The following is a 57,671-nucleotide window of genomic DNA, read 5'->3' as shown; positions in this document are numbered from 1 at the left end:
ACAAAATTATAGATTGGAGCGACGAGTGATCCCAGTTTCTGGGAATCAGTAAAATTCGCGATCAATTTGGTCCTAAAGCCGGCCCCATGTTCATCGTAATAATGTTGTAAAAACTCTGCTTTCATCTTGGCAACATCCACACTCGACGGACATTCCGTTTTACAGCCTTTGCAACTCAAACATAAATCCATCACTTCCTTGATTTCCTCATGGTCAAAGCGATTTTTTTTTGTGGAGTTGGTCAAAAATTGACGCAACATATTCGCTCGTGCACGCGTTGTATCCTTCTCATCCCGTGTCGCCATAAAAGATGGACACATCGTCCCGCCGGTAATTTCTGTTTTCCGACAATCACCCGAGCCCGAACATTTTTCAGCCAAACGGAGAATAGATTCATCTTTGGAAAAATCAAAATAGGTTTTTATATCCGTCCTATTTTTGTCATTGTCATAACGCAAATGGGCATCCATTGGTGGAGTGTTGACAATCTTATTTGCATTAAAAACTCCTACAGGATCGAAAATTACCTTTACCTCCTCCAGAAGTTTATAAACCTTTTCTCCTAGTACTTTACCAATAAATTCTCCCCTCAAACGTCCGTCGCCATGCTCCCCACTCAACGATCCATTATACTTTAACACAAGGTCACTTGTTTTTTCCAATATGGAGCGGAAAGTCCGCTTACCTTCTTCTGTTTTCAAATTGACAAAAGGTTCGATATGTAGTTCACCCGCTCCAGCATGTGCGTAGTAAGATGCATGCACCCCCTCTTCAACCAAAAGTTTCTGGATGTCACTGACATAGGCCGGAAGATCCTCCGGAGAAACCGCACAGTCTTCGATTAAATTGACAGGTTGGCTGTCCCCAGGAAGATTACGGATAAGCCCCAGTCCAGCTTTTCGAACATCCCAGACAAGATTAGTCTGCTCGACTCCAATAATATAAGGATAGGCATAGCCCAAACCTTTCTCAATCAGTTCTGCCTTTAAAGCCATCGCCTTGGCCTCGGTCTCCACAGCAGTATGACCTCTAAATTCTACGATCAATAGTGCCTGAGGATCACCCTCAATAAAAAAGCGATTGTATTTATAAGTCGGATGCCCGACCGTAAAATCCATGATATATTTATCGACCAGCTCAGACGCCTCAGGCTGATGATTCAACGCGATGACATTTCCATGCATACATTCAACCATATCAGCAAAATGAACACATAATAGTCCAAGTTCCTGCGGTGGTAAATCCATCAAGTGAAGCTTTGCCTCCGTTACAATCGCCAAAGTTCCTTCCGAACCCGCCAAAAGGTTACACATATTAAATGGTTGCGTACGGTCACTCAAAATATCCAAGGCATATCCAGTATTTCGTCGGGTAATCGAACGCTTGGGGTAGCCTGTTTCAATCGCTGCCAAATTTTGAGGATCCGTCAACAAATCATTCATGTGACGGTAGATATCCCCTTCACGATCTGACTGTAAAAGTTTTTTGAAATAACTTGCCTCATCCAGCGAAGCAAAGCTCACCTCTGATTTATCATCTAAAAGTACATCTGCTGCAATTAGATTATGACGGGTATCGCCCCAGACAATGGAATGGAGACCCGAGGAATTATTACCAATCATACCACCAACCATGGCCCGGCTTGCCGTGGATGTCTCCGGACCAAACATTAGCCCAAAAGGCTTTAGGTAACTATTCAGATCATCACGAATCACTCCGGGTTGTACCCGCACCCATTTCTCCTCCACATTCAATTCCAGGATGCGGTTAAAATGACGGGATATATCCATAATGATACCATTTCCAACAACCTGTCCTGCCAACGATGTTCCAGCGGTACGGGGAATTAAGGTTGTTTGGTTTGCTCGGGCAAAATCAATTAGATTCTTTATATCGTTTATATCAGATGGAATAGCTACGGCCAACGGTTTTTCCTGGTATACCGAAGCATCTGTTGAGTAGGCAACTAACATGGTTTGATGCGATGCCTCATCTGTATAATACAACTCCCCCTTAAGTTGAGTTGCCAATAAGGCTAACTGATTCTGATCTTTCACTGAATTTGCTTTTTTGTATAGAAAACAAATTTAGTCAAATTTCTCCTTTGGAAAAAGGAAGAATTGCAAGAAATACACAATTTCTTTTAGCAAAACGCATAAAAACGCAATCACAAAATGCAACAAACCGGAATTTTATTTCGCATCTTCATCAATTGCTTGTATTTTTGCAGCAGCAACACGGTTTAATGAATTAACATCCCCTCTGTTATATGCGTAATCTTATCCTTCGATACACATTACATTCAGATTTTATTATATATTCGATACGGGTACTAGTAGGATTTTTACTAGGCTACATCCTATTCGTGTCCTTTCCGGAATACTCTGTTTCATGGACACTTATTTCAATTATCCTAGTGATATCTCCGCAGGAAAATGAGTCCAAAAAAATTGCCATTGACCGTGCAAAATCCAATTTCATTGGCTCTGCCATCGGTCTCAGCTTATACTTCGTACCGATTCCGCAGCTATATGCGATGATTATCGGAATGCTTGCCTCCCTCATCATCTGCAAAGCACTGAATATTATGGCTGTAGCCCGCACATCTATGGTGGCTTTAATTATTGTCTACTTACATGAGCAGGAAAGTCGTTCTTATTTTGCAGCCCTCGACCGTTTCGGTTGTGTTTGCGCGGGATGTTTGATCGGCTTAGGTGTCATCCTATCTACCCGGAATATTATTATTAAGTTGAGAAATCGGTATAATTGTTGAACATCGTAAACTGCAGACCACCTGCAACTCTCTTTCAACCAATAAATTAAAGCAAACAAAGAAAATCAGCAAAAATACCGATCGAATAAAATTCACAACATTAGCCAGTCATTCAGAATAATATTCATAATTAATACTAATATTTTGAATATTATACTTTTTTCCTTACCTTTGCAGTCGAAATGACAAAAGTAGAATATAATTTAGATCAGGTAGATTATAAAATCCTTCGTTTAATGCAGGATAACGGGCGTATCAACAATGCTGATATCGCTAGAGAACTAGGTATGGCTCCTTCAGCAATACTAGAGCGGGTTAAGAAGCTTGAACAGAAAGATGTGATCTTAAAATACAGCGCCAAGATCAATCCAGCGGCTGTTGATCAGAAACTTTTATCATTTATTTTCATCAAATCCAATGATATCATTGGCGAACAACGTGTAGGTCTCGCCCTTGCGGAAATTCCGGAGGTACAAGAAGTACACGACATTGCTGGAGATGACGGTTATCTTATCAAAGTAAGAACGGCAGATTCAACAGGTTTGGTTGATTTAATGCGCAATACACTGGGCAAAGTAGAAGGAATAATTTCTACTCGTACCACAATTGTACTTCAGACGGTAAAAGAAGATCAACAGGTTGTTATACCTGAATAACAGAAAGGAGGTTTTAATTATGTTGCAAGGACACAAAAAAGCTGCTAGCCCTTTAATGGTTGTGGTTGCTTATTTTATTATTTATGTGGTATGGGGCTCCACCTTTTTCTTTATAGAAAAAGCATTGCATAGTTTTCCACCATTTATATTAGGCTCGTTTCGGTTTGTTACCGCAAGCGCCATCCTGATGAGTTATTGTGCCATAAAAGGTTATAAACTGTTTAACAAACGCTCCATATTGGAAGCTGCCTTTGTTGGCTTCTTACTTCTATTTGTGGATATGGCCGGAGTCATCTGGGCCGAACAATATGTTTCTGGTGGGGTAGCTGCGATTATTGCCGCTGCAGCTGCAATCTGGTTTATTTTACTTGACAAACCCAAATGGAAAGAGAATTTTAGCAGTGTCACCACAGTAGCCGGTGTTGTGCTTGGGTTCATTGGGGTTGTTATGTTATTTGCAGAACAGATCATAGCTTCCAACGACAATGCCAATGGAAATTTGAAAATCATTGCGCTATGTATTTTGGTATTGGGCTCCATCGCCTGGACAGTAGGTTCATTAGCGTCTAAATACTTCAAAAAATCAGAAGCACAAGAAAAAGAAGATCTGCACGTTATGGTCAAAACAGCTTGGCAGATGGTCACTGCGGGTGTTCTTTTTAATATCACTGCGCTGTTCACAGGCGAGTACGCATCATTTGAATTAAGCAGTGTCGCTCCTGTCGATTGGTTTAATTTAGCATATTTGATCACATTTGGTTCTATCCTTGCATTTAGCTCCTATATTTGGCTTTTGCAGGTGCGCCCAGCGATGGAAGTAAGTACATACGCTTATGTAAATCCGATCATTGCGTTAATATTAAGTCATTTTTTCACTTCACATGCCGTGACTTCCTTACAGATTGTAGGTTTGGCAGTTATTTTGTTCTCTGTTTTACTGATGAACTGGAAGGCTTACCGCACCAAATTGTCAACTAAAAATAAAAACAAAAAGATCCTGCAAGCAGGCACATTGGATACTTTACCAAAGCATGATGATCGTCGATCAACTATAGATGATCTTCCCGAAGCAGAATTAGTACACTAGGTTGTTATTTTTCTAATTATATGATAAAGCTTAACGTAAATCTATGTTAAGCTTTTATTGTTTTTATCTTTTTAGCAAAATTAGACGAGCAGGAATAAGATTTCTTCATATTTAATTGGCTAACTTTGCCCCAGTATTTGGCTAAACTAACTATAATGAATATATCAAAGCAAATTGCCTTTATTGGTAGTTTTGGAGTCGCTTCGCTTTTGATGGTCACAGGTTGTTCAAAGCAGCTCCACCCTACACAAAAGGACTTCAAACAATACCATATCAACAAGGATGTACAAGCAGATCCTACTGTCGTTTCCATCTATGAGCCATTCAAGCAAAAAATGGAAACCGAAATGAACCGCGTTATCGGACATGCCAATAAGGCGTTGACAAAAGAGAAAACACCTGAAACATTAATGGGTAATTTCTTTTGTGAAGCTTTGTTGTGGATGAGTGATCATTATGCCCACAATCCCGCCGACCTGGCCTTTGCAACAAAAGGAGGAATTCGCAATGATCTCAAAGCCGGGAATATCACAGTAGGACATATCTTTGAAGTAATGCCCTTTGAAAATACATTGACGATTATTGAACTAAAAGGCAGCCAAATACGCCAGCTAGCTGACTATATCGCGACAACCCATGGCCAGCCTATTGCAGGCATGACCTTAACGATAACAGGAAATAAGGTACAGGATATCAAAATCAAAGGACAGGCAATAGATAACAATAAAACGTACAAACTCGTCACCTATGATTATCTGGCCAATGGTGGCGATAATCTCGTCCTATTGACACAATCGATCGCTAGAACCAACTATCCCCAACGGATGCGTGAAGGTTTGATAGAATATGTAAGTGAATTAACAAAAGCAGGTAAACAAGTAAATGCGGAATTAGATGGAAGAATTAAAATCAATTAATCGGAGAACCTTTATCAAGCAAGCCGGTGGATTTTCTGCAGCACTTGCTTTGGGTTCATTACCTTTTCAGGCGGCAGCAAAAAGTAAAAAGATCAAATTGACCATTTTACATACCAATGATGTACATAGTCGCATTGAGCCTTTTCCAATGGACGGAGGTAAGTATCAGGGACTGGGTGGTGTAGCTCGTCGTAGCACACTGATCAATAAGATTCGTAGCGAGGAAAATAATCTACTATTATTGGATGCAGGTGACATGTTTCAGGGAACGCCGTATTTCAACCTCTTTGGCGGTAAATTAGAGCTTGACCTGATGACCAAATTGCGATATGATGCCGGGACATTTGGCAACCATGAGTTCGATAATGGCCTGGATGGACTCGTGAAATACCTAGATCATGCCAAATTTCCATTTCTGACGGCCAACTATGACTTTAAAGGTACTGTACTTGAAGGAAAAACCCAGGATTATACGATATTTCATAAAGGCGGTATCAAGGTGGGTGTGTTTGGACTGGGGGTTGATATCGAAGGTTTGGTAGATCCCAATAATTACAAAGGGATGAAATACCTGGATCCGATTGAAATATCCAACAAAATTGTTAAAATCCTGAAAGAAAAACATAAGTGTGACCTTATTATCTGTCTTTCACACCTCGGATATCAATATGAGGATGATAAAGTTTCAGATCTGGTTCTGGCAGCCAAAACATCAGATATCGATCTGATCATTGGCGGACACACCCATACTTTTTTAAATGAACCGACCTTGGTCACAAATTTAAAAGGTACACAGACAGTGGTCAACCAAGTTGGTTTTGCAGGCATCAATCTTGGTCGCATTGATTTTATTATGGAACCGGGATCAAACAAAAAGCAGATGATAGCAAGTACCTATCAGGTCAACCCGTCAATAGCAGAATCGCAACTGGCATAATATTATCCCTTTATAATAGATGCCAAATTGACCAAATCAATTTGGCATTTTTTTGACAGAATCCGTTGAAGTTTTTGTGAGCCAAAACCAGCCCATATCGGGAAGATGGAAACGCTCATAATAAATGACAAGCTTTTAAAAAGCAAATTATTTGCATGAAAAAAATCATATCCATATACTTGGATTCCTTCAAAGGCCTTTCACAGGCCGCGTGGCTCTTGGCAGTTGTTATGTTGATCAACAGAATGGGAAGTATGGTCATCCCCTTCCTGGGGCTCTATATGACACAGGTCCTTCATTTTGATATCAAACAAGTTGGGATTGTGCTTATGAGCTATGGCATAGGCTCAGTTTGCGGCTCCTACATCGGTGGATGGTTGACAGATCGGATTGGTAGCTTTAAGGTGCAATTCGGTAGTTTAGTATTGGCTTCGCCCCTATTTCTATTGATCCCTTTATTTAAAGAGGTTCAATCCCTGTCTATCATGATCTTTACACTAAGTCTAATTTTTGATGCATTTAGACCTGCGAATTCTGTTTCTGTTGCGAGTTACGCTAAACCCGAGAATATTACCCGAGCGTTTTCGCTCAACCGTTTAGCAATTAATCTAGGTTTTTCAATTGGTCCTGCTGCCGCAGGTTTTCTGGCGACGATCTCGTTTAACTGGATATTCTATGGAAATTCCTTTGCAGTGATGTGCGCTGCAGTAATTTTCTTTATCTTCTTTAATAAAAGACAAAAAAGAACAGATGTAAAAGCAAAAAAAGAAGCGTTGGCAAACAGCAATATAATCGTAAAACAAGGTCGCAATCCTTATACCGATATTCCCTTTGTATTATTTAATATATTCTGCTGCATTTTCTCGTTCTGCTTTTTCCAGCTAATTACGACCTTACCGATATTTTATCGTGAAGTACACCACCTGGATGATCATCAGATCGGATTTCTACTAGGTTGGAGTGGCTTTGTGATTGTGCTATTGGAGATGTTTGTCGTCCATGTCGCCGAAAAGAGGTTCTCACTGATTAGTACATTGGTGTTTGGCACAGTTTTATGTGCCCTCTCCTACGCCATGTTAAATTACATGGGTGGGCTAGGGTGGTTATATTTCACATTTTTCATCTTCGGTCTTGGCGAAATGCTGACACTTCCCTTTATGGCGACCGTATCTGTCAATCGTTCTACACCCAAAACTCAGGGAGCATATATGGGATTCAACTCCCTAGCTTTCTCTGCCGCAAATATCTTTTCACCCTTGCTAGGAACTTCTATTGTTGACTCCTTTGGTTTTACAACATTGTGGTGGGCTACAGCACTGACCCTGTCCTTTACAGGACTCGGCTTTTACCTTGTGCTGAAATGGATGCGCTAAATAATAAAAGGGACATTTCAAATGAAATGTCCCTTTTATTATTTAAATAAGATCGGTGGATTTTCCTACCAGATCTTAATACGTTTATCTGTAGGGATAAACATTTTATCGCCATCTTTCGTTTCCCAGGCAGCATGGAATGCATCCAAATTGATGATTGGAGCGAACGCCCGGTATTGTGCAGGAGAATGCGGGTCCGTTTTCACCTGATTCACAACAAATTCATCCGTTGTCTTCGTTCTCCAAATGGTAGCCCAAGAAAGGAAGAAACGTTGATTCTGTGTAAAACCATCGATTAAACCAGGATTTCCTTTGTCTTTTAAATACAGCTGTAGCGCATCAAAAGCGACCGAAGAACCACCCAAATCACCAATATTCTCACCTAAAGTGAAACGACCGTTCACAAAAACTCCCGGAACTGGTTCATAAGCTTCAAATTGTTTGACCAACGCATCCGCTGCGGCTTCAAATTTAGCCTTATCACCATCAGTCCACCAGTTGTTCAAATTGCCATTACCATCGTATTTTGCACCCTGATCATCAAAACCATGAGATAACTCATGTCCTATGACTGCACCGATGCCACCAAAATTAACCGCTGCATCGGCTTTGTAATCATAAAACGGAGGCTGAAGAATTGCTGCCGGAAATACGATTTCGTTAAACAATGGACTATAATAAGCATTGACAGTCTGTGGTGTCATTCCCCATTCAGATTTATCAACTGGCTTATCTTGTTTTGCAAGGTTCTCATAAAAAGCCCACTTGCTGGATGATAAAACATTCGCGTAAAGCGATGTTCCAATATCAAGTTTGCTATAATCCTTCCATTTGTCCGGATAACCGATCTTCACTTTAAACTTCGACAACTTTTCGAGCGCCTTCACTTTTGTATCTGCAGACATCCATGTTAGACCATTGATATGTTGCCCGAATGCTTTTACAAGATAACTTACCAGCTCCTCCGCATCCGCTTTGGCTTTTGGTGGAAAATTCTCCTTAACATATAACTTACCCAAAAGCTCCCCAGCGATAGAATTAACGAACTCTACCCCTCGTTTGTCCAGTGCACGTTGTTCCTTCTGTCCTTTTAACTTACGACCCCAAAAATCAAAAGAAAGATCATTTAATTCCTGCGTTGTATACGAAGCAGCGGTATTCAATAAGTGAAATGTCAAGATATCTTTAATAATCGGGAGGTTCGCCGGATTGAAGATTTTATCTAAATTTTCATAGTATTTTAGTTCTGGCACAATAACCGTATCAGCTTTAAATCCAACGTCGCTTAGATATTTAGCAATGTCGACGTTTTTTACCATCTTTTTCAAATCAGCAACCGCCACAGGATTATAGCGGCCATTTGCATCACGCGACTGTTCGACAGTTTTTAAATTAGCGGCCAATTCTTTTTCAAATGCAACAATTTTAGGACCTTTTAGATCTCTTGTACGTTGTCCTAATTTGGCATAAAGCGCAGAGATATATTCCGAATAATCCTTTAACGTCTCTTCATTCTTTTGATCCTTAACTTGGTAATAAGAACGGCCTAAACCTAGGCTTCCACCACCCAAATAAACCGTATTGACATTAGAATTTTTGAGATGCGCATATACATATCCACCAAAGAAAGGATTTCCTCCTATAGGAGCCACTTCTACCAGATATTTATAAAGATCATCAAAATTCTTTATCGCATTAATTTTTGTCAAATAGGGCTGAACAGGTTCTAATCCCAATTTGTCACGCGTCTTCATATCTACAAAAGACCGGTACAGATCACCTATTTTCTGGTTATCTGTTCCTTTTGTAAACTGGCCTGATAACGATTCCTGCAATACTTTCAGTGTAGCGATGTCTGTATTTTCACGCAACTCATCAAAAGAGCCCCAACGTGCCTTATCAGACGGAATTTTAACCGTTTTCATCCATTGACCATTCACAAAATTGTAGAAATCATCCTGCGGACGAACACTTTTATCCATGTAATTTACATTGATTGCATTATTTTGCGCATAGCCGGCCAAAGAACCACATGCCAACAAAGCAGCCAAAAGTATATTTCTCTTCATATAAATTTTAGTTTGTTATGTATCTACACAAACTTAAGAAAAGTTTCGCTATTGTTCCTAACACAAAACATAGTTTTGCAGGCAACTGAAATAATAGATATTACACTATGTCTGTCTTTTGTTTTGAGTCGATTTACGGAGCAGGAGAAAGAAAATCACCAGGAAGAGTGCCACTCCACCCAGCCAAATCCAGGGGTTAGCATACCACAACGTACCGTTTGCCTCCTTGAGCTTTTGATTTTCCTCAATCGGCACCTCCGCATGAAGTATAATAATTGAACACAGCAAACAAAACAGTAAAGACATTCTTTTCATATGATCTACTTTATATAGATAGAATGCTCCGCCAGCCTATTTTGTTTGCTTAGGATAAAATTTGTGTTCAGTCTTTTTGTCTGATCTCCCCCAAATGAACGACATCTTTTAAATCAAAAGGCGTTTCTTGGTACACAAAATAGTTGAGCCAATTATTAAACAACAAGTTAGCATGGCTCGTCCAACGCACCAAAGGTTGATTTTCTGGATTGTCATCTCTATAGTAGTTTGCAGGCATGCGAATGGCCTGGCCTTTTTCTAAATCCCTTTTATACTCTTCATCCAAAGTAAATGGTGCGTATTCAGAATGGCCGGTCAGGTAAAATTCCCGACCACCGCGGGAGGATGCGATGGCAATACCTGCTTCAGGAGATTCGGAAAGAATTTCTATCCCGCTTTTAGCAAGTAAATCGTCTTTCTCCATAGTTGTATGCCTGCTATGAGGAATAAAAAACTCATCATCAAATCCACGAAATAACGGATGTCTTTTGTCGAGAGCAGTATGTTTGAATACACCAAAAAGCTTTTCATTCAACGGTTTTTTCTCCACATCATAGAAATGATACAAGGCCGCCTGTGAAGCCCAACAGATATACAAGCTTGACGTTACATGTGTTCTTGCCCAGTCAAAGATTGTCTGAATTTCATTCCAATAGGTCACCTCTTCAAATCTGACCATCTCAACCGGAGCGCCTGTGATGATCATACCATCGTAGAAGTTTTCCTTCACTTCACTTAGGCTTTTATAAAACATCTCCAAGTGTTCCTCAGGAGTATTTTTTGAAACGTGGGTTTCCAATCGAAGAAACTCCATCTCAACTTGCAAAGGATTATTGGAAAGTAAGCGGATAAAATCGGTCTCCGTCGTAATCTTAAGAGGCATCAGATTGAGGACCAAAACACGTAATGGTCTAATATCCTGCTCATTTGCTCTTAGATCACTCATGACAAAGATATTTTCCTTTTTTAAAAGCTCTATCGCAGGAAGGTTATTAGGAAGTTTGACTGGCATATATAAATTTCTCCTTATACAATTAGCATGCAAAATTAACAAGAAAATGGCAGAATACTAAATGAAACCGCAAATTTAAGTTTGCACCAAAACATAGCTTTTTTCCTTTCAGATCACTCTTCGGTTAATTGCCTTAGGGCTTTTTGAAACTTCGCCGAGCCAAAATTCATCCCGCCCACGTGCTTATTGACCAGTTTCCCCGCTTTATCTATGATAATGGTCGTGGGAATACTTGTCATACTAAGATCTTTTGGTAAGGCGGAGTTCAGCTGATAGACCGGAAGACTATATTTTCTTTTCTTTAAAAACTTCTCTGAGTACTTCAGGTTACCGTCTACGTCCACTGATAAAAACACAATTCGGCTATTCTCTTGAAAGTCTTTATAGAGTTTGTCCAAAGAGGGCATTTCTGCTAAACAAGGTGAACACCATATCGCCCAAAAATTGATCAAGACAACTTTACCTTTGAGCTGATTCAACGAAATCACCTTGCCTTTACTATCTTTAAAACTAACTTCCTCATTTTTGAGTCGTAAGCCAGCATACGTTGTCGGATCATCTCCATACGCATAACCCGATGTGTATGCAAATAGTAATAGCAGTAAGATGCTGATCGTAATAAATCCAACGCTGTTTTTTCTTCTCATATTGTTTCTTTCATGAAGGACACACAATGAACGTTTATTGTATAAATTGATTGTGTTCATCACTACACAAACTACAATAAAATTACATTTATTCTAGCATTTTAATTCAATATCCATGTCAGCAAATTGACCAAACTTGATGGTTTAAATACATCCTACTTATCCAATGCAGTCTATAAACATAAGAAAAAACTGCAAAATCAGAACATAATAAACTAAGCAGCTGAGACTTAAACCTAACAAAAACAAATTACTAATTAGTCACCATCCCATTTTTTGGGGAAACGATCAATTGAATGCAATGATTTGTCTAAAAGTTATTAAAAACAAATTGGCGGCTATGATTATTATATAGTATATAATAAGTAAATCAATATGAGCAAGGAAAAATCAATCCAGGAAATCGAGATCAATGGAAAAGTTTATCAATATAGTTCCCTAAGAAATCTACCGGAGGGTGATATCGAACATCTGCCCTTCAGTATTCGGATTCTCCTGGAAAATGTCTTACGTAACCATGATGGATTTAGTATCACGGATGAGCATATCGGCACATTAATCAATTGGTCTCCTCAGCCGGTCGACAAAGATATTCCATTCAAACCAGCACGCATTCTCATGCAGGACTTTACCGGTGTCCCTGCAGTGGTAGATATGGCTTCTTTACGAGCGGAATTTGTTCGACATGGCAAAGATGGTCAAAAAATTAACCCAGCGATCCCCGTTGATCTGGTTATTGACCACTCCGTACAGGTAGATTATTTTGGCACCGAATATTCTTACGACAAAAATGTAGCATTGGAATATGAACGTAACCGTGAACGGTATGAGCTTCTGAAATGGGCTCAAAAAGGCTTAAAAAATTTCACTGTTGTCCCTCCGGGGATGGGAATCTGCCATCAGGTAAATTTAGAATATCTTGCCAAAGGTGTTATTTCCCGTGATAATTGGTTATTTCCCGACACCTTAGTCGGCACAGACTCCCACACCCCTATGGTCAATGGCATCGGTGTTCTAGGCTGGGGTGTTGGCGGTATCGAAGCCGAAGCAGCGATGTTGGGACAACCCATTTTCTTTACTTGTCCGGAGGTTATCGGACTTAAGCTCACAGGTAGTATTCCCGATATCTGTACAGCGACTGATATGGTTCTTTCCATCACAAAAATTCTACGGGATAAAGGTGTTGTCGGAAAATTTGTTGAAGTCTTTGGGGACGGACTAGATACACTGTCCGTCACAGACCGGGCCACTATCTCCAATATGTCACCTGAATTTGGCTGTACGGTCACCTATTTTCCAATAGACGACCGCACACTGGAATACATGCACAGCACGAATAGAACCGAGCAGGAAATCAAGATTGTAGAAGAGTACTGTAAACAAAATCTACTCTGGCGCACAGGAAAAGAACAGATCTTATACTCCTCCGTTGTCGAATTTAATCTCAGTACACTCGAGCCTACAGTTTCAGGTCCCAAACGTCCACAGGACAAAATTTTGGTCAAGGATTTAAACAAAAAGTTTTCACAACTACTCGATAGTGAACACAATCGACAATACATCCCGATGCCACAACGCTCCGAATCGGCCTGGTTAGCAGATGGCGGATCGGGTACCGAATTTACTTTTGGGAAAGTACCTGTTGAACATGCTTCACCACATCAAGTCATTTCAGAATCTATACATGCAGTAAGAATAAAACACAATCATAAGGAATATATTGTTAGTGACGGTAGTATCGCTATTGCTGCAATTACAAGCTGTACAAATACCTCTAATCCAACAGTCATGATCGGTGCAGGTCTATTGGCCAGAAATGCTATTGAACGTGGCTTACGGACAAAATCCTGGGTAAAGACCTCCTTGGCGCCAGGTTCAAAAGTGGTCACACAGTACCTTGAACGATCGGGGCTCAATGCAGATCTTGACGCACTCAGATTCCACACTGTAGGCTACGGATGTACCTCCTGTATCGGAAATTCAGGACCACTCCCACCACAAATTGCGGAAGCAGTTGAGAAAGGTGAGTTGATTGTCGCCTCAGTATTGTCAGGGAATAGAAACTTTGAAGCACGGGTCCATCCACAGGTAAAAATGAATTTTCTGATGTCTCCCATGCTGGTTGTTGCCTATGCCCTTGTTGGTCGCGTGGACATCAATTTGATGGAAGACCCTCTTGATTATGATCCGAATGGACAACCCGTTTATTTGAAAGATATCTGGCCAAGTCGTGAGGAAATTACCAAAACAGTCAACGAATGCGTCAAACAATCTGATTTCCAAGAGGTCTACGACGTTATCTTTGACGGTTCTACGGATTGGCAGGATCTAACAGTCAATCTTGATCAGAACTATCAATGGGATGACACATCGACATATATCAAAGAATCCCCATTTTTTGAGAACTTACAGGCTGCTCCGGCACCTATTCAGGACATCCAGCATGCGAGAGTCTTACTTTATTTGGGAGACTCAGTCACAACGGACCATATTTCTCCTGCCGGATCTTTTAAAGAAGAGACCGCCGCAGGAAAATACCTCAAGTCTCACCAGGTCAATAAAGAAGACTTCAACTCCTATGGCTCCAGACGCGGTAATCATGAAGTCATGATGCGTGGCACCTTCGCCAATGTGCGGATTAAAAATAAAATTACCGACCAGGAAGGCGGTTTTAGCAGGTATTTCCCAACGAATGAAGTAAAAACAGTATACGATACTGCAATGGAATATCGCAAAACAGATACGCCTTTGATTGTCTTGGCGGGAAAAGAATATGGATCGGGCTCATCCCGTGACTGGGCAGCCAAAGGCACTTTTCTCCTTGGTGTACGGGCTGTGATTGCCGAAAGTTTTGAACGCATACATCGAAGTAACCTTGTCGGTATGGGCGTAGCTCCACTCGTTTTTATCAATGGAGAAAATGCTGAAACACTCGGACTTGATGGCACTGAAGTCTATACCATCACTGGCTTAGCAAATACGCTAACACCACATAAACTGCTAGATGTAAAAGCAGTCCACGACAATGGAAAGACAACAACATTTCAAGTCAAAGCGAGACTGGATTCAGCCATAGAAATAGAATACTTCAAGAATGATGGTATCTTACAATATGTACTAAGACAATATTTAAAAAACAATTAGTGTTGACCTTGCTGAAGAAGTATGAAATGAACAAATAGAAAAAGGGCGCCATTAGACGGCGCCCCTTTCACAACCTATATAAAAACCTACCAGAGTTCTATTAGACGATATTTCCAGCCACCACATATACAACGATGCAACTAGGCCAAAGTTACACCCTTTACCACCTGTTTTTCCTCCCTGAAGTCAGCCATTTTTTATCAACTCCCCTTTCATTATCCATGATAAAAATGTATTTTCGCAGGTAATCAATCCCAATATTTACGCAGCAGAAAAATCATGGATGAACTGGTAGAACAGACGATTTCTAAAGTAAGCTTCAATAGTGAATTGCAGCAAATTAAAGAATTTTATAAATGCACGTTTGAATATTGCGATTTCCAAAATGCCGCATTGGTAGATCTGATCTTTACAGATTGTGAATTTAAATCCTGTAATTTATCCAACATTAAGCTCAAGGGTACTCAATTGGATCACATCCTTTTTCAGGACTGTAAGATGTTGGGGATACAATTCAACGAATGCAGTTCATTCTCTTTCCATATCGAAGTGAAAAATAGCATGCTCGACTATGCTTCTTTTTTTGAACGAAATATGAAGAAATTCAAATTTGAACAGTGTTCATTACAGCATGTCGATTTTGAAAAAGCGAACCTTCAACAGGTAATCTTTAAAGATTGCGACTTTCTGCGTGCCCGATTTGAACAATGCAACCTGGAAGGCTGTGATTTTCGTACCTCCATGAATATCCAGCTGGATCCAGAAACAAATCGTATGAAAAAGAGCAAATTTGAATCAGAGCAATTACCCGGTTTGCTCGCCAAATATCAATTGCTGATCGACTGATAAGATTTTATATCATCAGGCTCCAGAAGAAATCTTTAGCAGGAAATTACGAAATAACGGATTTCAGGGATAAAAGAGCCTATTCTAAATCATCATATTTGCCTATCAATTTTAGGTAGATGAAAATATCATGCCCCTACGATAGCGAATATACCTTGCGCATATGAGCTCATGATAATTTCCTCACCACTAAAAAGCAAATTTATACAGATGAAAAAATCATTCTTATCATTCGCCGTATTAATGGCTGCCAGTACGGTATCTTTCGCGCAGGTCAATAAGGCATTTAAAATTAATTATGCTATTGTATTCGCAAACAACAGTGGCGGCACGGAGCAAGAAGGCCCTGTTTCCCTTTATGAAGCATATGTCAGCAACGACAAGATAAAAGTTATATCTTCGGCGGAGGGACAAGAGTCCATTTTTCTTGCGAAAAAGAATGAAGATAAATCAACGATCCTTTATCCCTCCCTATCGAAATACACTGTACACGAAGAGGACGCAACCTCCTTCTCCATAAAATTAGTTCCCGGTCAAACTAAAACCATTGCGGGTTATCCTTGCAAATTGGCACAGATTGAGCTCCCCAATATGGAAGATATCGAAGGTAATACCAACTTGTCCATCTGGTATAGCGAGAAGCTACCTGTTATCTATTGGGAAGGTTTTGATATCTTTAAAAAAATTCCAGGCGCTGTACTTCAGGTAACCACACCTCTTGGTGTAGATATTGTCGCACAAAGTGTCGCAAACAGTCAGTTAAATGACAATGACTTTATTGTTCCCGAAGACTATGATCAAGTGGAATCTATCTACGAAGAAGGCCAAGAAGGTGAGGAAAGCAATCAAATGGCGGAAAATCTTTACCTATTTGAAGACAGTACCTCAGGTCTTATGGGATTGCAAGATAATGCGCAACAAATCATCGTACCTGCCCAATATCATTACATTACACCATTTGTAGGTGAAATCAGTGTGGTCCAGTTTAAAAATGAGAAATATGGTGCAATCAACCTTGCAGGAAAAGCAGTTATCCCCTTTCAATACGAATATTTAAGCTATGATGATAATTCGGGACAATTTCTATTCGGTCTAAAAGAAAAATATGGAATACTTGACAAGGCAGGTAAAGTCCTTATTCCCGCAAATTACGATATGATCTCCTTTATCAATGGTGGTTACGCTGTTTTTCAACAAAATGAAAAATATGGCATTTTAAATCAAGCAGGGAAAATCACTGTACTGGCTAGCTATAGTTTCATTTCCGAGAATAATGGCACACATTTTATTAGTGTCGAAAATGATAAATACAGTCTCGTTGATATTAAAACAAACAAAACATTGGCTCCAGCTTACGATTTTATTTCAATAACCGAAGAACCGAATCTTTTCCTTGCGAGTAAAGACGGCAAATACGGCTATTTAAATGGTCAGGGGAAAATTGCCATTCCTTTTATCTACAGCGGTGCAACAGCTTTTAGCGATGGCGTAGCATCCGTCTCGAAAGAAGGTTCAGATGACGTCATTCTAATTAATACAAAAGGCGAACAGGTTGAATTGGATGCAGCTGCTGAAGCGGTAGCTGAAGAAAGCTAAAGCATAACAGGCTATTCAAAAAAATAGGGCTGGTAAAGATTACCAGCCCTATTTTTTTTATCTATTTACGCTATTAATTCGCGCTTACCGCCTTCTTTTTGCCGAAAATTTTCTTACCTACTGTAAAAAGTAGGATCGCGATAATACCACCGCCCAAACCGAACAAAAATTCCTTAGCCATACTTGGAAAATTTGGTAATACATGGTGTAGAAAATCTATATAATGCGAAAAAATACCTCCCGAAACCAAAATCAAGGCAATCGTACCTACCACAGCCAATAATTTGATAATAAAAGGCAAAGCGCGAACCAGCAATCTGCCTAAACTGGCCAATGGTCCTTTTTCCTTCGCACTTTTAATCAGCTTATATCCAGCATCATCCATCCTGACAATCAATGCTACAATGCCATAAACACCAACTGTAGCAAGCAAAGCAACCACACAAACAGTAATGATTTGCAAGGTCAGACTTTTATCAAGTACCGTTCCCAATGCAATAATCACGATTTCCACTGAAAGAATAAAATCAGTCGTAATAGCTGCCTTGATTTTTGACTTTTCAGCCTCCATATTATTCTCTTCGACAACCTCCTCAACATTGGATTCGCCGGTCTGATGTTTACGATGGAACAAATACTCGATAATCTTTTCAACCCCTTCAAAGGCCAGATAAAATCCACCCAAGATCAAGATATATTTGATGGCTATTGGAAAAAAGACATTCAGTAGTAAAGCTATGGGAACGATAATCAGTTTATTCACTAAAGATCCCTTTGTAATGGCCCACAGAACGGGCAATTCCCGAGATGCTAAGAATCCGGTAGCTTTCTCCGCATTCACGGCTAAATCATCACCCAAAATTCCAGCTGTTTTTTTTGTTGCTATCTTACTAGCAACTGCAACATCATCCATTAAAGCCGCAATATCATCTAATATTGCAAATATTCCTGAAGCCATATTTTATTAAAAATTTGAACGTAAAAATATAAATTTAATTCAATTCCCAAATAAGTAATTTAATTGGATGACAATAATCCACTATAAACAGATTTATTTTAATTGTGTATTTTAGATTCAAATTATACCAAATATGAAAAAATCACTTTCAGCTACGGATCAGGCAGCATTATACAAAGTGCTGAAGCAGCGGTTTGATACGAATATGAACAGACATCAGGATCTTGTCTGGGAGCAGATACAACATAAACTGGAAGAAAACCCGACCAAGATCTGGAGCCTACATCAAATGGAACAGAGTGGTGGCGAACCTGATGTTATCGGAATAGATCCGGTTAATGCTGCTTATTTGTTTGTTGACTGCGCCGAGGAAACCCCAAAAGGAAGAAGGAGTTTGTGTTTCGACCAGTCCGCATTGGATTCCAGAAAAGAAAATAAACCGGTAGGCAGTGCCATGGAAACAGCTAAACAGATGGGAGTCGAATTGCTGACAGAAGAACAATATCGACAGTTACAAACGCTGGGGCAATTTGACCTGAAAACATCAAGCTGGATACAGACACCGGCCGATATCCGTAAACTCGGAGGCGCCCTATTCTGTGACCGCCGGTATGATCATGTTTTCACCTACCACAATGGCGCTATCTCCTACTATGCCGCACGTGGCTTTCGAGCAGTATTATACATTTAACCAAAAAGGAATAACAAGCTAATTTAAAATAGATTACATCAAAAATGAAACAGTCTATCATCTTATGGCTTAGCCTCATCTGCATCTTGTTTTCGCGATCAGTATTCGCGCAAGCCCCCTTCCCCGCATTTCTCCAAGGCACCTGGAAAGTAGCCGATAAAGAACGCTATGAACACTGGGATCGCATGAGCGACGGTGAATTAAAGGGTGTTTCTTACAGCATTAAAAATGACCAAAAAATCGTCAGTGAGTATCTGAAAATCAAAAAACTCGGTGACAAAGTTATTTACACCGCTTTGGTAATCGGTCAAAATAACGGAAAAGAAATAGACTTTGAATTGACTTTTAAGGATAGCACCTATTCGTTTATCAATGAGCACCACGATTTTCCCAACCGAATACGTTATAAACAGCTTGGCGGAGACCGTATTCATATTTCAGTCGAAGGGAAATCTGGAAAAGCACATGCTTTTTATGTCCACAAAATAAAAAATGACAGTCTGGGTGAAAACCCTAATTATGACCGCGACTTAGCCGCCAAATTGGGCGCTGATGACTATGGTATGAAAAGTTATATTTTCGTGCTGTTAAAAACTGGCCAAAATAAAACCACAGATAAACAACTGATCAGCGAAAGCTTTAAAGGACATATGGAAAATATTGGCCGTTTGGTCAAGAATGGGCAGTTGATTGTAGCTGGCCCATTTGGAAAAAATGACAGTGGATTTCGAGGTCTTTTTATCCTCAATAAGGTTGCAACAATTGAACAGGCCAAAGAAATACTTCAAACAGATCCAGCAATTAAAAATGGTCTTTTGGAACCCTTATACTATTCTTGGTACGGCTCAGCAGCATTATCCGAATACCTACCTTTTTCTGAAAAAATATGGAAAAAAGAACATTGATTTAATACCCTACCTAAGATTTTGGATCCATTGGGAAGAACCTATTTTTTTCAATCCAGCATTCCCTAATGACAAACTGTTGTCAGCTGTTAAATCTATTTTTGAGAAAAATATAAAAAGCATGGAAAATAGATCTATACCTTCTTTCAATATTATTGGAATTGCTATACGTACAAGCAATCAGAACAATCAAGCCGCCAAAGATATTCCTGAACTATGGGCCCGGTTTTTCGAAAATGATATCATGAACCGGATTCCAAATAAAGTATCCAATGAGCTCTATTGTGTTTACACAGAATACGAAAGGGATCACACCTTGCCCTACACAACCTTATTAGGTTGTAAGGTTGCACATCTTGATGATCTCCCGGAAGATATGGATGGCATACGCATCGAAGAAAGCCTGTATCATCATGTTGAGGCTGAAGGAAACCTGGCGGCAGGTATTGTTTACGATGCCTGGTTAAACATTTGGGAAGCCGATCTTCCAAGAGCATTTTCAGCAGATTTTGAAATATACGGTGAGAAAGCACAAAACCCCGAGCAGGCAAAGGTTGATATTTTCATTGCACTCCAATAGCCAAAGATTTCGTTACATCATTCAGGGCAATAACAGTCAAGCCTGTTAAAGCCCTGACAATTTTTATTTACTTCCCAGTAAATGTAACAAAACGTATGTCGGACCTCTCTTACATTTATTTTAGCCAAAATATCTTTTACCTTTGTGCCGATTTAATTAAACTAAAATGCAGGACACCACCGCTCACCGTAAGAAAATCGTACGATACAGCTACATAAAATTAATCGGAAGTTCAGTTTTCGTAAGCCTGATATGTTGCTTACTCGCTTACAGCCTGAAACATATTACCGGATATGTACAGGAAAAAATAGCTGAAGGTGTTTTAAACTGGGATCCTAGACTATTTATCTTATTGCCAAGTGTAGGTATTACGGCAATATATTTTCTACGAAAGTATGCTTTTCAAAACCGGAAAAACAAAGGAATCAAGGAGATTTATACAACGCTGGAAACACGAAAGGATCATTTGCCTTTTTTCAAAATACCATCCCACTATATCAACGGCTTTTTGACCGTTATTTTTGGCGGATCAACTGGTATTGAAGTTTCTACTGTAGTAGCCACAGCCACTGTGGGAAACCAGGCCTATAAGCATCTTCACCCTGCTTGGGCCTATAAAACAGAACTGATCTGCGCGGGTGTTATTGCCGGTGTAACACTATTGTTTGGCAGTGCGCTTGGTGGCTTGTTATTTGCCTTTGAAGTCATCGCCAGAAAATACAACAAAACACTATTGATCAGTGGCATCAGTTCCATGTTGGTCGCCTCGCTATTCGTACACTATATGGATGACAGTCCTTTGTTCAACTTTGCAGCGAAGCAATGGCAATGGCAGGCCGTCCCTTTTATCGTCTTACTAGGCCTAATCGCAGGTCTATTAGCTTTGTATTTCACTAAAATTGTGATCTATGCAAAATCTTTCTTTGCCGGAATAAAGAATAATTTTATCCGGGTCAATTTGGGAGCCATTACAGTGGGGATCTTGATCTTCTTTTTGCCAGCCCTATATGGCGACAGCTATCACGGTCTCGGAGAAATCCTGGAAAGTAGTTTACATGAATCTATCAATTGGCTCTACTTTCTGCCATTACTGCTATTAGTCCTATTAAAACCACTTGCAGCAGCACTTACCCTAGGGGCTGGTGGTGATGGTGGTGTCTTTGCCCCCAGTATTGTAACAGGCGCACTTTTAGGTGTATTTTTTGCCCAACTTTGCAATCACTATCTGGGCACCCATCTTATTGTCATTAATTTTGCGCTATTTGGAGCCGCAGCGATGCTTTCCGCTGCTATCCATGCACCATTTACTGCGATTTTCATTATTGCCAGCATCGTCCCTTCAGGTTATCTACTATTTGCACCCTTATTAGTGGTAAGTGTCATCGCCAAAATACTTGCCAAAAGGATCTATCCTTATAATGTATATACCTACAAGGAAGTCGCCCATAGCTAACAGCAAGAACTGGCATCAAGCGACTGTCTCCAAATTGAAAATACTAACAGACAAGAAAAAGGATCAAAATTCATTAAGAATTTGATCCTTTTATATTTAATTTAATAAAGCTTCAAAATACCCCTAATCTTCGCGGCTACCATCATCAGCCATACGGACAATTTTTGGTGAGAACTTTGCGACGACGTCCACCAACTCCTCTTGCGAGGCCATGATGGTATGGATATCTTTGTAGGCCATGGGCGCTTCATCCATCCCGGCTCCCAAAAGTGTAATCCCCCGATCAGCAAGCATATCTTTCAACTCAGTAGCTGCGAGCGTCTTGATTGCTTGTGTACGGCTCATCAATCGTCCCGCACCATGAGATGCCGATTGGATAGCAGCCATCTCCCCTTTTCCGCGTACCAGAAATCCAGGAGTAGCCATGGAACCCGGGATAATTCCCATCACGCCTTTTGCCGCAGGAGTAGCTCCTTTTCGATGTACCACAACCTCCCGGTCATTCCAGGTCTCTTTCCATGCAAAATTATGATGGTTTTCAATTTTGGCTAGCAACTCCGCCCCCAAAGCATCTTTGATCTTGTCATGAATAACTTCATGGCAGGCCGAAGCATAATCACCAGCCAGATTCATTGCCAACCAATATTCTTGTCCTTCCATTGTATTTAAATCCAGATAAGCCAGATTTTGAGCTTGATAGGGCAACTTACATAAAGTCTTCGCCAATTTGGTATAGTGAGCAGCCACAGTTGCGCCTAGACCTCGGGATCCCGAATGTGTCAACAAACCCAGGTAAAGTCCTTTCTCAATGTTCAGCACCTCATCCTTTTCAACAAACTCCACAATCCCAAATTCCACAAAGTGATTCCCTCCACCGGAAGAACCTAACTGTGTCCATGCCTTGTCTTTTAAGGATCTAAGCAGATCATTTTCTGCAAACAATTTATTGTCCAGGACCGCATGATCCACACGTTCATGCTTCAGATAGCCATTTCCGGCACCAAATCGCGTATGTTTCAAAATAGTCTCTTTTAATGTCGCCGTATCTGTATCCAATAAAGATGCTGGCAGATCAAAGATGGACAAAGCCATTCGGCAACCAATATCAACGCCAACTCCGTAAGGAATTACAGCATTATCGGTAGCCAATACACCACCGATCGGCAGTCCGTATCCTTGATGGGCATCGGGCATCAAAGCGCCAGCAACCGTAACCGGCAGCTTCATGGCTACTTTCATCTGTTCTTTAGCTCCCGCTTCAATTCCGGACGCGCCATAAATCGTATACTCTACAGGATCTTCATTCAAAGCAATTAATGTGGCATCAACAACATCCTGTCCTAATATGGACTCTGCCAACACACTGAAAATAGTATCTTCAGTATACGCTGTTGGATTTTCCAGCACAGATTTAAATTTGGCTAACATTTCCGCTCGCGTAAAACCATGTCGCTTGCTGTTGATTTTCAACGCAGCACCCAATGTATGATTCTCTTTATATCCTAATGCAATGAGATCATTGCCGTTAATTCTTTTATTTTCCATTTTTATCTTTTTTAACGAGGGGGATCTTTCCAATCCCAAGCAGGTAGCAATACCTCTTTACAATTGCTACCTGCACCTCTTTTGTCCTCAATTTTATTAACTTCCCTTTGTCGCTACTTCACAAACAACTGCTTTAATTGATCTACAATCTGCCCATTTCCCGAAATAGAGATGTTATTGATCCTTTCGGCAATTTTCTCCACATACTCCATTTCCTTCAATTTAAACAACATCGCATTCTCTTCCATAAGTTTTGCCGTATTCAGCAGACTTCTAGTCGAAGCAGTTTCTTCACGACGCATAATAATATTTGCCTGAGCGCGTTTTTCAGCGATCAACACCTGGTTCATGATATCACGGACATCCCCTGGCAGAATAATATCTTTGACTCCGCAAGTTAATAGACGTAAGCCTAATCCAGCAATATACTCCATCGTATTTTGCAAAATATAAGTGCTTATCTCTGTCTTCTTGTCCATCAGTTCATCCAGCGTCATCTGACCGATATATGTCCGGAGATTTAATTGCATCACAGCATACAATTGCTTCTCATATTCCTTATTATCCAACAGCGCTTTGACGATATCAACGATTTGATATTGCAACGTGAAATTGATCCGTATTTGCGCTTTGTCCCGCGATAGAATCTCCTGACCTACCACATCCAAAGTTAACACACGCATATCTGCTTTTGACACCGCAATAGTCTTTGCGTTCTTCCACCAGTAATACGTTCCTGGATCCAAAATTTCTGTAAACACGCCATCAACAAAAAGTAATCCTTTCTCATTTGGTTCAACTTTGTATTGACGGATATAATAAGCCAACGTTTGCTTTTCAAACAATTGACGGTTGACAGAAACTGGTATTTCGATCTCCGAAATATCCTCCAGCTGAAATTTGCGTACTTGCAAACCTTTCCAGAACACATGTCTACCTGCTGCCAAGGTCTTTTCAAAATTATTGTTTAAGAAAACCAGCGCAATTTCCGTATCCGCCACTTCGACAATATCCACCAGTTCACGAAAGCCCTCCACCTGTAATAGCACATCAATGTTATGGTTAGACGGAAACGAATTTGCCCTATTGTATGTCTCCAGTTTTTCACCGAAACCCAACCAGTACTTACCGGCTTCCAATACACGGATAACTTGGTTATTTTTAACCACCAATCCAATTTCATTGACATTTACTTGTACTCTTTTCATAATATTTATTGTTTATACTATTTTCTAATGACAAAACTTGCTATGAGCTGCCCATCAATGCCGAGCGGGATCAAAAAGAGCCCATACGGAGCTTTACCGTAGAAGCGTTCGAAATGGCCGCCTTAGCGATCCACGACAACGCTCATCCTGTATCGTCTCTGTATGAGATGTTCCCGATCACGGGCTCCTCACCGACTGCCATGAAGAAAAACGAAGTTCTCCTCAGTGCCGGACAGACTATAGCAAGCTTTATTTAAGTAACCTTTTTAAAGAAGGTATAACTTTCAAAACCAGAACCTAAATTCTGTGCAATACCCTTATGCTATTCCATCCGAAAATGGAAGTGGGATTCGAACCCACACGATTGAGTTGTTGTTCTAACCATGCTGAACTATCCTGATTGCTCAGGAGCAGGAGTCGAACCTGCGACCTACAACGGAACTGCCATGCTCTACCCTTGAGCTACCTCTTTCGAGGGAAGGATTCGAACCTTCAACCCTGGTGGCAACCTTCTCTCATTCTCCTCTTCTTATCAGTATATTGAGTCCCATTGGGAACAATACTATCCTGCTATACAGAAACAGGAGACTAGGATGCAAATCAAAGAATGAGAGTCTTTTTATACTTCTCCTAAAAAGAAGTACATATCTTAAAAGCATTTTGCTAATTTTCATCAAAGAACGTTTATCATTGCTGACATTACAAAGATCACACGATTAACATGCAGGCCATTTGCGCAATAAAATAAAACACAAATAAAATAACAAAAATAAATACAACACACTGATAATAAGCTATAAAAATTTAAAAACAAACGTTAGCATTAAAAACCACAACCCGAATTGCGCATTTATATTGCGTAGATTAACAGTGACTATTCTGGAGATTTGCCTAGATGATCATTAGATAACAATAAATATCACTGATTTCCATGAGAAAGCTGTCTGATATAAGTGCTATTTTTACACTGTTATAATTAACTGGAATTTACTAAATGAGAGCAAAAACATTATTGGTTATACTGGCTATCTATTTTTTCGCTACAGGTTGCACGGGTTCAAATCCTAAAAATAATGCTGTAAAGCCTCCTAGCGATAGCCTAACAACAAAAAGTAGCGCTGATACTACGAAAGCCAGTGATCAGGTAAAGTCAACAACAGATCTTGATCCAGCCAAAGTATGGCTGGAGCGCATTTTTCACTGCAATGATGATAAATCAGGGAAGTATTGCTATTATCTGGACAAGGAAGAAGCCCTCTGCACGGCACGTTTTATGGAGTTCTTAGCAGATGCCAATGAAATCTATGGTCCCTCCAATCTAACAGACGCAGAATTACCGGAGGCGGAAGCGCGATACAAAGCGAAGTGGGGAAAAATTTACCCGCTCTACACGCAGGAAATGTGGTTATTTGGCCGAGGTAACGATGATGCCCTAGCCATTAATACCGTCGAGATCAAGAAGCTAAGCACAGACAAGTACAGCGTATTTATAGATTATGGTAACAATATAAAGACACAAAATGAGGTTCAGCTGGTTCTTGAAAACAGCAACTATAAAATTGATTATTGCAAGACAAGCTTTGTACAATAAAATCTTCGTACTTTGCGCAGCACAGCCAAGATAATCAATGGAAGGTTCTTTCTGACTAGTATACCGAGCTGACAGACAATTCAAAAAAAAGCCACTTTTTATCACTAACGGATAAAAAGTGGCAATATAATAAAACAATAAATGGGGCGTGTAAGCCGATTAAATTGGAGACGAATTGCTCCACTTGACGATATTCCCTTTGTGCAGTAGGCCATCGACAGCTGAGATACGTGATACAGCTTCAGCAGAGCAGCTTGCATCCACCAACAGGAAGCTCGCTTCATCACCGACCTTTGGCCATACCCGCTGACCACTGTCGTCCAAAGGTAATTTTCCATTTGTCGCATAGTGTAGGCAACGGGACAGATCAAATTCCGTCTCATAACCATAGAGTTGCGCAGCAAGGTTTGCTTTTTGCAACATATTTCCACTACCGAAGGTCCCCCAGTGATCCTGCACATTATCATTTCCGGTAAGTACCTCCACTCCTGCTTTCCGCAGTTGAGGCAATGGCATCAGCATATTACGAAACGGGACTGAACTCGCAATACCGACCTTGGCGGAAGCCAAGCGTTCAGCTGTATATTGAAGATCTTTTTGAGACATATAGCCCAATGCAAAAGCATGACTGATAAATGTCCGTCCCTGCAGTGCGGGATTCTCAAGTACTTTGTCTATTAAATAATGGATCGTTTTGACACCAGATTCACCCCCCTCATGCAGATGGATATCGATTCCCTTTTTATTGTCCAAAGCTAACTGAACAGTCAAGTCCATAGGTTTTTCGATACTTCCATCGATACTATAGGGATCTAGACCACCTATAAAATCAACCTTATCCCAAGCAGCAATTTCCTTCATCAGCCCAGCAGAGTCCGTATAATATAAGCCATGTTGTGGGAAAGCAACCAATTCTGCGCCAAAGGAATCTTTCACATGTTCCAGTGCCCGCAATAGATTTGCTAATGATTTGCTGCCAGAGGTTGGATCGACATTAAAATGTGTTCTTGCAAAATTAGTTCCGTAGCCCTGTAGCAACATGATTAGCTTTTCAGCCCTTTCCACCGAGGTTTTAAGCAGTTCCGGAATAATTTCCTGCTCGCGGGCAATCATATCCTTCACGGTTCTATTTTTGGGAAATACAGCTTTCCAAGGTAGACCATAAAGGGTTTTATCCAAATGGATGTGCATATCCCTAAAGGCGGGTAAGGCCAATTTTCCCTTCGCATCGAATCCACCAGAGCCAACTTTAGTTTGACCCGGCCGAATTTCCTTTATCTTTCCGTCCGCTATTGTTACCGTAAAGAGTGCCGTATCAGTTCCAACAATTTTCCCTTCACGATAGAGAAAACCTGTTTCCAATCGTACATTTTCTAATGTATACTGTTCGTTGTGCTGATTGAGTTCATTCATGAAAATATCATTTTTTTCAAAGCTAAGCTATTTAGCCCCTTTTGCTTTGTAGATATTATCACAACATTTGTAAATATTATGGCAGTGGCCTAAAATATAAAGTCTGCATGAATTTTCTCTTAATCCTGTGTTTAATACAAAAATATAGTTACTTTGAGCTCGTTTTATAAAACACCACTTTCGTAATATGCAGATTGAAATTGATCACAATTTTTATGAAATAGTCAGTTGGGACAAAGATTATATCCAAATTCAAGGAACAGATTCCCCCTTTCGTGTGTATGCACCATCTTTTTATGATATTGCCTCCCTCAAGCAATATATCAGGCTCAATTCGCCAATACCTTCCGGACATGATCAGTCCTATTCCTACCTGGAAAATCCCTATCATTTATTTACAAAACCCTACCTGGTTAAGGTTTTTCAAACCTCAGCAGCACCTGTTATTGAACTTAAATCAAGCAGTATCTGTGTTCATCAACGAAAGACTGTAAATACACTCAAGTTGCTCAAGCCCTGGAGTCAGGAATTGTTATACAATGAACTGATCAAAAGGATAACTTATTGGGAAGAACAGCTGGACAACTACGCAATTTCAGCAATCCGTATAGGCAAGCTATCTACCACGAATTATAAAATCAAGAGCAATGAAATCTATTTTTCATCCCGATTGATCGATTTTGATAGAGAACAGATTAATCTGGTTGTTTTAGCAGCATTTTGTAAATTTTCCAGAAAAAACAAGAAAGAATCAGAAGCGATCTATAACTTGTACATCCCCAATTGGAGAGCATTTAATGTATATTAAGACATGACAGACATCAGCATACCATTAACAATAACAGGAGACAGCAACTTTGAATCGCTGCGAAACGATCCAATACAATTCTCAAAATTATTAGGCACCGAACAGCAGCGACTGATTAATGATCATGTTGTTGGTCAGCTCGATGATCAAGATGGTGCTCCGACGCTGACAGATTTTAGCATGAGCAATATTCTCTTTGATCGCATGACGCTAAAGGGTTCCTTTCGCCTTCATTTCAAAATTTCCCGACAATTCTGCTGTAGCGACACCTCTTCATGCCAGACAGATTATATGGATTTTAACTTTACAAAAGAAGATAAAAAAATCTATGCAACAGGAAGTTATATACTATGGACAATTCAATAAATTTACCCATTTAAAATCGATAACAGATCAGTTGATTCCAAGTTAGGTATCCCATTTAAAAATGAAAAAACCCGAGCGCTATAAAATTAACACAACCTCCTTTTCCTATTATTGGAGCAAGGGTATCGGTGCTAAGTTACTAGATAAGTTGCCCAATAAACCAAATCTGGCCGATGCGGATCAATATATTCCATTGTTATATCAATACGATGAGGCCTGCGACCGATTGGTAGAACATTTACATCTGAAAATTGGCTTTACAAAAGGGCAACAATTAATTCTGGATTACCTGCAGGGCAAAGCCATCGAAAGCATTTACGATAAACTGATTTCGGATTTTATGAACACCTTGGCTATAGAGCCTCAATGGCTCGATTGGCAGAAAGTACAACAGGGAATTGCGCTCAGTCAGCGCTCAGGATTGACTGGACTCATTGTATTACGCGATTATTGTCTCATGGGCGGTTATGAATCCAGCGCGATCAACAAACCCTTGATTTTTACTGGAGCACTTAAAAAAGGCGCTGTCAAACGTTTAACCGAGACGGTAACATTTTGGGTCGACATCACCGCTGACCAGGCATTACGAAAAGGTGGTATTGGCTTTGAAGCCATTCTATTGACGCGATGTATCCATTCCTTCGCACGCTTGAATATATTGAACCATGGCGATTGGGTCACTGACAAATGGGGTATCCCTTTAAATACTTGGGATATATTGGCAACGAATTTAGGTTTTTCATTAGTTTACTTAATTGGGCTTAAACAAATGAAATTCAATTTATTAGAAAGCGAAATAAATGGAATTATGCACCTTTGGAAGTATATCGGAAGCTTATTGGGTATTCCATTAGATCTGCTTCCAGACACTGAGGAAGAAGCCATCAAAGCCCTATACTATTGGACCATGACCCAAAAAGAAGGCGATCAGGACAGCATTGCATTAGCCCAGGCCTTTATGGAAGAACCCGTACATGCAGCTTACCCGACAAGCAGATTTGGCAGAAAATTAATGCGGGAGGTACATTTGTACTATAACAACTATCTCCTGGGCAATTACTCCTGCAACCTTTTGGGACTGGAAAAGACAACGATCGGTAAGATTGCCTACTTCAATATTCTTAAAAACAAAAAAGAAAATAGCCAGATCCTAAAGGATAAGGTTAGGCAGCAACAGATACGGAAAGGCCGAAAAGTCCATGAGGGAGTCAAAGAGATCTATTTGAAATACAACTAGCCAACGTGACGTTCGTAAGGCACCCTGGTAGCGATTGATCGACCCAAGGTGAGCTCATCGACATATTCCAATTCACCCCCAAATGCGATACCACGTGCGATTGTTGTAATCTTGATATTAAACTCGCGCAATTTTCGGTACAGATAAAAGATGGTTGTATCCCCCTCCATCGTTGCCGAAAGCGCTAAAATAACCTCCTCAACACCACCCCGTTGAATACGGTTGAGTAGTCCTTCAATTTTAAGGTCAGCAGGACCTATTCCGTCCATTGGCGAAATCAGCCCCCCTAATACATGATAAACACCTTGGTAGGAATTTGTATTTTCAATGGCCATAACATCACGTGTATCTTCCACCACACAGATGAGGTTCTTTTCACGTTTAAACGATCCACATATTTCACAGGTCGCATGATCCGAAATATTAAAACATTCCTGGCAATATTGAATATCTTCTTTCAAACGGTCGATGGACGCCGTAAAACGGGCCACCTCGGGATCGGATTGCTTCAATAAATGCAAGACCAGCCTTAGGGCTGTCTTTTGTCCCACACCCGGTAATTTACCAAATTCCGCAACCGCGTTCTCAAGAAGTTTAGAAGAAAAATTCATAATGCAAATGTAAGAATAATCGTAAAAAGTAGCTAGTATTAAAAAAATAGCTATATTGTATTCCTTTTTGAAAAAAAATGGGTTTTAGAAATTAAATGTATAACGTTATATATGGACATTACAAAAGAAGATAAAATTATCCGCGCTTTTGAGAACAAAACATGGCAGGAAATTAAGGTTAAAGATTCATGGCAGATTTTTAAAGTCATGTCAGAATTTGTGGACGGGTTTGAAAAATTGGCTAAAATTGGCCCCTGTGTATCCATATTTGGTTCGGCACGCACACCACGTGAACACAAATATTATCAAATGGCTGTAGATATCGCTGCGCTACTAACTGAACGTGGATATGGTATTATATCTGGAGGTGGCCCGGGGATTATGGAAGCAGCGAATAAAGGTGCTTATGAGTCTGGCGGAAAATCTGTGGGTTTGAATATTGAACTTCCATTTGAACAATTTCACAACAAATATATTGATCGGGATAAACTACTTGAGTTCAAATACTTTTTTGTACGAAAAGTAATGTTTATGAAATACTCCCAAGGTTATATCGTTATGCCTGGTGGCTTTGGAACAATGGATGAACTCTTTGAAGCGATTACCTTGATTCAAACAGGTAAGATTGCCCGCTTCCCAATTGTATTGGTTGGTTCAGAGTACTGGAAAGGCCTTATGGACTGGGTGCAAAATACCATGTTGCCAAACAAGTATATCAGTGAAGAAGATCTCAAGCTTTTTCGCATCGTTGATACAGCTGAAGAAGCAGCAGATCATATCTTCCGTTTCTATGATAAGTATCTGTTGAAACCGAACTTCTAATCGCTATAATATTAAATAAAACAGAAAAAAGAGTATCTAAGCAATTTAGATACTCTTTTTTTGTATTTTCATTCACCTGCAATCTATCCGCAGCCTTCCATCTTAATGAAAATCAGGCCTATCCTAGCATTAAAGCTTTTTTTTGCGCATTGATACGACTACTTCACTTCGTGTTTGTCAGGCATAAATAAACAGCATTTTAGCCTTAAACAAAAAGAAATATTTAAAATACATAAGTTAAAAAAGCACAACCTATCTGTTCGTTCGATGCAGGTATATGGCGACCTCACTTCCCCAGTGCAGATATAGCACCTCTTAAGTACAAATAAAGCACAGATAAAGTACTATTTTGTTACAAAGCGAAATGTACTTTAACAGTGCTTTAAACGAACTATTAGACTACTGAAAACGGATAAAATACAAAAATTGATGTCTTGATTAATTTTAACTAATAGATAATGCAACCTGACGCAATAAAGCGCATATAGCTGTACAAAAGAGCAGCGCTCACCGCTACGATTATTCATCCTTGCAGATCTTCTAAGCAAGCTTAACGTCTGGCTTATTTACTGAAAAACGAACTTTAGTCCTGGAGGCCAAAACAGACAATGCCTTATACAATTGGGCTAGCAATATTAATTTTAAAAATTGGAATATTCCTAATTTAGTAACTACATTTACAACACAAATTATATAGTCAGATAACATAACCGAAGAAAAACAGATTATTGTCTCAGATGAAAGATAGTGGGAGCCATTCGGATGAAGAGTTGATTCTATTGATTCAACAGGATGATAATATCGCTTTTGAAGCATTGTATGAGCGCTACTGGAAGAAGCTCTACTATCAGGCTGCCCGAAAAACAGATTCGCTGGAGGACGCACAGGAAATTGTTCAGAATATCTTCACCTCTATTTGGCTCCGAAGACAGCAATTGCATATAGAGAGCAATGTCTCCTCCTATCTCGCAGTCGCTGTGAAATACAAGGTCTTTAAATATCTGGCACAGCGTTATAAACGAGAAGCCTTTCAGCAGGATAATGATTGGGTAGATTTTGATAACTCCACCGAAGATTGGCTTCAATTTGAGGAATTGCGGGCCCGATTGGAACAAGTTGTCTCAACCTTGCCTGAGAAATGCCAGCTTATTTTCAAACTATCCCGTGAACAAGGACTGACTTACAAACAAATTGCGGATGAACTTGATATCTCCGTGAAGACAGTTGAAACCCAATTAAGTCGTGCCCTAAAAAAAATACGAGCTGGTATTCAGCGCTTTCTGATTACTTTATAATTTTTTTTCCCCTGCTGTCAGGGTACCTCCATATTTCAGGAACTATATAGAAAATAACCCCTAAATATGGTTGATAACAATCAATTTGAAATTAAGCAATTAGCTTATAAATGGCTTCAAGGCACCTGTACGGAAGAAGAAGAGGCGCATTTACTGCAATGGTATAAAGAAAATAGTGAAGAACCCCTCCCTATTCCCGAGCAAATCGCAACAAGTGAGCAAGAGCTTAAGGAACGTTTATTTTCGAATATCAAGCAGCAAATAGAAAGCTCCAAAATCAAACCGATTTCCAGATGGTACAAATTGGCTGGAATTGCTGCGGCATTGTTACTCCTATTTGGACTTCCACTCTATCTCGTACAGCACACGGACTATGATCAAGTAACGAAAATAGCTACAGTTCAAAAAGAGGTTCATCCTGGGACAAAAGCTGCTGTATTAACCTTAGCAGATGGAACCAAAATAGATCTATCCTACAATAAACAGCATATTCTCCATCAAGATGCAAAGGTAAAGATCACGACGACTGCCGAAGGTACGGTTCAATATCAGTTTACAGCCGGTAACAGTAATCCTGGTCATAGAACAAATACCATAGAAACACCGATTGGTACAGAATATAATATCATACTTGCAGATGGCAGTAAGGTATGGTTAAATGCTGGCTCCAAACTGACCTTTCCCGAGACATTCGCATCCAACAACAGGGAGGTAACATTGTCCGGTGAAGCTTATTTTGAGGTTACACCAGATAAGAAAAAACCCTTCTACGTTAATGCAGACCAGCAGATCATCCGGATTTTCGGAACGCATTTTAATGTACAGTCTTATCCGAACGAGAACAACAGGACCACCCTTGTCGAAGGTTCAGTACAGGTGACACAATCTGGTCGATCCAAGATGTTAAAACCAGGTCAGGCCGCATTCAGCAGGAATAACAATTTACTTGTCCAGGACGTGAACATTGAAGAAGCGATAGCCTGGAAAAATGGCTTCTTCTATTTCGAATCTACACCGGTCAAGGAAGCCCTTTCCGCTATAAAACGTTGGTATAATGTGGATATCATCTACAAAGGAACCAATGAAAAACGTGAACTGACCGGAAAAATAAAACGCAACTCCACCGCGCAACAATTGATTGAAACACTCAACTTCCTCGATATTAAATGCCAATTAAAAAACAACAAAATTGAAGTAGAACTCTAACGTATAAAAATATAGAACACATTTACCAACTAAATTATGTATAAAGTTACAACGAATCATTTTGCGCATAAACGGGCAAAACTATTTGGTGCCCTACTTGCCATCCAGTGCCTAGCGACTGTAAATAACAAGGCTATCGCCTTGGTGAGTCAATCCAAAATTAAATTACATGATAAAGAATATACATTAGCAAAGTTTGCGCGAGAAATCGAACGGCAAAGTTCCTACGTATTTCTTTACGACAATTCTCAGATCAATGACAATCAAAAGATTCTGATCCATCATACGGACGGCTCCATTGAAGAAATTTTGAATGACAACCTAAAAGAACTATCGTATTCGTACAAAATCGTCAACAACACCATCGTATTAAAGAGGAAAATTGATATAGCCCAGGCAAATAATCAGACTGTCCAACAGCTGATCAAAGGGAAAGTCGTTGATATGGACGGAAAACCGCTAGCGGGCGTCACCATCCGAAATATTGATAATGGCCGCCAGGCCGAAACCAACAGTAAAGGCGAGTTTAGTATAGAAGGCGCACCGACACAACAACTAAGCTTTAGTTCTGTAGGTTATGAAACGGTAAATAATACGATCAGCAACAGCAACCCCTTGACGATTCAACTGAAAACGGCAAATAATCAACTGGAACAGATCGTTGTGATAGGTTTTGGAACGCAGAAGAAGAAAGATATTACCGGAGCGATTGCTACCATGAACACAAAGGATATTGAAGACAGACCGGTAACCCAGTTAGCTAGCGCCATGGAAGGGAAAATGGCTGGAGTAGAAATCGTCAAATCCTCGGGTCAGCCACAGGCTGGTTTCTCTATCCGTGTACGCGGAACGTCGACTATCACGGCCGGTAGCAACCCCTTGTATATTCTGGATGGTGTTCCTACAGAAAATATCTCCGAACTCAATCCTTCAGATATACAGAGCATCTCGGTGTTAAAAGATGCCGCATCTGCAGCTGTCTACGGTTCTTCGGGTGCCAATGGCGTCGTCCTCATTACAACCAAACGGGGGAATAATGGCAAAACATTAGTAAATTTCGAAACTTATCAGGGTTTTTCAACAATCTGGAAAAGACCAAAGGTATTAAATGCTGCGCAATACAAAGATCTGATGACCGAAGTTGGAGAAACAGCCGATTGGTCCAAATATTCAGCAGATACCAATTGGCCAGATCAATTGTTCCGCACGGGGCATAGCCAAAAATATCAGGCCTCTGTACGTGGTGGTGATGAAAAGACCGGGTTTTACATCTCAGGATCGTATCAGAAAGATAATGGTACCGTCATTACAAATACAGTCAACAAAGTCAATTTCAAAGTCAATCTCGATCATCAGATCAACAAGATATTCAAAGTAGGAACGAGCATGTCTTATAACCGCTGGTATGATGTGGATATTCCCGAAAATACACGGAATGGTGTTATTATGAATGCTTATTTAGGTTCCCCAGTGATTGGAATCTACGGTGACAAAGGTGCATTTACCGTAGACCCTTTTTATACAGACCTTGATAATCCTGTAGCATTGGCTACCGGAAATGAACATTCTTATGTCAATAATAGATTCACCGGAAATATCTTTGCTGAGGCGAATATCCTCCCTGAACTAAAATTCAAAACTTTATTTGGCTACGAGAAATACAACAATCAATACCGTAGTTTTGTCGATCCATTTCGTACTACCGAAGGCCGGAAATATAAGGGAATGGCCCAGCTGGACCAGCAGGATAATCAGTATTGGATGTCTGAAAACACCCTAAACTATGATAAGACATTCAATGAAAAACATCACTTCACCGGTTTATTGGGGTATATTACCACCAAAACACAAACAACAGGTTCAAGTATAAGTACGCAGAACTTCGCCAATCCAGCGATCCATACCGTTAATGGCGGATCGATGATTACAAGAATGCCTACTGCAAAGGATGCTACAATCACGACCGTTTCTGGTATCGCCAAAATCGGTTATGATTATAATGGCACCTATTTATTCACGGCCAATTTAAGAGCAGATGCATCTTCGGTATTTGGCCCCAACAACCGCTGGGGCTATTTCCCTTCCTTTTCAGCAGGCTGGCGCATATCAAATGAGGGTTTCTTCGAAGCCTGGAAAAATACAGTCAACGATTTAAAGATCAGAGCGAGCTGGGGTAAAGTCGGAAACAGCCAGATACCGGCCTTCGCCTACCTTGGCTTAATAGATGTGACAGGATCGTACGTCATTGGCGATCAGGTTGTACCGGGCTACACACCAATCACGCTGGACAACCCTAGCCTGAAATGGGAAACAACAAACCAGACGGATATTGGTCTTGATGCGAGTTTTCTAAACTCCCGATTGACTATTGCGGCAGACTATTACGCAAAAAAAACAGTAGGACTTTTACTTGATTCGCGTGTACCTTATAGTTCGGGATATGCCAAAGTCTTAAGGAACCTTGGCGATCTACAGAACAAAGGTTTTGAGTTTGAATTAAGTAGCCGGAATTTTGTCCAGGACTTCAAATGGAATACAACCCTAACCTTTGGTCTCAATCGCAACAAAGTCCTGAATATTGATGGTGGCACCTATTACGATGGTAATATTGACGGTCGTGGAAACAGTACCATCGCCAAAGAAGGCCTTGCTTTAGGCACCTTTTGGGGATACGTAGCCAAGGGTGTCAATCCGGAAACCGGCGATATGATCTATCAGATGGCTGATCCCGATGCAGGCCTTCAGACGAGCGATATGGCTGTTATTGGTAATGCTACACCTAAATTTTCTTACGGGATGACAAACGATTTCAGTTACAAAAACTTTAATTTATCTTTTTTCTTGCAAGGTGTACAGGGTAACGACATCCTCAATGCAACACGTATTTATACAGAAGGTATGTGGGAGCCTCGAAACCAAAGTGCGGAAGTCCTTAACCGTTGGAGTCCAACAAATAAAAACAGCACGATACCACGTCCCGATTTAAACACCACGGAGGATAATTACAATACCAAAATCTCTTCCCGATTTGTTGAAAAGGGATCCTATCTCCGATTAAAATCGCTAACACTCGGCTATACCATACCCAAACAGGTCCTGGAGAAATGGAAAATTAATAAGCTGCGTTTCTACGTGACCGGTGAAAACCTATTGACTTTTACCAAGTACTCCGGTTTGGATCCCGAGGTCAGTATGTACAGTGCAACCAATCAAGAAGTTGTGAGCTCCAATATGTCTCCGGGTATTGATTTCGGTACTTCACCACAGGCACGCACATTTATTGTTGGTTTAAACTTAACCTTTTAACCATTTAATTTGAATAACATGAGATCTAATCTATATACGTCGCTCACAATAGCCTTAATGGCATCCCTATCCTTCACTTCCTGTAAGAAGTTTTTGGACGTACAACCAACATCTACGGTAACCAGTGAAAATGCTTACCTGACAGGTGATAATATCGAAAAAGCGATGAATGGCGCTTATAATTCATTCATCGGAAATGGTACAAGACCAGGAAGTAATGCCAATTACTACCAATGGGAGATGATTTTACAAACTGATATCCGCTCTGACAATGCACACGCTGCGGGTGGTGGCGAGATTGACTTTGGGCAAATTGATTTCAACACCATCACCAATACCAATGATATGGTACGCAGGGACTGGGAAGAATTATATGGAGCCATTTCAAAATGTAATATTGTCATTGACAATGTGGGAAAAGTCACTGACCCTACTTTTTCAGAAGAGCGGCGTAAACAAATTTTAGGGGAAGCCTCCTTTTTGAGAGCATTCCATTACTACCAGCTGGTCAAATTGTATGGTGGTGTTCCGCTGGAAAAACACTCGAACAGCACAGACCCAGAAGTCATCCGTATCAAAAGATCAACTGTAGAAGAGGTTTATGACTTTATAGATTCGGATTTGCAAGTTGCCGTAAACAATCTGCCTGACGGATTTGGCCAACCTTCCATCGACAAAGTTCGCGCAACAAAAGGTGCCGCAAATGCCCTCCTGACCAAGATATGGGCACAGCGGCCAGATCGGGATTACAACAAGGTTCTCCAATACGCCAATGCAGTAATTAACGGAAAAGGTGGCTATCAACTGCTTCAAAACTATGCTGACCTCTTTGATGGCGCACACAACTACAACAATGAGTCAATTATAGAAATCCCATATGTCGCCGGAAGTCCCAATTTAAGTTGTTGGGGAGGTGCCTTCTTTTTCCCCGATCTGGATGGAAATGGACTGATCAATGAAAATGAATGGCGCAGATATGGCACTCCTTCTAAAGATCTTGTAGATGCTTATGACAAAGCGGGTGACACCAAACGAAAAAATGCCAATATATGGTTCTTTTCTGTCCCTTGGGCTGATGAATTCTGGAACCCTTGTGCAGATGGCAATACCAAAATCCCCTTTAATGTCAAACAAAAACACGCCAATAGTTTTCAGAGTGGAGACCACTTTTATTTACTGCGTCTAGCAGATATTGTTTTGTTAAAGGCTGAAGCTTTAAATGCCTTAGGCAATTCAAACGAAGCAATGAATACGCTTAACATCATCCGCCACCGCGCTGGGCTGCCCGATATCACAACAGGTAATGCAAGTCAGCTGAAATCTATTATACTCAATGAGCGCCGACTGGAACTTGCTTTCGAAGGACAACGTTGGGATGATCTAAATCGTTATGGTGTTACCGTGGACGTTATGAACAAGCTAAACGAGCTCAAGTTTACCTGTAACGAAGGAAATGTAAGTATCCCTACTCCAATAAAATATAATTTTAACCAAAATAGCCTCCTATTACCAATACCATTATTGGAAATGCAGGCAAACCCTAGCCTAACTCAAAATCCAGGCTATTAGTGACCAACCCGAGGCCGCTTTAGTTGAACTGAATTTACTAAAGCGGCCTTTTTTATATCAATTTATGAACCGCTTTAAATCATTAGACATATTTCGTGGATTTACAGTTGCAGCCATGATACTGGTCAATAATCCAGGGAATTACCACCATGTATATCCGCAGCTGGAACATTCCGCTTGGCATGGCTGTACATTTACAGATCTTATTTTTCCCTTTTTCCTGTTCGCCGTAGGAAATTCAATGGCTTTCTCCTTAAAAAAAATGGAAGAAATCCCCTCTGCGGTATTTCTAAAAAAAATCAGCAAAAGATTTCTATTATTATTTCTGATCGGCTTCTTATTAAATATTTTCCCTTTTGTGGAATGGAATAGCCAGCATCAGCTGGAGTGGCTGCCCACGGAAAAATACCGCTACTTTGGTGTTTTACAACGTATTGCCTTATGCTATTTTTGCAGTGCACTATTAATCTATTACCTCAAAGACAAGGGAGCCGTTATCACGAGTATCTTTCTGCTGCTTTTCTATTGGTTAATCTGCTATATAGCCAACCCCAATGATCCCTATAGCTTGGAAGGATGGTTTGGAACGACTTTGGACGTCAAGCTTTTCGGTGCTTCCCACCTTTATCATGGTGAAGGTAAAGCATTTGATCCCGAAGATATCTGGAGCGCACCCGCTGCAATCAGTCAAACTGTTTTTGGTTATATTACCGGAAAATATATTATTCAAAGATTAGCGGGAAAGAAAGAGCTGATCAGGCTATTTGCCTGGGGACTGGCCTTGATTGTAGCCGGATATTTATGGTCTTTTGCCTTCCCCATCAATAAAAAGATCTGGACCAGCAGTTATTGCCTATTCACAACTGGGATAGCCTTAGCTTTTCTGAGTCTGTTAATTTATCTGATTGAATTTCTAAAGATCAAAGGTCCGCTATACAGTGTGTTTGACGACTTTGGTAAGAACACACTTTTCATCTATTGTCTGAGTGGAATTGTTCCCAGCCTATGTGCCCTTATTTTGATACCAAATACAAAACAAAACCTCTGGGATTTTAGCTATCAAGCGATATTTGGAAACTGCACAAACCAAGCACTAGGATCAGTATTATTCGCCCTGTTCTTTGTTTTCCTCAATTGGTTAGTAGCCTTATTCCTCAGAAAAAAGAATATCTATATCAAAATCTAGGTCTAGGTTTATTGAAGCAAAAAATTCGGCATTTTCTACTGTCTACAAAGTAGACATCTCCATCAGAATGACAAAAAAAGGGCCTAGGCCCTTTTTATATATAAAGATATGGATAAGATATACCGTAGCTACTTTTAGAAAACGCCCCATATTTGTTTACTAATTCCGCCATTACAGTATGTATGCACTAAAGTAAGTCAAATTAACCCGGTAGAGAAAAAACAAGGGGGACAAAAGGGGGGACAAATCACAATAATTTGATATACAAACCATTACTGTTATAAGATAAAATAGCCAAAAGTGCTTTTTTAACAAAAAGAACAAGGTCTAATTTCATTTCGCAAGCACTTTCCATCTATAGGAGCAACGACAGACGCTGTCTCTGTATATAAAAAAGAAGACCTGAGGTTGGGAGCCCCAGGTCTTAACTAACCAATTATTAACCTAAATTATGAAAAGTCTTTTTTTATTATTCTACACAAGGAATATTTCAACTATTAGACCAAAAAGAGTGTCGATTTTATATTTCACATTTTTTTAACAAATTGCTGAGATTGATATGACGAATCTCCGCTTTCTGGATCCCCTGACTATATTATCGAATAATAGATCAACTTATTGGAAGAGCTTGTCTGTGGCAATTTTGTCATAATCAGTGTCAGGTTCAGCAGCTATAAGCCCAGCCGGATTTTGAGTCAGAAAATGCACCCTATTGGGATAGCGTTCAGCCATTTGCCTGACCAGCTCCATCATATAATGATTGCTTGGATAAACCTTTACCTGGGTTCTGATATCTGCTAAATCAGCATATTGACCATATAGATCAATATAGCCCATGCCATAAAACCGGCCATTTTCAATGACAATACAACTCTTTTCTTCTATACTCCGCCCCTTATCTATAAATACATAAGATGGTCTTTGTTTTAACCATTCATCAATACAACGCTCCACACGTGTATTATGCAATGCCTTGTCAGGCAAATCAGCTCGACTGACGGATTTAGCTGCCAAACTAGCAGTGCCAAAATGACAAAACTGAGAGCTAATCTCTCCTTCCTTCATAAAGGACTGTAATAATTGAATGGCATCGTATTCCCGTTGAAATAACTGAATGCAATCTTGGATCCGATTCATTTTACCTATTGCCAAATGGAGATACCCATTTTGATCTTCATAGCAAAACAAACCAAATTTTGGTTCATACCGTTTGAGTGCCCGATTATATTTGGGCCAAAGTCGTTTAATCTCCGCACATTCCAGTAGCAGGGACATCAGTTCTGTGCCACAAGACTCATAACTAATGTGATAGATCTCTTTTAAAAAATTTTGTCGCTGCGCCTGAATATTGTTACCTGTAAAGTGGGATAATACCCTTTTCTTGATATTGACCGCCTTCCCCACATAGATCACCTTCCCATTTCTATCATGAAAATAATAAACACCGGCGGTATCGGGCAATTGCTCAAATTCCTTCCGATCTAAATGTGGTGGAAACCGCTGATCGATCGCCTTATGTTTGATCATTTCCTGAAACACCTGTGTCGTATCGAGCGCGCGAAGATAAGCGAAAAGAATCGCTGTTGCATCGGCATCACCACCTGCCCTGTGCCTATTTTCGATGGGTATATCGAGGTAATCACACAAACGGCCCAAACTATAGGATAAAAGCCCCGGTTTGATCTTACGGGCATAGCGTACGGTACATAATTTAATGGAAGACCAGTCTATTCCGGCCTCCTGAAGCTGAAAACGAATGAAGGAATAATCAAAATTAACATTGTGTGCAACAAAAACCCGATCTTTCAATAATGCATAAATTTCCGGTGCAACATCCTCAAATAATGGCGCATCCGCAACCATCTCATTGTCGATACCCGTAAGCGCAAAAATAGAATTCGGAATTTCAACACCTGGATTTACCAAGGTCTCCCAACGATGCAGCACGCGATTACCGTCGTGTATAACGATTGCAATTTCAGTAATCCGGCTGGATTTTGCATTACCCCCTGTGGTTTCTATATCCACAATGGCAAACTCTTGTTTTTTGCTCCGATTCATAGTCATTCCTAAAACAAATATACTAACATATTTAGTATATCTATATTTTTTAGCATTTATTTGGCAAAAAGAGCAGATAGGCCTTGGCACATCAGTGATTAATCCCGATCAGCCTAACATCACTTGGTCAATTTTCGGCAATATTCGACAGGGTAAACAATTTGAGGATAATGTTGATCAGATTTTGTTTATTTTGGATATACTTTTATATAACACATCAAATTATCATCAATGGAAGTAGTACATAAAAACGACGAAAAACATGGCAGTTTTGAGGCAGTAGATCAAGGAAAATCAGCTGCACAAATGACATATACCTGGGCTGGGCCAACAAAGTTTATTATTGACCATACCGAAGTCCGCGAAAACTATACAGGCAAGGGATTAGGTAAACAACTATTGATGGCTGCCGTAGCCTTTGCCCGAAAAGAACATCTCAAAATCCTCCCCTTGTGTCCCTTTGCAAAGTCAGTCTTTGACAAAGAAGCGGAGTTGGCTGATGTACTTTTTTAGTGCAACGAGAAAAGATAAAAACAGGTTAGATCTTTCTATGAAAGATCTAACCTGTTTTTATCTTTTAGACAAGTCTTATTTCACCAAGACCTATCCAAATACAATCGATTAAAACCTATTTAAAAATTTAAAAATAAGATCTGCCGCCAGTTTTGCTGTACGGGCATCAATATCAAAATACGGGTTTAACTCCGCGATATCCATGGACCTCAAATTAGGCAGTTCCATAATAGCACTGTACAAGTCGAAAAATAGATCATCCGGAATAATACCATTGAAGGCTAGTGCACTTACGCCCGGTGCATAAGGAGCCGCGAAAACATCCAGGTCAACAGTTAAGTATATATAATCAACCTGACTGGCAAATGCTTCAATTTGCTTCTTAATAGCATTAAGCTTACCTGGAACCAGATCTCTTCGTTCAATAATCTGCGTATGCTTGGACTTTGCATAGTTGATAAGACCACTTGTATTGCTGATCTCCTGTATACCAATCGCCATATAGTGAAACGATTGGCCCATACCTTCACGGTCCGCTTCGATCTGGTAAAATCCTGTTCCTGAATTCCCCTGCCCTCCAGCAAGCGCACGCATATCCAAATGAGCATCTAGGTTGATAATACCGATCTTATGTCCACCATCAGCCAAAAAATCTTTTATTCCGAGATAATGTCCATAAGTCACCTCGTGTCCACCCCCCAATACAACAGGAAATCCACCGGCCTTAAGAATTGAAGACACAGCATAACCCAACGCTAATTGAGAAGAATCTAAATCACTATCTTTAAGCAAAATATCTCCAGCATCTTTAAGTTTTAGTTCAGATGAGAAATGAACCGGCAGATTAGCAAGTACATTCCGTACAGCGCCAGGTCCATCCTTCGCACCTACCCGTCCTTGGTTGCGGGCGACACCTTCATCACTGCAAAACCCTAAGAACACCACTGACTGTTTCAAATTGGGATCGACCAACAGGTCTGTACATTCCATCAATTGATGCCAGCGCATCCAATCCCTTTGTTCACCGTCGATTCGCCCTTTCCAGACGGCCTGGTCTCCCTTGGTATATAAGTCCCGCTGGTTAAGTAAAAGATTCATTCGTTGTCATTAAACAATTCATCAATAATATGGTCGTCCACCAGTTGTGCCCGGGTAACTTGTAGCGTTGGATTGCTTGCCATTGCACTATCCAAGGCTTGATTTGCCTCTTTATTACGCGCCCAGGCACGCCTAGCGATACCATTATTCACATCAAAGTACAACATTTTCTCCAGTTTACCTTCTGCGGCTACCGAACCATCAAGCAACATTCCGAAACCACCATTAATTACTTCGCCCCAGCCAACACCGCCACCATTGTGAATGGAGACCCAGGTCGCACCTCGAAAACTATCACCTATCACATTATGTATCGCCATATCTGCTGTAAACTGGCTTCCGTCGTAGATATTACTCGTCTCCCGATAAGGGGAATCCGTTCCACTGACATCGTGATGATCACGTCCCAATACGACTGGACCAGCGAGTTCTCCGTTTCGAACGGCTTCGTTAAATGCTTTGGCAATCGCAATACGGCCATTAGAATCTGCATACAGGATACGGGCTTGTGAGCCTACAACCAACTTATTCTTTCCGGCCTCCTTAATCCATTGAATGTTATCCAACATCTGCTGTTGGATCTCCTTTGGCGCAATCGCCTGAAGCGATGTCAGGACAGCCATTGCAAGCTGATCTGTCCTTTCCAGATCCGAAGGATCTCCGGAGGCACATACCCAACGAAACGGACCAAAACCGTAGTCAAAGCACATGGGCCCTAAAATATCCTGAACATAAGATGGATATATAAATTTATCCCCTTCCGAGTCCAATATTGCCGCTCCGGCACGACTACTTTCTAGCAGAAATGCATTGCCATAGTCGAAGAAATATGTACCCTTAGCAACATGGTTATTAATGGCATCTACATGACGAACTAAAGTTGCCTGAACAAGCTGCTTAAATCTATCCGGATCGGTGGCCATCAACACATTGGACTCATCAAACGATAAACCCATTGGATAATAACCTCCAGACCAGGGGTTGTGGAGCGATGTCTGGTCGGATCCAACAGTCACATGTATATGCTCACGGTCAAAGGCTTCCCAGACCTCCACAATATTACCAATATAAGCAAAGGATATCGTCTGCTTTTTATCCATCGCTACGCGAACCTGCTCCACCAATTGGGCAATATCTTCCACCAATACATCTACCCAACCCTGCTCGTGTCTTTTTTTCGCGGCCGCAGGATTGACCTCAGCGCAGACGGTAATGCAGCCAGCAATATTACCTGCTTTTGGCTGTGCACCACTCATCCCCCCGAGGCCGGAGGTCAAAAACACTTTTCCTTGGATAGACTCTCCAACTGGAAGCTGCCGACGGAAGGCATTCATAACCGTAATCGTTGTTCCGTGCACAATACCTTGTGGGCCAATGTACATATAGGAACCTGCAGTCATCTGCCCATATTGGGTGACACCAAGCGCATTGTACCGCTCCCAATCATCGGGTTTAGAATAATTCGGAATCATCATACCATTGCTGACAACAACCCGGGGAGCATGCTCCGAAGATGGAAATAAACCCATTGGATGCCCACTGTACATATGCAGCGTCTGTTCATCCGTCATCTGGGAAAGATAATGCATTGTTAGGCGGTATTGTGCCCAATTTTGAAATACGGCACCATTACCGCCATAAGTAATCAGCTCATGGGGATGTTGGGCAACTGCAGGATCCAAATTATTCTGAATCATCAGCATAATGGCTGCCGCTTGTTTACTTTTTGCCGGGTAGGCTGCTATCGGACGTGCATACATTTCATAACTTGGCCTAAAGCGATACATATAGATCCTTCCGTACGCTTTTAATTCGGCCAGAAACTCCGATGCCAATTCCGCATGCCATGATTTTGGGAAGTAACGCAGGGCATTTCTAAGCGCAAGCTTTTCCTCTTTTTTCGAAAGAATATCTTTGCGTCGTGGTGCATGACTTACAGTCAGATCACGCGCTATCTTGGGGGGTAGCTGCGAAGGGATACCTTCTGCAACTACACGACTAAATACATTGTCCATCATCGTTCAATTGAAAACACTTCCTTACCATTTTTCCAGACAGCCGAAGGCTGCATACTTCCTTGATAATAAGTGATATTTTGATAATTATCGGTCTGAAATAAACTAAAATCCGCTCGCATTCCCTTAACCAGCTTGCCGCGATCATGCAGATTCAAGGCATGTGCTGCCCGGAAGGTCAATGCTGACAAAACCTCCGCGTTGCTGAGCTTTTCCATCGTTGCCAATATACAGGCACTGGTCAGCAATTGGCCAATCGGCGCAGAACCCGGATTCCAGTCACTTGCGATTGCTAAACTTGCACCAGCGTCCAACAGTTTGCGTGCCGGCGTGAAAGCACAACCGATACCAATAGATGCCGCAGGCAATGCCACAGCAACGGTATCTGAATGCGCCAAAAGCTCAATCTCGACGGCTGTAGACGCTTCAAGGTGATCAGCGGATCGTGCTCCTAATTCCACTGCAACTTGACTTCCGGAGGTACTGAACTGATCTGCATGAACCGTCAAATCGAAGCCCATTTCTTTGGCCCGTTGCAAATACGGTTTGATCGTTTCGGCATCAAATGCTGTTTTTTCAATAAAAGCATCCACTCGATTGGCCAACTGCTGTGCTTTCAATTCTGGGAAGAGAGTTGCCTCCATCAAATCAAGGTAATCTTTCGCCGATCCTTTATAGTCCCGAGGCAGCATATGTGCTGCTAAACAAGTCGGTATTAAATCCGCAGCAGTTTGGCCATTTGCCCTCTTAATAGCGCGCAAAATCTTAAGTTCTCCTTCAACTTGAAGACCATAACCACTTTTAACTTCGATAGTTGTAACACCTTGACGCAATAAAAAATCGGAGCGATCGATAGTCAGTTGTACCAATTCATCTTCGGCACTAGCTCTTGTCTGGGATACCGTACTCCAAATTCCACCACCGGATTCCGCAATTTCCAGATAGGAAGAGCCTGCGTTGCGAAGCGCAAAATCATTTGCCCGCTGCCCTGCATAGCTAATGTGGGTATGGCAATCCACGAAGCCTGGTAAAGCGACCTGATCACCTTCAAGATGGATGATGGTAGCTCTTTCCTGCCATTGTTGATATAAAAGGTTAAAATCACCTATCTCTTGAATGATTTCTCCTTCAATCAAAATGCCAGCGTGATCAATTACCTGTAATTCGTCATCCTTTATAGCACCTTTCAATGAAATATGCTCCATTGTCAATAATTGCCTGAAAGGACCTATAAGTTTTAAATCTTTTTCCATGATATGCCAATCTAAAATGTATCAAAACATTCTACCAACGCGATCTCAACATCTTGTTGTGGATTAGTCTGCTGACGTAGGATAATCAGTTGGCCCGATTTGACCAATTCCAATGCATTCGTTAACAAAGCTTCCATTGGCTGATCGGATTCAATATGTGGAATAAACTGCCGTATGCGTTCATGGACCGCTTCCAATGCCGGAGTAGACCGCAGCGGGTGATGATAATCCTTCGCCTGTGCTGCGCATAACAATTCAATACTTAGAATTTTATCCACATTATCTATGACCTGAAGCAGCTTTCTACCAGAAATGGAACCCATACTCACATGATCTTCTTGTCCCAGTGATGTTGGGATACTATCCGCACTTGCTGGAAAACACAAACCCTTATTCTCACTTGCAATAGCAGCTGTACTATATTGAAGAATCATAAAACCAGAATTAAGTCCTGTCGATTTCATCAACAACTTAGGCACCCCATTGGTTTGCCCCTCTAGGGATAAATACACCCTCCGATCTGATATATTACCTATTTCCGATACGGCGAGCGTAGCATAATCCAAAGGTAAGGCAATAGACTGCCCATGGAAACTACCGCCACTGATCGTTAATTCATCGTTTATAATAACAGGATTATCTGTTACCGAGTTGATTTCAACCTCGATCGTATCCTTTAAGTGAAGCCATGCATTACGTGAAGCGCCATGCACCTGTGGGATACAACGTAAAGAATACGGATCTTGAACACGCGAACAATCTTTATGACTTTCTAAAATAGCTGACCCATAAAGTAAGGAATGGATATTTGAAGCAACATAGCGATTGCCAGCGTGTGGACGCAGTTGATGTAATTCGGAAAAGAAAGGTTTAAAGGATCCATTCAGTCCCTCAATCATCAATGCGGCAATAATATCCGCATTTTGAAGTACTCTGTTGAACTCACTAACTGCTTTCACACCATGAGCAGCCATAAATTGTGTCCCATTGATCAAGGCCAACCCCTCCTTAGCACCTAATTGAACAGGCTTAAGACCATGTTGCGCTAAAATATCCGCCGTTGTATAAATTTCACCCTCGACATTCACTTTGCCAAGCCCAATCAGGGGCAGGAAAAGATGGGACAATGGTGCCAAGTCTCCCGACGCACCAACTGAACCTTGTTTGGGTACAACAGGAATAACATCCTGCTCGATATGCCATATTATACGTTCCAATGTACTGTACTGAACACCCGAGAAGCCCTTGGCCAATGCATGAACTTTCAATATAAGCATCACTTTGGCCAAATCATTTGCGATAGGCTCGCCCATCCCTACAGCATGGCTCTTCAGGATATTCTCCTGCAACACCTGCGTCTGATCCGCATCAATCAGTGTCGTACAAAGTGGACCAAACCCCGTATTGATACCATAAACCACCTGCCCACGTTCGACAATCTGGTGTACATAGGCTGCACTCCGATCGATAGCTGCCTTCACTTCTACTGAGATTTCCCCTTTAACTTCACCTTTTGCTATTGCCAAGGCAATGGAACTGGTTAAATGTCCACTGCCGTATAAAAATTTTTCCATTGTTATAAAGCTTTTATCAAATTTAGCCGCTATATTTAATAATTAGAAATACCATTTTTATCATCAATTGATAACCATGAATTATCAGACAGAACTTAGACATCTTCTTTATTTTAAAGTATTAGCCGAAGAGCTACATTTCAGAAAAGCTGCTGAACGGCTTTTCATTGCCCAGCCGGGACTGAGCCGACAGATCAAGCAACTGGAAGAAAACTATCATGTAACGCTGTTTGAGCGCAATAAAAGAAATGTCTCCTTAACGGAGGCCGGAGGTTATCTCTTTGACGAGGTGAAAGAACTGTTTAGACATCTAGATCAGATTGAAACGCAGCTCCAGAGTTTAGCCAACGGCAAGATCAGCACCCTAAAGTTGGGCTTTATCGGATCGGCAGTACAAACAATATTACCTCAGTTGTTGCTCACCCTCAAACAAAAGCAACCCGACATCGAACTGTCGCTACACGAACTTGCCAATGAAACACAATTGGATCTTATTCAAAAAAAAGAACTTGATTTCGGTTTTGTCCGTCTTTCCGAAACACCGATAGGATTGCATAGCCTTCCTATTCATACAGAACATTTCAGTCTGGTACTACCAAACAATCATCCCTTGTTAAAACAGGAAAAACCTGATCTGTACCAATTGAAGAACGAATCCTTTATTCTGTTTTCCAAAAATTACAGTCACTCCTATTATGATTTGGTCATGAGTATTTTTCAGGATCATCAGTTTACACCAAAAGTTACACTCCGGACGGTAAATGCATTAACCATATTTAATATGGTGGCACAGGGACTAGGGGTTGCCATTGTACCGGCCTCTTTAAAAAATGGTTATCAGGTTGATGTGCGTTTTCTTGAACTGGATGGCTTAGCACAACGAACCACCTTATCTTTGGTATGGAATGCCGAAAACCGCAATCCAGGGATACCTTTCGTTTTAGACATTATTGCCTCTCAGGGCCTGAAAGCTATCATTACTGACGCTTAGACCTTTTTTATCGTGGAAATATTTGATATATTTACTTGACTATATATTTAAAAAAACAAATTATGATTTTAGAAGTAGCTGTACTACAAATTATCGAGGGACAACAGTCTAATTTCGAACGTGATTATAAGACTGCTTGCCAGTACATTAGCGCCAGCAAAGGGTATATAACACATTCACTCCGCAAATGCCTTGAAAAGGATAACCAATACATCCTATTGGTCGAATGGGAAACTTTAGAGGATCATACAGTAGGTTTCAGAGAATCTCAATTATTTAAGGAATGGGAAAAACTATTACATCACTATTATGACCCCTTCCCGACAGTGGAACATTATGAAGTGTTAAAATAGTTTTTTCATCCATCTTTTTCAATAATATCTACTACCTTTGTAGGAATTATAAATTCAACTTTTAACCCCTGTAAAGTCCTGGACTTTATAGCTATGTACAGAATAAGATGTATACAAAAGAAAAAGCAAAAGTAAATAGTTTCACGGTAGACCATACCAAATTGAAACAAGGGATATATGCTAAAGCTTCCAATACCAATAGTAGCGCTATTGAAAGCTATACGACTTACGATATCCGCATGATCAGACCAAATTCACCGGAACGCATGTTGTCTCCGGAGGTGATGCATACATTGGAGCATTGTTTTGCGACAGAAATTAGAACAATTTTGGGTGATGAAGTCATCTATGTTGGTCCAATGGGATGCTGCACCGGATTTTATGTGGTCTTAGCGGGTACAGACAGAAGTCCCCAAGCTGTAGCCGAATTGATGAAAGAAGTGCTGGAAACGATTTTGACTGAAGGATACGAAGTACCTTTTCAAAATCCGATCAGCTGTGGTAACTACACATTCATGGATTTCACTACATCGAAACAAGCCTGTGTCAATTTCTTGCATTTAATCAATGCTGGAGAGCTCGCTTTCGAATACCCTTATATTGAAGAAAATTAAATGATTCTTAACAAAGAGATTGAAACAATCATTCTGGTAGCAAATAAAAATGAATTATCTTTTACTACCGAAAATAAATCAACCTTCATCTATGAAATAGGTGTTGGAAAAGTAAACGCGCTTTTGTCGTTGGCAACGCTCTATGAAGACATCAAAGCACTGGGCATCAATCCTGTTCTACTGAATGTCGGCACGATCGGATGCACAAAATACCCAATTGGGCATGTATTGTATCCGAGCTACTATGCTCAGGGCGATGCTTATACAGATGGATTCTTTTTAGAAAATACACTTTTCCTAAAAGGACAAGGAGTAATCGAATCGGTTTCTCTTGACGAATTTAACTACGAAGAGGCGCTGCTGACTTCAGATCGTTTTATCAATGTCAATACGGCATTCTATCACGATATCAGACACCTGAACCCTTTGGCCTTTGATATGGAATCCTATGCGCTGGCAAATTTCTGCTTGCTCAAAAATCTGCCTTTTCACAGTATTAAGATCGTTTCAGATAACTGTGATGGTACAGTAAAAGATTGGGAAAGTATCCTTGGTGAAATTTCGGGGCGATTGGGGACAATCCTCGATGAGTTTATGAGAGACCGACTGGTCAAGGAAAAAATAGACATCCCGAGCGTTTCATAAGACTGAACACGCTATAAAAAGACCTGTAGCGAACACTACAGGTCTTTTTTTTGAAATAATTATCACCCCTATTTACAGCTAAAAGTAAAGCGGAACTAACTATTACCTAAATTTTCTATTTAAGTCCGATAAAAATCACCAATAGACCTTATTTGAATTAATCAAAACGATTTTGAGCTAGGCTTTGTTCAGTTATATAGGTACGCACCCATCGTTATATTCATTATAACTCTTCTAAACTGCAAATAAATCGATCTAATATTTTTATGAAGAATAAAAAGAAAATAATAATTTCAAATAGACTGCCGATACAAATAGAACGAAAAAAAGACAAACTTATCATCAAACCTAGTGCCGGTGGTTTGGCTACTGGCCTAAATTCAGCCTTTGACTCTACTGAAATCTGCTGGGTTGGCTGGCCGGGAATAGTTCCCAAAGATAACAGTGAAAAAGAGAAAATCATTGCACTGCTCAAGCCGATGAATCTGCTACCCGTCTTCTTATCAAAAGAGGAAATCCACAACTTCTACGAAGGCTACTCCAATGAGGTCCTCTGGCCGATCTGCCATTATCAGCCGAGCTATATTCACTTTGACCGGGAATACTGGTCGACCTATGTTACTGTCAATAAAAAATTTTGTGATGCTGCACTAGCCATACAAGATGCTCCTGATTTTATTTGGGTACAGGACTATCAGCTCATGTTGCTGCCACAATTATTACGTCAAGAAAATCAGGAACTCAATATCGGCTATTTTCACCATATCCCCTTCCCATCGGAAGAATTATTTATGAACCTTCCGCAGCGGAAAGAACTCATTGGGGGCTTACTCGGCGCCGATCTTATTGGCTTTCACACATTTGCAGACAGTCAGAACTTTCTTAACGCCTGCAAGAAAGTATTGCATGTACCTTGTGGTCACAATCAGCTCAAATACAGAGATAGACATATATTTGTCGAATCCTTTCCCATGGGAATAGACTACGACAAGTTTGTCCACACGAGTTCGCTTCCCGAAGTTAATGCCATCGCTACCCAATTTCGCAGTCATTTTCCAGACCAAAAAATAATAATATCAGTAGACCGGCTTGACTATAGCAAAGGAATATTGGAAAGACTACGTGCTTTCCTAACCTTCCTTGAAAAATATCCAGAATGGCATTCAAAAGTCATACTGTATATGCTTATCGTTCCTTCCAGAGATAAGGTGTCACAATATAAAAAACTGAAAGATGAAATCAACCGAAAAGTAAGCGAGATCAATTCAATTTATGGCAATCTAAGTTGGACTCCCGTACTCTATTTTTATAAATCCCTTCCATTTGAAGAACTTATAGGACTCTATATTGCATCTGATATATGTATGATTACCTCTACGAGAGATGGAATGAATCTCGTTAGCAAGGAATATATTGCCTGTAAGACCAATTCTGATGGTGTATTGATCCTGAGTGAATTTGCAGGTGCTTCGAAGGAACTCGTAGATGCGCTTATTGTCAACCCATACAACCGAGCTGAAACTGCGGATAGTATCTATCATGCGCTTAGAATGCCACCAGAAGAGATTCGCGAACGTACGGAAGCGAATCGCCAGATTATACAGAAGTTTAACGTGCAGCACTGGGTTCGCCTTTTTCTAGATCGTATGGCAGAAACAAAGGCCATACAACGTGATGAATGGGCAAGGCGAATTTCAGATAAAGTTTTTAACAGTATAGCTGAACGGTACAAACAAAGCCATAACAGGCTCTTTTTTTTGGATTATGACGGCACACTGGTCAAATTTCAAAATAATGCCCAAAAAGCCAGCCCAACTGTTCTTTTGTACAATCTTCTGGATAGTATTATCGCCGATCCACTCAATACTTTGGTTATCATCAGCGGGCGTTCGCAGGAGAGCTTGTCTACCTGGTTTGACGGACGCTCCTACTATTTGGTCGCTGAACATGGGATATGGTCTAATTTCCCCAACTTTAACTGGGCCTACAAAAAGGGCTTGGCGCTACACTGGATGCCCGAAGTCAAAAAGCTGATGGAAAAGTTGGCTGATCAGACACCCGGCGCCTTTATAGAAGCCAAACCATACTCCTTGGCCTGGCATTACCGTAAAGTGGAACAAGGGCTCGGAGAACTCAAAGCGGCAGAACTGAAGGAAATTTTAAATCCCATGTTAAATGACTATGGATTACAGCTCCTTGATGGAAATGCGGTAATTGAAGTTAAGAATACCGAAGTCAACAAAGGAAAAGCTGCACTAGAAATCGCGGGACATATTAAAGCCGATTTTTTATTGGCTATCGGTGATGATGTCACCGATGAAGATCTTTTCAAATATCTGCCCCGCTCAACTATTAGCATCAAAGTTGGCAACAATAAATCGGCAGCAAAATATTATTTGGATCAACAGGAAGATGTACTTCAATTTTTAAATCAACTTATTATAAATCATGAAGGAAAATAAGACAGCAAACAGACATATGTATCAAGCGGGTATAATTGGCAACTGTTCCTATATAGCGCATGTAGACATCAACAGTAATATCTCTTGGTTATGTTGGCCATCATTTGAAGATAGTTTTGTTTTTGGTGGTCTAATAGATAAAAACCAAGGGGGCTGTTTCGTCGTAAAACCGGAAGAAGAAATTGTAGAAACGAAACAGTATTACATCAAAAATTCAAATATCCTCTGTACAGAAATCCATACTGAATCTTTTGCCTATCGCATTACAGATTTCGCCCCCCGATTCGAACAATTTGGACGATATTTTAAACCGTTGATGTTGATCCGTAAAATAGAACCGCTACGCGGGGCACCCAGTGTTAATATCCAATGTCAACCAACAGGAAATTATGGTCGTAATGCGTTAAAAGCTACACGGGGAAGTAACCATATTCTCTATAGTAGTGCTGATATCGGTGAACGCATTCGCCTGACGACAGATGTACCTATATCACATTTTTTTCAAGAGGACAGCTGGACAATCATCAGCGAGAATAAATATCTTATATTGACCTATGATGCAGCTTTCGAATCTGCGATTGCCAGTACCTGTGAAGACTTCTTTGTCAAAACATTGAGCTACTGGCAGCGCTGGATTAAAAGATGCAGTATCCCCAATATTTACCAAAAAGAAGTGATTCGTTCGGCCCTGGTACTCAAATTACACCAATATGAAGATACGGGAGCTATTATTGCCGCATCGACCACCAGCCTACCCGAATTTCCGGGTTCAGGAAGGAACTGGGATTATCGCTATTGTTGGGTCCGTGACAGCTATTATGTATTGACCGCATTGACACATATCGGTCAGTTTGAAGAAATGGAAAGTTTTGCCAACTATATCGCTGGTATTACGCATCACAACCCGGGAAGGCTTCAACCCTTATATGGCATATTGGGAACCTCTGAATTGACGGAACATATCCTACCTGATCTAAAAGGATATCAAGATAGTGGTCCTGTTCGCATCGGCAATCAAGCATTCGAACATATCCAGAATGATGTTTATGGCCAGGCGATGATAGCCCTACTCCCACTGTTTACAGACCAACGCTTCAAAATCCACGAGAACAAAAATGTATTAGGCTGGGTAAACTTTATCCTGGAGAAAATCGAAGCAACGATCGATGAGAAAGATGCCGGAATCTGGGAATTCAGAAATTTTGCCAATCACCATTGTTATTCCAACCTTTTTCAATGGGTCGGCTGCAAGGCTGCTTTGCTTATCGCACGCCAAAATGGTTATCAAGATATGGAACAGCGCGCCACTGTTTTGCTCGAAAAGGCAGCCACCTATATTGAAGCCTGCTATGATGAAGAAAGAAAAGTTTACCAAAATGCATTGAACAGCCGAAATTTAGATGCCAGCACACTACAGCTGATTGTCATGGATTACTTAGATCCCAAATCAGATCGGGCTTGGCAGCATCTCGAAATGCTTGAAAAAGAACTGAAAGGTGAAAATGGACTCTTTTACCGCTACAAGCACCAAGATGATTTTGGTAAACCCAAATCTACCTTTTTAGTCTGTGCATTCTGGTATGTGGAGGCTTTGGCCTGCGTAGGAAGAGTTGAAGAAGCAAAAGAAATACTGGAAAAGTTGTTGGCCTACAGTAACCATCTAGGTTTATTCAGTGAGGATGTTACGGAAGATAATGGTAGCCAATGGGGCAATTTCCCACAGGCATACAGCCACGTAGGACTGATGAACGCTGTATATCGGCTCGCCATTAAATTGGACAAGCCCATCTTTTCATTATAATACATAAAAGCATAAAAAATGCGGTCAAAAAATATTGACCGCATTCTCTTCTTATATGTAAGTTTACAACTTAATCGAATGCTTACATTTTATCTAACCAATCTTCCACCTCTTCTTTTGTCTTACCAGTTTTTTGTTGCAACTTTCCTAACAACTCATCTTCTTTACCTTCTGCATATAACAAATCATCATCGGTCAAATCAGCATATTGTTGCTTTACTTTTCCTTTTAATTCGTTCCAACGTCCTTTCCATGTTAAATTACTCATAATACTTCTTTTTAGTTTAAAAATGAATTGATATATTATATTAAAGTTTTTATATCAACGTTTGTTTATATTCATCGAAATGTTCGCATATTTCTTCCATTCCGATACTTTTACCCATTAGATCAATGAAGCGGTTTTTATAAAGTGAAAAAATATACAAACCTGTTGCAATATTCCCGATAACAAATATGCCTTCAAGTTCGTTGCTTCTAACGATCTTATCCTTCAGGTGACATTCCTTTAGCAATGGAATATTGTAGGAAGACCATTTTCCCATTCGATCTCTAAGTATCAGTCCGATATCTTTTGCTTTCACCATTGTTATTGTCTTTTCTAACGATAGAACAGTTGTCAAAGATCAAATGTTTCAAAAATTTAACGACTAAAAACAGAACAAGTGTTTAATTTTTAGTCCACCGTATTTATACGTCGTTTATCTTTCGACTACCTAGCCCAACTATTGGTCATGGCAGGAGGCATACTATTATTCCAGGCCCCTACCTAGCATTTCCGATTACCTAATTTCATTGGGAATACCCAGATAAACACCGTCGATTGAAAAAAAGTTTCCAAACCTTTCGGAATGGAAACTTGATGTTAAAGGTCTCCCATGGAGTAAGTTTTATTTTTTACCGGGCAAGTAGATCTGGAATCCTACGCCTACACCCAAACCACTCGCTCCAGTACCGGTATTAATGCTGGCCTTGCTATAGTTGTAACCGAAAGTTGCTTCTAAGGCTACAGTTCTTGTAATAAAATGCGCATAACCAACATTTGCACCTAATGCCAATGCAGCACTTTTTCCAACCGAGCTCCCAGAGATACCGACATCACCCTGACCGAAAAAACGTCCTGTGGACGAGCCACCTTGAGGAAAATAGTATCGAACAAAAGGAGCTATACCATAGGTCCATTCGTTGTCCGCATCCTTCTGTGTTCGCAATCCAAGATTAGCCTGTGCGCCGATCGCTAAACCGTCTGACACAAAATAGCCTGCGCGCGGTTGCAATGCGGCATTAAATGACTTTCCTTCAAAACTATAACCCAGACTACCGATTGATCCACCGACCATCCAGTTGCCTTGGCGGATAGGCTCAACACCGACATCGGAGGACATCTGTGGTGTAGTTTCGATCTTCTGCGCGTTTGCCTGTAAACAAATACCGCCTGTAACCAATAAAAGTAGTGCAAATTTTCTCATAGTATCTTTTTTAATAAATTACTTTAATTTAATAACAAGCTCTATCGTTGAAAAGTTTTGTATTTATTATTAATTTCATTTTTAGTACAGAAACTATATTATCCCATCCAATAGCAGCCCCATCGCACAAAAAGACAACGATTCGATGCTGACAGCTGTTCAACCTTTAAAAAGGAATGATGAGAACAACAATTCAATTTCGTAGTGGTGCGCCGATGACATTTGAAGATGCTTTTATACTACTAAACGAAATAGACCCTATCGGCAATAGCCCAGGTACGGATAATGGAACACCCGTACGCAAAGCTCCAAAGGTTCCTGACTCGAAAGAAGTAACACCGGATAACTATTATCCGGAAAGTGCTAACGGCCCCGATCCGACAGAGGAAGAGCAACGTGACAGAGATGATCTGGATCATATCGATCCAGAACATGACAAACATCCACAGAGGCCGGATCATGAAGAAGAGGATATCTATCCGCCCGATGCTGACCAGGAGGAGGATGTGGAGGAAAAAGGCTTATAATACAAGGACTAAAATAAAACGATATGACTAAAAATAATGAAAAAACGAGACTGTAACATGAACTGTGTCAGAGGAATAATTCAATAAGATTATTTATATTCAATTATTCAAACGACACGGTCATGAAAGAAAAAGACCCATTCGACTTTGAACGCTTCAAGGCAGAAGCCATG

The 57,671-nt window shown here is 40.6% G+C and carries 49 protein-coding genes and 1 tRNA gene (1 of these 50 running past the window's edge); 31 read left to right on the top strand and 19 right to left on the bottom strand.

Features of this window, described 5'->3' with window-relative positions; all coding sequences use genetic code 11:
• Window positions 1-2,057 carry the 5' portion of an FAD-binding and (Fe-S)-binding domain-containing protein gene (locus LC454_RS25630; RefSeq protein WP_223585272.1) on the bottom strand. 865 nt of this gene lie to the left of the window's left edge, so the window shows 2,057 of its 2,922 coding nt (coding positions 1-2,057); it begins with the start codon at window positions 2,055-2,057; the stop codon falls past the left edge of the window.
• A gap of 212 nt (window positions 2,058-2,269) precedes the next feature.
• On the opposite strand from LC454_RS25630, the gene LC454_RS25625 reads away from it, so the two are divergent.
• From LC454_RS25625 to LC454_RS25600, 6 genes are all read left to right on the top strand, one after another.
• Window positions 2,270-2,773 (top strand): FUSC family protein, encoded by a 504-nt coding sequence (locus tag LC454_RS25625; RefSeq protein ID WP_223585271.1) that lies wholly within the window; start codon window positions 2,270-2,272, stop codon window positions 2,771-2,773.
• A 182-nt stretch (window positions 2,774-2,955) separates the two neighbouring features.
• Window positions 2,956-3,429 carry an Lrp/AsnC family transcriptional regulator gene (locus LC454_RS25620; RefSeq protein WP_223585270.1) on the top strand — a complete coding sequence of 158 codons (474 nt, stop codon included), beginning with the start codon at window positions 2,956-2,958 and terminating at the stop codon, window positions 3,427-3,429.
• Window positions 3,430-3,448: 19 nt separating this feature from the next.
• Complete coding sequence (locus tag LC454_RS25615; RefSeq protein WP_223585269.1) at window positions 3,449-4,516, top strand: EamA family transporter; 1,068 nt, start codon at window positions 3,449-3,451, stop codon at window positions 4,514-4,516.
• 155 nt (window positions 4,517-4,671) lie between these two features.
• Window positions 4,672-5,433 (top strand): 5'-nucleotidase C-terminal domain-containing protein, encoded by a 762-nt coding sequence (locus tag LC454_RS25610; RefSeq protein WP_223585268.1) that lies wholly within the window; start codon window positions 4,672-4,674, stop codon window positions 5,431-5,433.
• A complete protein-coding gene (locus LC454_RS25605) occupies window positions 5,411-6,370 on the top strand; it encodes a bifunctional metallophosphatase/5'-nucleotidase (RefSeq protein ID WP_223585267.1) in 960 nt (319 codons plus the stop codon). Before LC454_RS25610 ends, LC454_RS25605 begins: the two co-directional genes overlap by 23 nt.
• 155 nt (window positions 6,371-6,525) lie before the next feature.
• On the top strand, window positions 6,526-7,743 hold the full coding sequence (locus LC454_RS25600; RefSeq protein ID WP_223585266.1) for an MFS transporter: 1,218 nt from the start codon (window positions 6,526-6,528) through the stop codon (window positions 7,741-7,743).
• A 65-nt stretch (window positions 7,744-7,808) separates the two neighbouring features.
• Here the strand turns inward: LC454_RS25600 and LC454_RS25595 are convergent, their stop codons facing one another.
• The 4 genes from LC454_RS25595 to LC454_RS25580 all read right to left on the bottom strand — a co-directional run bounded on the left by LC454_RS25595 (window position 7,809) and on the right by LC454_RS25580 (window position 11,786).
• A complete protein-coding gene (locus LC454_RS25595; RefSeq protein WP_223585265.1) occupies window positions 7,809-9,812 on the bottom strand; it encodes a M13 family metallopeptidase in 2,004 nt (667 codons plus the stop codon).
• Window positions 9,813-9,917: 105 nt separating this feature from the next.
• Window positions 9,918-10,127: a hypothetical protein gene (locus LC454_RS25590; protein WP_223585264.1), complete on the bottom strand. Its 210-nt coding sequence runs from the start codon at window positions 10,125-10,127 to the stop codon at window positions 9,918-9,920.
• Between the two features lie 67 nt (window positions 10,128-10,194).
• On the bottom strand, window positions 10,195-11,139 hold the full coding sequence (gene metA / locus LC454_RS25585) for a homoserine O-succinyltransferase (RefSeq protein WP_223585263.1): 945 nt from the start codon (window positions 11,137-11,139) through the stop codon (window positions 10,195-10,197).
• A 113-nt stretch (window positions 11,140-11,252) separates the two neighbouring features.
• Window positions 11,253-11,786, bottom strand: a complete 534-nt coding sequence (locus LC454_RS25580; RefSeq protein WP_223585262.1) for a TlpA family protein disulfide reductase — start codon at window positions 11,784-11,786, stop codon at window positions 11,253-11,255.
• Window positions 11,787-12,161: 375 nt separating this feature from the next.
• Here LC454_RS25580 and acnA point away from each other — a divergent pair, with 375 nt between their 5' ends.
• The 3 genes from acnA to LC454_RS25565 all read left to right on the top strand — a co-directional run bounded on the left by acnA (window position 12,162) and on the right by LC454_RS25565 (window position 17,372).
• Complete coding sequence (gene acnA, locus LC454_RS25575; protein ID WP_223585261.1) at window positions 12,162-14,930, top strand: aconitate hydratase AcnA; 2,769 nt, start codon at window positions 12,162-12,164, stop codon at window positions 14,928-14,930.
• Between the two features lie 279 nt (window positions 14,931-15,209).
• Window positions 15,210-15,776, top strand: a complete 567-nt coding sequence (locus LC454_RS25570) for a pentapeptide repeat-containing protein (protein WP_120257851.1) — start codon at window positions 15,210-15,212, stop codon at window positions 15,774-15,776.
• Between the two features lie 210 nt (window positions 15,777-15,986).
• The gene (locus LC454_RS25565) at window positions 15,987-17,372 is read left to right on the top strand and encodes a WG repeat-containing protein (RefSeq protein WP_223585260.1); all 1,386 of its coding nucleotides are present in this window, start codon (window positions 15,987-15,989) and stop codon (window positions 17,370-17,372) included.
• Window positions 17,373-17,445: 73 nt separating this feature from the next.
• Here the strand turns inward: LC454_RS25565 and LC454_RS25560 are convergent, their stop codons facing one another.
• A complete protein-coding gene (locus LC454_RS25560; RefSeq protein WP_223585259.1) occupies window positions 17,446-18,330 on the bottom strand; it encodes a DUF808 domain-containing protein in 885 nt (294 codons plus the stop codon).
• 133 nt (window positions 18,331-18,463) lie between these two features.
• Here LC454_RS25560 and LC454_RS25555 point away from each other — a divergent pair, with 133 nt between their 5' ends.
• From LC454_RS25555 to LC454_RS25540, 4 genes are all read left to right on the top strand, one after another.
• The gene (locus LC454_RS25555) at window positions 18,464-19,021 is read left to right on the top strand and encodes a DUF4256 domain-containing protein (RefSeq protein ID WP_223585258.1); all 558 of its coding nucleotides are present in this window, start codon (window positions 18,464-18,466) and stop codon (window positions 19,019-19,021) included.
• Window positions 19,022-19,065: 44 nt separating this feature from the next.
• The gene (locus tag LC454_RS25550) at window positions 19,066-19,926 is read left to right on the top strand and encodes a DUF6265 family protein (RefSeq protein ID WP_223585257.1); all 861 of its coding nucleotides are present in this window, start codon (window positions 19,066-19,068) and stop codon (window positions 19,924-19,926) included.
• Window positions 19,927-20,047: 121 nt separating this feature from the next.
• A complete protein-coding gene (locus LC454_RS25545) occupies window positions 20,048-20,506 on the top strand; it encodes a GyrI-like domain-containing protein (protein WP_223585256.1) in 459 nt (152 codons plus the stop codon).
• 166 nt (window positions 20,507-20,672) lie between these two features.
• Window positions 20,673-21,959, top strand: coding sequence for a chloride channel protein (locus tag LC454_RS25540; RefSeq protein WP_223585255.1), 1,287 nt, complete (start codon window positions 20,673-20,675; stop codon window positions 21,957-21,959).
• A 123-nt stretch (window positions 21,960-22,082) separates the two neighbouring features.
• Here LC454_RS25540 and LC454_RS25535 read toward each other — a convergent pair whose 3' ends face one another.
• The 3 genes from LC454_RS25535 to LC454_RS25525 form a co-directional block, all read right to left on the bottom strand.
• Entirely contained in the window at window positions 22,083-23,504 is a 1,422-nt protein-coding gene (locus LC454_RS25535; protein WP_223585254.1) for an RtcB family protein, read from the bottom strand.
• 113 nt (window positions 23,505-23,617) lie between these two features.
• Window positions 23,618-24,712 carry a slipin family protein gene (locus LC454_RS25530; protein WP_223585253.1) on the bottom strand — a complete coding sequence of 365 codons (1,095 nt, stop codon included), beginning with the start codon at window positions 24,710-24,712 and terminating at the stop codon, window positions 23,618-23,620.
• Window positions 24,713-25,116: 404 nt separating this feature from the next.
• Window positions 25,117-25,179 (bottom strand) — tRNA-Gly (locus LC454_RS25525).
• 527 nt (window positions 25,180-25,706) lie between these two features.
• Between LC454_RS25525 and LC454_RS25520 the strand changes: the two genes are divergently transcribed.
• Window positions 25,707-26,303, top strand: coding sequence for a hypothetical protein (locus tag LC454_RS25520; RefSeq protein WP_223585252.1), 597 nt, complete (start codon window positions 25,707-25,709; stop codon window positions 26,301-26,303).
• Window positions 26,304-26,462: 159 nt separating this feature from the next.
• Here LC454_RS25520 and LC454_RS25515 read toward each other — a convergent pair whose 3' ends face one another.
• On the bottom strand, window positions 26,463-27,716 hold the full coding sequence (locus tag LC454_RS25515; RefSeq protein ID WP_223585251.1) for an amidohydrolase: 1,254 nt from the start codon (window positions 27,714-27,716) through the stop codon (window positions 26,463-26,465).
• A 187-nt stretch (window positions 27,717-27,903) separates the two neighbouring features.
• Here LC454_RS25515 and LC454_RS25510 point away from each other — a divergent pair, with 187 nt between their 5' ends.
• The 3 genes from LC454_RS25510 (at window position 27,904) to LC454_RS25500 (ending at window position 30,127) form a co-directional block, all read left to right on the top strand.
• Window positions 27,904-28,524 carry a hypothetical protein gene (locus LC454_RS25510; protein WP_223585250.1) on the top strand — a complete coding sequence of 207 codons (621 nt, stop codon included), beginning with the start codon at window positions 27,904-27,906 and terminating at the stop codon, window positions 28,522-28,524.
• 3 nt (window positions 28,525-28,527) lie between these two features.
• Complete coding sequence (locus tag LC454_RS25505) at window positions 28,528-28,890, top strand: hypothetical protein (RefSeq protein ID WP_223585249.1); 363 nt, start codon at window positions 28,528-28,530, stop codon at window positions 28,888-28,890.
• A 61-nt stretch (window positions 28,891-28,951) separates the two neighbouring features.
• Window positions 28,952-30,127 carry an oxygenase MpaB family protein gene (locus LC454_RS25500; RefSeq protein WP_223585248.1) on the top strand — a complete coding sequence of 392 codons (1,176 nt, stop codon included), beginning with the start codon at window positions 28,952-28,954 and terminating at the stop codon, window positions 30,125-30,127.
• On the opposite strand, the gene recR is transcribed toward LC454_RS25500, so the two are convergent.
• Window positions 30,124-30,738 carry a recombination mediator RecR gene (gene recR, locus LC454_RS25495; RefSeq protein WP_223585247.1) on the bottom strand — a complete coding sequence of 205 codons (615 nt, stop codon included), beginning with the start codon at window positions 30,736-30,738 and terminating at the stop codon, window positions 30,124-30,126. The two genes, LC454_RS25500 and recR, sit on opposite strands and share 4 nt — an antisense overlap.
• A 117-nt stretch (window positions 30,739-30,855) precedes the next feature.
• On the opposite strand from recR, the gene LC454_RS25490 reads away from it, so the two are divergent.
• The 6 genes from LC454_RS25490 (at window position 30,856) to LC454_RS25465 (ending at window position 40,122) form a co-directional block, all read left to right on the top strand.
• A complete protein-coding gene (locus LC454_RS25490; protein ID WP_223585373.1) occupies window positions 30,856-31,560 on the top strand; it encodes a TIGR00730 family Rossman fold protein in 705 nt (234 codons plus the stop codon).
• Between the two features lie 737 nt (window positions 31,561-32,297).
• Entirely contained in the window at window positions 32,298-32,855 is a 558-nt protein-coding gene (locus LC454_RS25485; RefSeq protein ID WP_120257867.1) for an RNA polymerase sigma-70 factor, read from the top strand.
• 66 nt (window positions 32,856-32,921) lie between these two features.
• A complete protein-coding gene (locus LC454_RS25480) occupies window positions 32,922-34,061 on the top strand; it encodes a FecR family protein (protein WP_223585246.1) in 1,140 nt (379 codons plus the stop codon).
• 36 nt (window positions 34,062-34,097) lie between these two features.
• Window positions 34,098-37,367, top strand: a complete 3,270-nt coding sequence (locus LC454_RS25475; RefSeq protein ID WP_223585245.1) for a TonB-dependent receptor — start codon at window positions 34,098-34,100, stop codon at window positions 37,365-37,367.
• A gap of 18 nt (window positions 37,368-37,385) precedes the next feature.
• The gene (locus tag LC454_RS25470) at window positions 37,386-38,936 is read left to right on the top strand and encodes a RagB/SusD family nutrient uptake outer membrane protein (RefSeq protein WP_223585244.1); all 1,551 of its coding nucleotides are present in this window, start codon (window positions 37,386-37,388) and stop codon (window positions 38,934-38,936) included.
• Between the two features lie 64 nt (window positions 38,937-39,000).
• Window positions 39,001-40,122 (top strand): acyltransferase family protein, encoded by a 1,122-nt coding sequence (locus LC454_RS25465; protein WP_120257871.1) that lies wholly within the window; start codon window positions 39,001-39,003, stop codon window positions 40,120-40,122.
• 615 nt (window positions 40,123-40,737) lie between these two features.
• Here LC454_RS25465 and LC454_RS25460 read toward each other — a convergent pair.
• Window positions 40,738-42,183: an exonuclease domain-containing protein gene (locus LC454_RS25460; protein WP_223585243.1), complete on the bottom strand. Its 1,446-nt coding sequence runs from the start codon at window positions 42,181-42,183 to the stop codon at window positions 40,738-40,740.
• 231 nt (window positions 42,184-42,414) lie between these two features.
• Between LC454_RS25460 and LC454_RS25455 the strand changes: the two genes are divergently transcribed.
• Complete coding sequence (locus tag LC454_RS25455; protein WP_223585242.1) at window positions 42,415-42,696, top strand: GNAT family N-acetyltransferase; 282 nt, start codon at window positions 42,415-42,417, stop codon at window positions 42,694-42,696.
• Window positions 42,697-42,804: 108 nt separating this feature from the next.
• Here LC454_RS25455 and hutG read toward each other — a convergent pair whose 3' ends face one another.
• From hutG to hutH, 4 genes are read right to left on the bottom strand one after another with little or no spacing between them, the layout of a single operon-like run.
• On the bottom strand, window positions 42,805-43,794 hold the full coding sequence (hutG, locus tag LC454_RS25450) for a formimidoylglutamase (RefSeq protein WP_223585241.1): 990 nt from the start codon (window positions 43,792-43,794) through the stop codon (window positions 42,805-42,807).
• On the bottom strand, window positions 43,791-45,812 hold the full coding sequence (locus tag LC454_RS25445) for a urocanate hydratase (RefSeq protein ID WP_223585240.1): 2,022 nt from the start codon (window positions 45,810-45,812) through the stop codon (window positions 43,791-43,793). Before LC454_RS25445 ends, hutG begins: the two co-directional genes overlap by 4 nt.
• Complete coding sequence (gene hutI / locus LC454_RS25440) at window positions 45,809-47,062, bottom strand: imidazolonepropionase (RefSeq protein ID WP_223585239.1); 1,254 nt, start codon at window positions 47,060-47,062, stop codon at window positions 45,809-45,811. The genes LC454_RS25445 and hutI overlap by 4 nt, the downstream gene beginning before the upstream one ends.
• Window positions 47,063-47,073: 11 nt before the next feature.
• Window positions 47,074-48,636, bottom strand: coding sequence for a histidine ammonia-lyase (hutH, locus tag LC454_RS25435; RefSeq protein ID WP_223585238.1), 1,563 nt, complete (start codon window positions 48,634-48,636; stop codon window positions 47,074-47,076).
• A gap of 76 nt (window positions 48,637-48,712) precedes the next feature.
• Here hutH and LC454_RS25430 point away from each other — a divergent pair, with 76 nt between their 5' ends.
• The 6 genes from LC454_RS25430 to LC454_RS25405 all read left to right on the top strand — a co-directional run bounded on the left by LC454_RS25430 (window position 48,713) and on the right by LC454_RS25405 (window position 55,502).
• Window positions 48,713-49,627: a LysR family transcriptional regulator gene (locus tag LC454_RS25430; protein WP_223585237.1), complete on the top strand. Its 915-nt coding sequence runs from the start codon at window positions 48,713-48,715 to the stop codon at window positions 49,625-49,627.
• Between the two features lie 62 nt (window positions 49,628-49,689).
• Window positions 49,690-49,980 (top strand): antibiotic biosynthesis monooxygenase family protein, encoded by a 291-nt coding sequence (locus LC454_RS25425; RefSeq protein WP_120257879.1) that lies wholly within the window; start codon window positions 49,690-49,692, stop codon window positions 49,978-49,980.
• Window positions 49,981-50,087: 107 nt separating this feature from the next.
• Window positions 50,088-50,594 (top strand): S-ribosylhomocysteine lyase, encoded by a 507-nt coding sequence (locus LC454_RS25420; protein ID WP_120257880.1) that lies wholly within the window; start codon window positions 50,088-50,090, stop codon window positions 50,592-50,594.
• Window positions 50,595-51,239 (top strand): hypothetical protein, encoded by a 645-nt coding sequence (locus LC454_RS25415; RefSeq protein ID WP_223585236.1) that lies wholly within the window; start codon window positions 50,595-50,597, stop codon window positions 51,237-51,239.
• Between the two features lie 266 nt (window positions 51,240-51,505).
• Window positions 51,506-53,701, top strand: a complete 2,196-nt coding sequence (locus LC454_RS25410; RefSeq protein ID WP_223585235.1) for a bifunctional alpha,alpha-trehalose-phosphate synthase (UDP-forming)/trehalose-phosphatase — start codon at window positions 51,506-51,508, stop codon at window positions 53,699-53,701.
• Window positions 53,688-55,502: a glycoside hydrolase family 15 protein gene (locus LC454_RS25405; protein ID WP_223585234.1), complete on the top strand. Its 1,815-nt coding sequence runs from the start codon at window positions 53,688-53,690 to the stop codon at window positions 55,500-55,502. Before LC454_RS25410 ends, LC454_RS25405 begins: the two co-directional genes overlap by 14 nt.
• Window positions 55,503-55,584: 82 nt before the next feature.
• Here the strand turns inward: LC454_RS25405 and LC454_RS25400 are convergent, their stop codons facing one another.
• The 3 genes from LC454_RS25400 to LC454_RS25390 all read right to left on the bottom strand — a co-directional run bounded on the left by LC454_RS25400 (window position 55,585) and on the right by LC454_RS25390 (window position 56,971).
• Window positions 55,585-55,770, bottom strand: a complete 186-nt coding sequence (locus LC454_RS25400; RefSeq protein WP_104382022.1) for a CsbD family protein — start codon at window positions 55,768-55,770, stop codon at window positions 55,585-55,587.
• A 49-nt stretch (window positions 55,771-55,819) separates the two neighbouring features.
• Window positions 55,820-56,089, bottom strand: a complete 270-nt coding sequence (locus LC454_RS25395) for a hypothetical protein (RefSeq protein WP_223585233.1) — start codon at window positions 56,087-56,089, stop codon at window positions 55,820-55,822.
• A 303-nt stretch (window positions 56,090-56,392) separates the two neighbouring features.
• On the bottom strand, window positions 56,393-56,971 hold the full coding sequence (locus tag LC454_RS25390; protein ID WP_223585232.1) for a hypothetical protein: 579 nt from the start codon (window positions 56,969-56,971) through the stop codon (window positions 56,393-56,395).
• Between the two features lie 176 nt (window positions 56,972-57,147).
• Here LC454_RS25390 and LC454_RS25385 point away from each other — a divergent pair, with 176 nt between their 5' ends.
• Window positions 57,148-57,498, top strand: a complete 351-nt coding sequence (locus LC454_RS25385; protein WP_223585231.1) for a hypothetical protein — start codon at window positions 57,148-57,150, stop codon at window positions 57,496-57,498.
• The last annotated feature ends 173 nt before the right edge of the window (window positions 57,499-57,671 follow it).

The sequence above is a fragment of the Sphingobacterium sp. GVS05A genome, from assembly GCF_019969845.1.
Classification (GTDB): domain Bacteria; phylum Bacteroidota; class Bacteroidia; order Sphingobacteriales; family Sphingobacteriaceae; genus Sphingobacterium.
This window is presented reverse-complemented; position numbering and strand designations above follow the sequence as displayed.

Bases quoted from the DNA above. Each gene is read 5' to 3' on its own strand.
- LC454_RS25395 (WP_223585233.1), bottom strand. From the start codon at position 56,089: ATGGTGAAAGCAAAAGATATCGGACTGATACTTAGAGATCGAATGGGA.
- LC454_RS25415 (WP_223585236.1), top strand. From the start codon at position 50,595: ATGATTCTTAACAAAGAGATTGAAACAATCATTCTGGTAGCAAATAAA.
- LC454_RS25610 (WP_223585268.1), top strand. From the start codon at position 4,672: ATGAATATATCAAAGCAAATTGCCTTTATTGGTAGTTTTGGAGTCGCT.
- LC454_RS25570 (WP_120257851.1), top strand. From the start codon at position 15,210: ATGGATGAACTGGTAGAACAGACGATTTCTAAAGTAAGCTTCAATAGT.
- LC454_RS25540 (WP_223585255.1), top strand. From the start codon at position 20,673: ATGCAGGACACCACCGCTCACCGTAAGAAAATCGTACGATACAGCTAC.
- hutH (WP_223585238.1), bottom strand. From the start codon at position 48,636: ATGGAAAAATTTTTATACGGCAGTGGACATTTAACCAGTTCCATTGCC.
- LC454_RS25520 (WP_223585252.1), top strand. From the start codon at position 25,707: ATGAGAGCAAAAACATTATTGGTTATACTGGCTATCTATTTTTTCGCT.
- LC454_RS25430 (WP_223585237.1), top strand. From the start codon at position 48,713: ATGAATTATCAGACAGAACTTAGACATCTTCTTTATTTTAAAGTATTA.
- LC454_RS25580 (WP_223585262.1), bottom strand. From the start codon at position 11,786: ATGAGAAGAAAAAACAGCGTTGGATTTATTACGATCAGCATCTTACTG.
- LC454_RS25505 (WP_223585249.1), top strand. From the start codon at position 28,528: ATGACAGACATCAGCATACCATTAACAATAACAGGAGACAGCAACTTT.
- LC454_RS25550 (WP_223585257.1), top strand. From the start codon at position 19,066: ATGAAACAGTCTATCATCTTATGGCTTAGCCTCATCTGCATCTTGTTT.
- LC454_RS25605 (WP_223585267.1), top strand. From the start codon at position 5,411: ATGGAAGAATTAAAATCAATTAATCGGAGAACCTTTATCAAGCAAGCC.
- recR (WP_223585247.1), bottom strand. From the start codon at position 30,738: ATGAATTTTTCTTCTAAACTTCTTGAGAACGCGGTTGCGGAATTTGGT.
- hutG (WP_223585241.1), bottom strand. From the start codon at position 43,794: ATGAATCTTTTACTTAACCAGCGGGACTTATATACCAAGGGAGACCAG.
- LC454_RS25625 (WP_223585271.1), top strand. From the start codon at position 2,270: ATGCGTAATCTTATCCTTCGATACACATTACATTCAGATTTTATTATA.
- LC454_RS25475 (WP_223585245.1), top strand. From the start codon at position 34,098: ATGTATAAAGTTACAACGAATCATTTTGCGCATAAACGGGCAAAACTA.
- LC454_RS25470 (WP_223585244.1), top strand. From the start codon at position 37,386: ATGAGATCTAATCTATATACGTCGCTCACAATAGCCTTAATGGCATCC.
- LC454_RS25545 (WP_223585256.1), top strand. From the start codon at position 20,048: ATGGAAAATAGATCTATACCTTCTTTCAATATTATTGGAATTGCTATA.
- LC454_RS25400 (WP_104382022.1), bottom strand. From the start codon at position 55,770: ATGAGTAATTTAACATGGAAAGGACGTTGGAACGAATTAAAAGGAAAA.
- LC454_RS25535 (WP_223585254.1), bottom strand. From the start codon at position 23,504: ATGGAAAATAAAAGAATTAACGGCAATGATCTCATTGCATTAGGATAT.
- LC454_RS25620 (WP_223585270.1), top strand. From the start codon at position 2,956: ATGACAAAAGTAGAATATAATTTAGATCAGGTAGATTATAAAATCCTT.
- acnA (WP_223585261.1), top strand. From the start codon at position 12,162: ATGAGCAAGGAAAAATCAATCCAGGAAATCGAGATCAATGGAAAAGTT.
- LC454_RS25390 (WP_223585232.1), bottom strand. From the start codon at position 56,971: ATGAGAAAATTTGCACTACTTTTATTGGTTACAGGCGGTATTTGTTTA.
- LC454_RS25445 (WP_223585240.1), bottom strand. From the start codon at position 45,812: ATGATGGACAATGTATTTAGTCGTGTAGTTGCAGAAGGTATCCCTTCG.
- LC454_RS25530 (WP_223585253.1), bottom strand. From the start codon at position 24,712: ATGAAAAGAGTACAAGTAAATGTCAATGAAATTGGATTGGTGGTTAAA.
- LC454_RS25500 (WP_223585248.1), top strand. From the start codon at position 28,952: ATGAAAAAACCCGAGCGCTATAAAATTAACACAACCTCCTTTTCCTAT.
- LC454_RS25460 (WP_223585243.1), bottom strand. From the start codon at position 42,183: ATGAATCGGAGCAAAAAACAAGAGTTTGCCATTGTGGATATAGAAACC.
- LC454_RS25595 (WP_223585265.1), bottom strand. From the start codon at position 9,812: ATGAAGAGAAATATACTTTTGGCTGCTTTGTTGGCATGTGGTTCTTTG.
- LC454_RS25405 (WP_223585234.1), top strand. From the start codon at position 53,688: ATGAAGGAAAATAAGACAGCAAACAGACATATGTATCAAGCGGGTATA.
- LC454_RS25480 (WP_223585246.1), top strand. From the start codon at position 32,922: ATGGTTGATAACAATCAATTTGAAATTAAGCAATTAGCTTATAAATGG.
- LC454_RS25385 (WP_223585231.1), top strand. From the start codon at position 57,148: ATGATGAGAACAACAATTCAATTTCGTAGTGGTGCGCCGATGACATTT.
- LC454_RS25455 (WP_223585242.1), top strand. From the start codon at position 42,415: ATGGAAGTAGTACATAAAAACGACGAAAAACATGGCAGTTTTGAGGCA.
- LC454_RS25485 (WP_120257867.1), top strand. From the start codon at position 32,298: ATGAAAGATAGTGGGAGCCATTCGGATGAAGAGTTGATTCTATTGATT.
- hutI (WP_223585239.1), bottom strand. From the start codon at position 47,062: ATGGAAAAAGATTTAAAACTTATAGGTCCTTTCAGGCAATTATTGACA.
- LC454_RS25565 (WP_223585260.1), top strand. From the start codon at position 15,987: ATGAAAAAATCATTCTTATCATTCGCCGTATTAATGGCTGCCAGTACG.
- LC454_RS25600 (WP_223585266.1), top strand. From the start codon at position 6,526: ATGAAAAAAATCATATCCATATACTTGGATTCCTTCAAAGGCCTTTCA.
- LC454_RS25560 (WP_223585259.1), bottom strand. From the start codon at position 18,330: ATGGCTTCAGGAATATTTGCAATATTAGATGATATTGCGGCTTTAATG.
- LC454_RS25465 (WP_120257871.1), top strand. From the start codon at position 39,001: ATGAACCGCTTTAAATCATTAGACATATTTCGTGGATTTACAGTTGCA.
- LC454_RS25590 (WP_223585264.1), bottom strand. From the start codon at position 10,127: ATGAAAAGAATGTCTTTACTGTTTTGTTTGCTGTGTTCAATTATTATA.
- LC454_RS25515 (WP_223585251.1), bottom strand. From the start codon at position 27,716: ATGAATGAACTCAATCAGCACAACGAACAGTATACATTAGAAAATGTA.
- LC454_RS25615 (WP_223585269.1), top strand. From the start codon at position 3,449: ATGTTGCAAGGACACAAAAAAGCTGCTAGCCCTTTAATGGTTGTGGTT.
- metA (WP_223585263.1), bottom strand. From the start codon at position 11,139: ATGCCAGTCAAACTTCCTAATAACCTTCCTGCGATAGAGCTTTTAAAA.
- LC454_RS25425 (WP_120257879.1), top strand. From the start codon at position 49,690: ATGATTTTAGAAGTAGCTGTACTACAAATTATCGAGGGACAACAGTCT.
- LC454_RS25510 (WP_223585250.1), top strand. From the start codon at position 27,904: ATGCAGATTGAAATTGATCACAATTTTTATGAAATAGTCAGTTGGGAC.
- LC454_RS25420 (WP_120257880.1), top strand. From the start codon at position 50,088: ATGTATACAAAAGAAAAAGCAAAAGTAAATAGTTTCACGGTAGACCAT.
- LC454_RS25410 (WP_223585235.1), top strand. From the start codon at position 51,506: ATGAAGAATAAAAAGAAAATAATAATTTCAAATAGACTGCCGATACAA.
- LC454_RS25555 (WP_223585258.1), top strand. From the start codon at position 18,464: ATGAAAAAATCACTTTCAGCTACGGATCAGGCAGCATTATACAAAGTG.